Annotated in this window: 51 protein-coding genes (2 of these 51 running past the window's edge); 33 read left to right on the top strand and 18 right to left on the bottom strand. The window is 72.0% G+C overall.

Annotated features, from left to right (window positions below):
* On the top strand, window positions 1-2,435 hold the 3' portion of the coding sequence (aceE, locus tag OG956_RS25680; protein WP_330340349.1) for a pyruvate dehydrogenase (acetyl-transferring), homodimeric type. The gene continues 313 nt to the left of window position 1, outside the view; the window shows 2,435 of its 2,748 coding nt (coding positions 314-2,748); the start codon falls outside the window, past its left edge; the stop codon is at window positions 2,433-2,435.
* Window positions 2,436-2,562: 127 nt separating this feature from the next.
* Window positions 2,563-3,306, top strand: a complete 744-nt coding sequence (locus OG956_RS25675; protein WP_330340348.1) for an ion channel — start codon at window positions 2,563-2,565, stop codon at window positions 3,304-3,306.
* A gap of 89 nt (window positions 3,307-3,395) precedes the next feature.
* Here OG956_RS25675 and OG956_RS25670 read toward each other — a convergent pair whose 3' ends face one another.
* Both OG956_RS25670 and OG956_RS25665 read right to left on the bottom strand, forming a co-directional pair.
* Window positions 3,396-3,701, bottom strand: coding sequence for a small hydrophobic protein (locus OG956_RS25670; protein WP_330342946.1), 306 nt, complete (start codon window positions 3,699-3,701; stop codon window positions 3,396-3,398).
* Window positions 3,702-3,941: 240 nt separating this feature from the next.
* Window positions 3,942-5,561 (bottom strand): MFS transporter, encoded by a 1,620-nt coding sequence (locus OG956_RS25665; RefSeq protein WP_330340347.1) that lies wholly within the window; start codon window positions 5,559-5,561, stop codon window positions 3,942-3,944.
* A 66-nt stretch (window positions 5,562-5,627) separates the two neighbouring features.
* Between OG956_RS25665 and OG956_RS25660 the strand changes: the two genes are divergently transcribed.
* The 3 genes from OG956_RS25660 to OG956_RS25650 all read left to right on the top strand — a co-directional run bounded on the left by OG956_RS25660 (window position 5,628) and on the right by OG956_RS25650 (window position 8,479).
* Entirely contained in the window at window positions 5,628-6,263 is a 636-nt protein-coding gene (locus OG956_RS25660; protein ID WP_330340346.1) for a TetR family transcriptional regulator, read from the top strand.
* An 83-nt stretch (window positions 6,264-6,346) separates the two neighbouring features.
* Window positions 6,347-7,564, top strand: coding sequence for an alpha/beta hydrolase (locus OG956_RS25655; protein WP_330340345.1), 1,218 nt, complete (start codon window positions 6,347-6,349; stop codon window positions 7,562-7,564).
* Between the two features lie 66 nt (window positions 7,565-7,630).
* Window positions 7,631-8,479: a DUF4429 domain-containing protein gene (locus tag OG956_RS25650; protein ID WP_330340344.1), complete on the top strand. Its 849-nt coding sequence runs from the start codon at window positions 7,631-7,633 to the stop codon at window positions 8,477-8,479.
* A 1-nt stretch (window position 8,480) separates the two neighbouring features.
* On the opposite strand, the gene OG956_RS25645 is transcribed toward OG956_RS25650, so the two are convergent.
* On the bottom strand, window positions 8,481-9,497 hold the full coding sequence (locus tag OG956_RS25645) for an aldo/keto reductase (protein ID WP_330340343.1): 1,017 nt from the start codon (window positions 9,495-9,497) through the stop codon (window positions 8,481-8,483).
* A complete protein-coding gene (locus tag OG956_RS25640; protein WP_330340342.1) occupies window positions 9,494-9,958 on the bottom strand; it encodes a MerR family transcriptional regulator in 465 nt (154 codons plus the stop codon). Before OG956_RS25640 ends, OG956_RS25645 begins: the two co-directional genes overlap by 4 nt.
* A gap of 97 nt (window positions 9,959-10,055) precedes the next feature.
* On the opposite strand from OG956_RS25640, the gene OG956_RS25635 reads away from it, so the two are divergent.
* Window positions 10,056-10,529, top strand: coding sequence for an N-acetyltransferase (locus OG956_RS25635; RefSeq protein ID WP_330340341.1), 474 nt, complete (start codon window positions 10,056-10,058; stop codon window positions 10,527-10,529).
* Window positions 10,530-10,548: 19 nt separating this feature from the next.
* Window positions 10,549-11,370, top strand: a complete 822-nt coding sequence (locus OG956_RS25630; RefSeq protein ID WP_330340340.1) for a serine hydrolase domain-containing protein — start codon at window positions 10,549-10,551, stop codon at window positions 11,368-11,370.
* Between the two features lie 15 nt (window positions 11,371-11,385).
* Here OG956_RS25630 and OG956_RS25625 read toward each other — a convergent pair whose 3' ends face one another.
* Window positions 11,386-12,036: a pirin family protein gene (locus OG956_RS25625; RefSeq protein ID WP_330342945.1), complete on the bottom strand. Its 651-nt coding sequence runs from the start codon at window positions 12,034-12,036 to the stop codon at window positions 11,386-11,388.
* Between the two features lie 174 nt (window positions 12,037-12,210).
* On the opposite strand from OG956_RS25625, the gene fasR reads away from it, so the two are divergent.
* From fasR to fabF, 5 genes are all read left to right on the top strand, one after another.
* Window positions 12,211-13,428, top strand: coding sequence for a fatty acid biosynthesis transcriptional regulator FasR (gene fasR, locus OG956_RS25620; protein WP_443065607.1), 1,218 nt, complete (start codon window positions 12,211-12,213; stop codon window positions 13,426-13,428).
* Between the two features lie 89 nt (window positions 13,429-13,517).
* The gene (locus OG956_RS25615) at window positions 13,518-14,444 is read left to right on the top strand and encodes an ACP S-malonyltransferase (RefSeq protein WP_330340339.1); all 927 of its coding nucleotides are present in this window, start codon (window positions 13,518-13,520) and stop codon (window positions 14,442-14,444) included.
* Window positions 14,445-14,454: 10 nt separating this feature from the next.
* Window positions 14,455-15,486 (top strand): ketoacyl-ACP synthase III, encoded by a 1,032-nt coding sequence (locus OG956_RS25610; RefSeq protein ID WP_330340338.1) that lies wholly within the window; start codon window positions 14,455-14,457, stop codon window positions 15,484-15,486.
* An 81-nt stretch (window positions 15,487-15,567) separates the two neighbouring features.
* Window positions 15,568-15,816: an acyl carrier protein gene (locus tag OG956_RS25605; protein ID WP_030341284.1), complete on the top strand. Its 249-nt coding sequence runs from the start codon at window positions 15,568-15,570 to the stop codon at window positions 15,814-15,816.
* Window positions 15,817-15,902: 86 nt separating this feature from the next.
* Window positions 15,903-17,165: a beta-ketoacyl-ACP synthase II gene (gene fabF, locus OG956_RS25600; RefSeq protein WP_330340337.1), complete on the top strand. Its 1,263-nt coding sequence runs from the start codon at window positions 15,903-15,905 to the stop codon at window positions 17,163-17,165.
* A 57-nt stretch (window positions 17,166-17,222) separates the two neighbouring features.
* Here the strand turns inward: fabF and OG956_RS25595 are convergent, their stop codons facing one another.
* Window positions 17,223-17,717, bottom strand: a complete 495-nt coding sequence (locus tag OG956_RS25595; protein ID WP_330340336.1) for a DUF3145 domain-containing protein — start codon at window positions 17,715-17,717, stop codon at window positions 17,223-17,225.
* A 274-nt stretch (window positions 17,718-17,991) separates the two neighbouring features.
* Between OG956_RS25595 and OG956_RS25590 the strand changes: the two genes are divergently transcribed.
* Entirely contained in the window at window positions 17,992-18,879 is an 888-nt protein-coding gene (locus tag OG956_RS25590; protein WP_330340335.1) for an SGNH/GDSL hydrolase family protein, read from the top strand.
* Between the two features lie 26 nt (window positions 18,880-18,905).
* Window positions 18,906-19,877, top strand: a complete 972-nt coding sequence (locus OG956_RS25585) for an aldose epimerase family protein (protein ID WP_330340334.1) — start codon at window positions 18,906-18,908, stop codon at window positions 19,875-19,877.
* 308 nt (window positions 19,878-20,185) lie between these two features.
* On the opposite strand, the gene OG956_RS25580 is transcribed toward OG956_RS25585, so the two are convergent.
* Together OG956_RS25580 and OG956_RS25575 are read right to left on the bottom strand one after the other, a co-directional pair.
* Entirely contained in the window at window positions 20,186-20,989 is an 804-nt protein-coding gene (locus OG956_RS25580; RefSeq protein ID WP_330340333.1) for an EI24 domain-containing protein, read from the bottom strand.
* Window positions 20,990-21,032: 43 nt separating this feature from the next.
* Window positions 21,033-21,470, bottom strand: a complete 438-nt coding sequence (locus OG956_RS25575; protein ID WP_330340332.1) for a MarR family winged helix-turn-helix transcriptional regulator — start codon at window positions 21,468-21,470, stop codon at window positions 21,033-21,035.
* 97 nt (window positions 21,471-21,567) lie between these two features.
* Here OG956_RS25575 and OG956_RS25570 point away from each other — a divergent pair, with 97 nt between their 5' ends.
* The gene (locus tag OG956_RS25570; RefSeq protein ID WP_330340331.1) at window positions 21,568-22,566 is read left to right on the top strand and encodes an NADP-dependent oxidoreductase; all 999 of its coding nucleotides are present in this window, start codon (window positions 21,568-21,570) and stop codon (window positions 22,564-22,566) included.
* A gap of 113 nt (window positions 22,567-22,679) precedes the next feature.
* Window positions 22,680-23,099 (top strand): organic hydroperoxide resistance protein, encoded by a 420-nt coding sequence (locus OG956_RS25565; RefSeq protein WP_330340330.1) that lies wholly within the window; start codon window positions 22,680-22,682, stop codon window positions 23,097-23,099.
* 73 nt (window positions 23,100-23,172) lie between these two features.
* Here the strand turns inward: OG956_RS25565 and OG956_RS25560 are convergent, their stop codons facing one another.
* Window positions 23,173-24,324 (bottom strand): serine hydrolase domain-containing protein, encoded by a 1,152-nt coding sequence (locus OG956_RS25560; protein ID WP_330340329.1) that lies wholly within the window; start codon window positions 24,322-24,324, stop codon window positions 23,173-23,175.
* Window positions 24,325-24,539: 215 nt separating this feature from the next.
* Window positions 24,540-25,652, bottom strand: a complete 1,113-nt coding sequence (locus OG956_RS25555; protein WP_443065606.1) for an SCO2400 family protein — start codon at window positions 25,650-25,652, stop codon at window positions 24,540-24,542.
* Window positions 25,653-25,853: 201 nt separating this feature from the next.
* Between OG956_RS25555 and OG956_RS25550 the strand changes: the two genes are divergently transcribed.
* The 8 genes from OG956_RS25550 (at window position 25,854) to OG956_RS25515 (ending at window position 36,104) form a co-directional block, all read left to right on the top strand.
* Window positions 25,854-27,017, top strand: a complete 1,164-nt coding sequence (locus OG956_RS25550) for a mandelate racemase/muconate lactonizing enzyme family protein (protein ID WP_330340327.1) — start codon at window positions 25,854-25,856, stop codon at window positions 27,015-27,017.
* Window positions 27,014-28,018, top strand: a complete 1,005-nt coding sequence (locus tag OG956_RS25545) for a zinc-dependent alcohol dehydrogenase (RefSeq protein ID WP_330340326.1) — start codon at window positions 27,014-27,016, stop codon at window positions 28,016-28,018. Before OG956_RS25550 ends, OG956_RS25545 begins: the two co-directional genes overlap by 4 nt.
* A gap of 126 nt (window positions 28,019-28,144) precedes the next feature.
* Window positions 28,145-29,116, top strand: coding sequence for a hypothetical protein (locus tag OG956_RS25540; protein ID WP_330340325.1), 972 nt, complete (start codon window positions 28,145-28,147; stop codon window positions 29,114-29,116).
* A 35-nt stretch (window positions 29,117-29,151) separates the two neighbouring features.
* Complete coding sequence (gene chvE, locus OG956_RS25535) at window positions 29,152-30,261, top strand: multiple monosaccharide ABC transporter substrate-binding protein (RefSeq protein WP_330342943.1); 1,110 nt, start codon at window positions 29,152-29,154, stop codon at window positions 30,259-30,261.
* A gap of 39 nt (window positions 30,262-30,300) precedes the next feature.
* Window positions 30,301-31,851, top strand: coding sequence for a multiple monosaccharide ABC transporter ATP-binding protein (mmsA, locus tag OG956_RS25530; protein WP_330340324.1), 1,551 nt, complete (start codon window positions 30,301-30,303; stop codon window positions 31,849-31,851).
* On the top strand, window positions 31,848-33,092 hold the full coding sequence (gene mmsB / locus OG956_RS25525; RefSeq protein WP_330340323.1) for a multiple monosaccharide ABC transporter permease: 1,245 nt from the start codon (window positions 31,848-31,850) through the stop codon (window positions 33,090-33,092). The genes mmsA and mmsB overlap by 4 nt, the downstream gene beginning before the upstream one ends.
* A gap of 142 nt (window positions 33,093-33,234) precedes the next feature.
* The gene (locus tag OG956_RS25520) at window positions 33,235-34,398 is read left to right on the top strand and encodes an aldose epimerase family protein (protein WP_330340322.1); all 1,164 of its coding nucleotides are present in this window, start codon (window positions 33,235-33,237) and stop codon (window positions 34,396-34,398) included.
* A 101-nt stretch (window positions 34,399-34,499) separates the two neighbouring features.
* Complete coding sequence (locus tag OG956_RS25515; protein ID WP_330340321.1) at window positions 34,500-36,104, top strand: pyridoxal phosphate-dependent aminotransferase; 1,605 nt, start codon at window positions 34,500-34,502, stop codon at window positions 36,102-36,104.
* Between the two features lie 202 nt (window positions 36,105-36,306).
* Here the strand turns inward: OG956_RS25515 and OG956_RS25510 are convergent, their stop codons facing one another.
* From OG956_RS25510 to OG956_RS25500, 3 genes are all read right to left on the bottom strand, one after another.
* Window positions 36,307-38,331, bottom strand: a complete 2,025-nt coding sequence (locus OG956_RS25510; RefSeq protein WP_330340320.1) for a multicopper oxidase family protein — start codon at window positions 38,329-38,331, stop codon at window positions 36,307-36,309.
* Window positions 38,332-38,576: 245 nt separating this feature from the next.
* The gene (locus OG956_RS25505) at window positions 38,577-39,230 is read right to left on the bottom strand and encodes a DUF4360 domain-containing protein (RefSeq protein WP_330340319.1); all 654 of its coding nucleotides are present in this window, start codon (window positions 39,228-39,230) and stop codon (window positions 38,577-38,579) included.
* Window positions 39,231-39,392: 162 nt separating this feature from the next.
* Window positions 39,393-39,851: an RrF2 family transcriptional regulator gene (locus tag OG956_RS25500; RefSeq protein ID WP_330340318.1), complete on the bottom strand. Its 459-nt coding sequence runs from the start codon at window positions 39,849-39,851 to the stop codon at window positions 39,393-39,395.
* Window positions 39,852-39,926: 75 nt separating this feature from the next.
* Between OG956_RS25500 and OG956_RS25495 the strand changes: the two genes are divergently transcribed.
* On the top strand, window positions 39,927-42,881 hold the full coding sequence (locus OG956_RS25495; protein ID WP_330340317.1) for a glycoside hydrolase family 35 protein: 2,955 nt from the start codon (window positions 39,927-39,929) through the stop codon (window positions 42,879-42,881).
* Here OG956_RS25495 and arfA read toward each other — a convergent pair whose 3' ends face one another.
* Window positions 42,882-44,402, bottom strand: coding sequence for an arabinosylfuranosidase ArfA (gene arfA / locus OG956_RS25490; protein ID WP_330340316.1), 1,521 nt, complete (start codon window positions 44,400-44,402; stop codon window positions 42,882-42,884). It abuts the gene before it with no gap.
* A gap of 320 nt (window positions 44,403-44,722) precedes the next feature.
* On the opposite strand from arfA, the gene OG956_RS25485 reads away from it, so the two are divergent.
* From OG956_RS25485 to OG956_RS25475, 3 genes are read left to right on the top strand one after another with little or no spacing between them, the layout of a single operon-like run.
* Window positions 44,723-45,409, top strand: coding sequence for a toxin-antitoxin system, toxin component family protein (locus tag OG956_RS25485; RefSeq protein ID WP_330340315.1), 687 nt, complete (start codon window positions 44,723-44,725; stop codon window positions 45,407-45,409).
* Window positions 45,409-46,632 carry an MAB_1171c family putative transporter gene (locus tag OG956_RS25480; protein ID WP_330340314.1) on the top strand — a complete coding sequence of 408 codons (1,224 nt, stop codon included), beginning with the start codon at window positions 45,409-45,411 and terminating at the stop codon, window positions 46,630-46,632. The genes OG956_RS25485 and OG956_RS25480 overlap by 1 nt, the downstream gene beginning before the upstream one ends.
* 52 nt (window positions 46,633-46,684) lie before the next feature.
* Window positions 46,685-48,028, top strand: a complete 1,344-nt coding sequence (locus OG956_RS25475) for an FAD-dependent oxidoreductase (RefSeq protein ID WP_443065605.1) — start codon at window positions 46,685-46,687, stop codon at window positions 48,026-48,028.
* Window positions 48,029-48,045: 17 nt separating this feature from the next.
* Here OG956_RS25475 and OG956_RS25470 read toward each other — a convergent pair whose 3' ends face one another.
* Both OG956_RS25470 and OG956_RS25465 read right to left on the bottom strand, forming a co-directional pair.
* Window positions 48,046-48,894: an SMP-30/gluconolactonase/LRE family protein gene (locus tag OG956_RS25470; protein WP_330340312.1), complete on the bottom strand. Its 849-nt coding sequence runs from the start codon at window positions 48,892-48,894 to the stop codon at window positions 48,046-48,048.
* The gene (locus OG956_RS25465; RefSeq protein ID WP_330340311.1) at window positions 48,891-49,664 is read right to left on the bottom strand and encodes an IclR family transcriptional regulator; all 774 of its coding nucleotides are present in this window, start codon (window positions 49,662-49,664) and stop codon (window positions 48,891-48,893) included. Before OG956_RS25465 ends, OG956_RS25470 begins: the two co-directional genes overlap by 4 nt.
* Window positions 49,665-49,822: 158 nt before the next feature.
* On the opposite strand from OG956_RS25465, the gene OG956_RS25460 reads away from it, so the two are divergent.
* Window positions 49,823-50,380, top strand: coding sequence for a hypothetical protein (locus tag OG956_RS25460; RefSeq protein WP_330340310.1), 558 nt, complete (start codon window positions 49,823-49,825; stop codon window positions 50,378-50,380).
* Between the two features lie 54 nt (window positions 50,381-50,434).
* Here the strand turns inward: OG956_RS25460 and OG956_RS25455 are convergent, their stop codons facing one another.
* Entirely contained in the window at window positions 50,435-51,265 is an 831-nt protein-coding gene (locus OG956_RS25455; protein WP_330340309.1) for an oxidoreductase, read from the bottom strand.
* Window positions 51,266-51,359: 94 nt separating this feature from the next.
* Here OG956_RS25455 and OG956_RS25450 point away from each other — a divergent pair, with 94 nt between their 5' ends.
* Window positions 51,360-52,259, top strand: a complete 900-nt coding sequence (locus OG956_RS25450; protein WP_330340308.1) for a LysR family transcriptional regulator — start codon at window positions 51,360-51,362, stop codon at window positions 52,257-52,259.
* 27 nt (window positions 52,260-52,286) lie between these two features.
* On the opposite strand, the gene OG956_RS25445 is transcribed toward OG956_RS25450, so the two are convergent.
* On the bottom strand, window positions 52,287-53,162 hold the full coding sequence (locus tag OG956_RS25445) for an ATP-grasp domain-containing protein (protein WP_330340307.1): 876 nt from the start codon (window positions 53,160-53,162) through the stop codon (window positions 52,287-52,289).
* A gap of 135 nt (window positions 53,163-53,297) precedes the next feature.
* Between OG956_RS25445 and OG956_RS25440 the strand changes: the two genes are divergently transcribed.
* From OG956_RS25440 to OG956_RS25430, 3 genes are all read left to right on the top strand, one after another.
* Window positions 53,298-54,302, top strand: a complete 1,005-nt coding sequence (locus OG956_RS25440) for a MerR family transcriptional regulator (protein WP_330342942.1) — start codon at window positions 53,298-53,300, stop codon at window positions 54,300-54,302.
* A 287-nt stretch (window positions 54,303-54,589) separates the two neighbouring features.
* Window positions 54,590-56,035 carry an acyl-CoA synthetase gene (locus OG956_RS25435; protein WP_330340306.1) on the top strand — a complete coding sequence of 482 codons (1,446 nt, stop codon included), beginning with the start codon at window positions 54,590-54,592 and terminating at the stop codon, window positions 56,033-56,035.
* Window positions 56,028-56,852, top strand: the 5' portion of a protein-coding gene (locus OG956_RS25430; RefSeq protein ID WP_330340305.1) for a carboxyl transferase domain-containing protein. 513 nt of this gene lie beyond the right edge of the window; 825 of the gene's 1,338 nt are visible here — the first part of the coding sequence; it begins with the start codon at window positions 56,028-56,030; the stop codon falls past the right edge of the window. The genes OG956_RS25435 and OG956_RS25430 overlap by 8 nt, the downstream gene beginning before the upstream one ends.

Raw genomic sequence — 56,852 nt, 5'->3', positions numbered from 1 at the left:
TGGTCTCGCGCGCCCAGCGTCCCGGCATCGGCGTCGGCGGCCACATCGCCACCTTCGCCTCCTCCGCCTCGCTGTACGACGTCGGGTTCAACCACTTCTTCCGCGGCAAGGACGAGGGCGACGGCGGCGACCAGGTCTTCTTCCAGGGCCACGCCTCGCCGGGCATCTACGCGCGCGCGTACCTGCTCGACCGGCTCACCGAGGACCAGCTGGACGGCTTCCGCCAGGAGAAGTCCAAGTACCCCAACGGCCTGTCCAGCTACCCGCACCCGCGCTCCATGCCGGACTTCTGGGAGTTCCCGACGGTCTCCATGGGCCTCGGCCCGCTCGCCGCGATCTACCAGGCGCGGATGAACCGCTACATGCACGCGCGCGGGATCGCCGACACCTCCAAGTCCCACGTGTGGGCCTTCCTCGGCGACGGCGAGATGGACGAGCCGGAGTCGCTCGGCCAGCTGTCCATCGCCGCGCGCGAGGGCCTGGACAACCTGACCTTCGTGGTCAACTGCAACCTGCAGCGGCTCGACGGCCCGGTGCGCGGCAACGGCAAGATCATCCAGGAGCTGGAGTCCATCTTCCGCGGCGCCGGCTGGAACGTGATCAAGCTGATCTGGGACCGCACCTGGGACCCGCTGCTCGCGCAGGACCGCGACGGCGTGCTGGTCAACAAGATGAACACCACGCCGGACGGCCAGTTCCAGACCTACGCCACCGAGTCCGGCGCGTACATCCGCGAGCACTTCTTCGGCGACGACGTACGGCTGCGCGCGATGGTCGAGAACATGACCGACCACCAGATCCTGATGCTGGGCCGCGGCGGTCACGACCACCGGAAGATCTACGCCGCGTACAAGGCGGCCCTGGAGCACAAGGGCCAGCCGACGGTCATCCTGGCCAAGACGGTCAAGGGCTGGACGCTGGGCCCGAACTTCGAGGGCCGCAACGCCACGCACCAGATGAAGAAGCTGACGGTCGACGACCTCAAGCGCTTCCGGGACCGGCTGCACCTGCCGATCTCCGACAAGGAGCTGGAGTCCGGCGCGCCGCCGTACTACCACCCGGGCCGGGACACCGAGGAGATCCAGTACATGCACGACATGCGCAAGGCGTGCGGCGGGTACGTCCCCACGCGCGTCGTGCGCTCCAAGCCGCTCGCGCTGCCGGACGACAAGGTGTACGCGACGGTGAAGAAGGGCTCGGGCCAGCAGTCCATCGCCACGACGATGGCGTTCGTCCGGCTCCTGAAGGACCTCATGCGGGACAAGGAGATCGGCAAGCGGTTCGTGCTGATCGCGCCGGACGAGTACCGCACGTTCGGCATGGACTCCTTCTTCCCGAGCGCGAAGATCTACAACCCGCTCGGCCAGCAGTACGAGGCGGTCGACCGGGACCTGCTGCTCGCCTACAAGGAGTCGCCGACCGGCCAGATGCTGCACGACGGCATCTCCGAGGCGGGCTGCACGGCCTCCCTCATCGCGGCCGGCTCGGCCTACGCCACGCACGGCGAGCCGCTGATCCCGGTCTACGTCTTCTACTCGATGTTCGGTTTCCAGCGCACCGGCGACCAGTTCTGGCAGATGGCCGACCAGCTGGCACGCGGTTTCGTCCTGGGCGCGACGGCCGGCCGTACGACCCTGACCGGCGAGGGTCTGCAGCACGCGGACGGCCACTCCCAGCTGCTGGCCTCGACCAACCCGGCGTGCGTGGCGTACGACCCGGCGTACGCGTACGAGATCGCGCACATCGTCAAGGACGGCCTGCGCCGCATGTACGGCGGCGACGCCGAGCACCCGCACGGCGAGGACGTCTTCTACTACCTGACCGTCTACAACGAGCCCATCCAGCACCCGGCCGAGCCGGCGAACGTGGACGTCGAGGGCATCCTCAAGGGCGTCTACAAGCTGAGCGACGGCACCGGCGGCTCCGTCCCGGCGCAGATCATGGCGTCGGGCGTGGCGGTGCCGTGGGCGCTGGAGGCGCAGCGGATCCTGGCCGCGGAGTGGAACGTGCGCGCCGACGTCTGGTCGGCCACCTCCTGGAACGAGCTGCGCCGCGAGGCGGTGGCGTGCGAGGAGCACAACCTGCTGCACCCGGAGGAGGAGCAGCGGGTGCCGTACGTGACGCGCAAGCTCGGCGGCGCCGAGGGTCCGTTCGTGGCCGTGTCCGACTGGATGCGCTCCGTTCCGGACCAGATCGCGCGCTGGGTGCCGGGGACGTACCAGTCGCTGGGCGCGGACGGCTTCGGCTTCGCCGACACGCGCGGTGCGGCGCGCCGCTTCTTCCACATCGACGCCCAGTCGATCGTGGTCGCGGTGCTCACCGAGCTGGCCCGTGAGGGCAAGGTCGACCGCTCGGTGCTGAAGCAGGCCATCGACCGGTACCAGCTGCTGGACGTGTCGGCGGCGGATCCGGGGGCGGCGGGCGGCGACGCGTAGCCGCGGCGCTCGGCTTCGGCCGGGCGGCATCTGGGGAGAGCCTGCTTGTTCGTTGCCGGGTGCGGGTGCGCGGGGGCTGGTCGCGCAGTTCCCCGCGCCCCCTTCGGGGCGCGTTTACGATGCGGGTATGAACGAGCGGTCGGCGCAGGCGCGTTGGGAGCGGCGTACCCAACGCCCCCTGCTGGCGCTGGCGGTGGCGTTCGCCGTCGCCTATGCCGTGCCGATCGTGGACAACCCCGCGCGCCGCTCCGTGACGGTCGTGTGCACCGCCACGGAGTGGGTGGTGTGGGCCGCGTTCGCGGTGGACTACCTGATGCGGCTGGCGCTCACCCCGCGTCGGCGGGAGTTCGTCCGCACGCACTGGATGGACCTGTGCGCGGTGGTGCTGCCGCTGCTGCAGCCGCTGCGGTTGCTGCGGATGGTGTCGACGCTGCTGCTGGTGGGGCGGCGGGCGCGGATGGCCTCGCAGATCCGGCTGACGACGTACGTCGGCGGGGCCGTGATCGGGCTGCTGATGTTCGGGTCGCTCGCCGTGCTGTCCGTGGAGCGGGACGCGCCGCACGGGAACATCCGGACGCTGGGTGACGCGGTGTGGTGGTCGTTCACGACGATGACGACCGTGGGATACGGGGATCACGCGCCGACGACCGGGCTGGGGCGGATGATCGCCGTCGGGCTGATGCTGTCCGGGATCGCGCTGCTCGGTGTGGTCACCGCGAACATCGCGGCGTGGTTCATCTCGCGGTTCGAGAAGGACGACGCCGAGGAGCGGCGGCAGACGCTGGCCATCGCCGAGTTGGCCGAGGAGGTGCGGTTGCTGCGCGCCGAGGTGGCCCGGTTGACCGAGGAGCGCGAGCAGCAACGGAGTTGACCGGTGGCCCAGCCGCGGCGGCCGGCCGGCCGCAGGGTGCGCGGTCGCGCGTCGGGCGGCCCCCGCACCCCGCAACCGGGACCCCTCGCCTACAGCAGCCCGTGGCCCCAGGTCGCCGCGCCTGCCAGGGCGACGATGGCCAGGAGCGTGTCGATCGCTCCCAGGACCAGCGCCACCAGAGCCGGGACGTTCCGGTCGTTGGACCAGGTGCGGCCCATGGACTGCCAGCCGCAGAACACCGCCACCGGGCCGAGGACGATGCCCAGGGCGAAGAAACCGGCCACGGCACAGATCGTGCCGATGATGCCGAGCGTCGCACGGTCCGGCCCGGTCCGGTGCCACGTGCGGCCACGTGACCGGGGGTACCCGCGCGTTCCGTGCCCGAAGCCTGCCATCATCAACTCCCTGAGGCCGTATGGACAGTTCGGCTTCGATGTGCGGGTACCCCGGTTCTCCGCCGGCAGACCTGCGCGCGCTGCCCCCCTCCCAGCAGCGCGCGCCACGGCCCGGCGTCCTCCCATGCCCTGCGGAGGACTTGACCAACTGTGACCCGTGGCGCGCGCCGGTGCGAGCGATCTTTAGCGGAGTCACCCTGATAGGCGAACTCCGCAGCCGGATCCGGCGGGGAGGCGGCCTCAGATGTGGCCAACGCCCGCGCCGGCCTCCGCGTTCGCGCCCCGCTTGGTGAGCAGCGCGACCAGAACGGCGACCGCCGCCACGCCCGCCGCGACCAGGGAGGCGAGGCTCATGCCGGAGATGAAGGTGTGGTGGGCGACCTCGGTGATCTTCGCGGCGATCTGCTCCGGCACGCCCTTCGGCACCGGGGCGACACCGACCTGGACCGCCTCGGAGGCCTTGTCCAGCTGATCCGGCGTCAGCTTCGGCAGGCCCGCGCCCGCCCAGTTGCCCGGCAGGTCGCTGTCCACCTTGGAGGCCATCACGGCGCCCAGGACGGCCGTACCGAGGCTGCCGCCGATCTGCATGGCCGCCTGCTGGAGGCCGCCGGCGACGCCGGACAGCTCCATCGGGGCGTTGCCGACGATGACCTCCGTCGCGCCGACCATGACCGGCGCGAGGCCGAGGCCGAGGAGCGCGAACCAGACGGACATCACACCGCTGCCGGTGCCGGCCTGGAGCGTCGACATGCCGTACATGGCGATCGCGGTCGCGGCCATGCCGCCGGCCAGCGGGATGCGCGGGCCGAGCTTGGTGATCGCGGCGCCGGCGAGCGGCGAGCCGACGATCATCATGCCGGTGAGCGGCAGCAGGTGCAGGCCCGCGTCGATGGGGCTCATGCCGTGCACGTTCTGCAGGTAGAAGGTGACGAAGAACAGGCCTCCCATGAACGCGATGGCCATCAGGACCATCAGGACGACACCGGCCGAGAGCGGGACCGAGCGGAAGAGACCCAGCGGGATCAGCGGCTCCTCGACCCTGGTCTCCCAGAACGAGAACACGGCGAAGAGCACCGCGGACGCGCCGATGAACAACCACGTCCTGCCGTCGCCCCAGCCCCAGGTCGGGGCCTTGATCAGGGCCCAGACCAGGCAGAACATCGCGCCGGAGAGCAGCGCGATGCCGAGCAGGTCGAAGGAGCGCGGGGCGTTCTCCGCGCGGTGGTCGAGCAGGATCAGCACGCCCAGGAGCAGGGCGAGCGCTCCCACCGGCACGTTGATGAAGAACACCGACTGCCAGTCGACGTGCTCGACGAGGACGCCGCCGAGGATCGGGCCGCCCGCGGTGGACGCGCCGATCACCATGCCCCAGATGCCGATGGCCATGTTGAGCTTCTCGGCCGGGAAGGTGGCCCGCAGCAGGCCGAGCGCGGCCGGCATCAGCAGCGCGCCGAACAGGCCCTGGAACACGCGGAACGTGACGACCGCGGCGATGCTGTGGGACAGGCCGATGGCGCCGGAGGCGGCGGCGAAGCCGGTGACGCCGATGAGGAAGGTCTGCCGGTGGCCGAAGCGGTCGCCGAGCTTGCCCGCGGTGATCAGGGAGACCGCGAGGGCGAGGAAGTAGCCGTTGGTGATCCACTGCACCTGGGCGAAGGTGGCCCCCAGGTCCTTCTGGATCGCCGGGTTGGCGATGGCCACGATGGTGCCGTCGAGGGCCACCATCATGACGCCGACGGCGACGGTGATCAGGGTGAGCCAGGGATGGCCGCGCAGCCCCCCGGCCGGAGGCGACTCGAGCGGGGCCTTGGGCGCCGCGCCCTCCGGCCCCGTCGCATCGATGGTGGTCTGACTAGTCATACCCATGAGGCTAGTGACAGCCTCTGACATTTGACAAACGATTTCATCCGTCAGTAACTGACACCTATGGAAACGCTGCGCGAACGCAAGAAACAGCGCACCCGGGAAGCGCTGCTGCGGGCCGCCCTCGAGCTGTTCACGACCCAGGGGTACGAGCACACGACCGTCGACGAGATCGCCGAGGCCGCCGACGTCTCGCAGCGCACCTTCTTCCGCTACTTCGCCGGCAAGGAGGACGCGGCGTTCGCGGTCCAGGAGATGACGGAGGCGCGCTTCGTCGACGCCGTACGCGCGCGTCCGCCGCACGAGGCGCCACTGGACGCGCTGCGGCAGGCGGTCCTGGAGGGGTGGGACGCGATCCGGGAGACGGTGGAGACGTGCGTCCCGGTCGAGCTGTATCTGCGCATGTACCGCACGATCGAGTCGACGCCCGCGCTGCTCGCCGCGCACCTGCGCCGCTCGGCTGCGACGGAGGAGACGATCGCCCGGCTGCTGGCCGAGCGCGAGGGCGTGGACGTGGACGCCGACCCGCGGCCCAGGCTGGCCGTGGCCGTGTTCGGCGGCGTGATAAGGGTCACGGAGCGGCAGTGGTCCACGGGCGACGACTTCAGCCTGGACGCCATGCGTCAACTCACCGCGTCCTACCTCGACCAGGTGGCTTCGGCGCTCACCGGGAAGTGGCGCACGTCAGAAGATCGTTGACGACTCGTTCGATGCCCGTCGAAACGTGATACCGGTCACTCGGTTACCCCGAGACCCTCTCGTTCTCCTAGTGTGTCCTCCCAGTGACTTCCTTCGACACCTCCCCGCAACTGAACGTCTGGCGCGCGCTGCTGGCGCTGGCCGTGGTGTTCGTGATGCTCGCGACCACCGGCTGGACCGCCCTGCGCAGCCACCGGGAGTCGACCGCACTGCAGGCCTCGCTCGCCGAGTGGGAGCAGGGCAGCGTCCACGGCCTCCATCTGCCGGACCCGCATGCCGCACCGGCCGTGCTCAGCCGTTTCTTCGCCTCCCTCTCGCCGGAGGACCAGCGCCGTCTCGCCCGCCGCTACCCGCTCGCGGTCGGCAACATGAACGGCGCGCCCGTCACCCTGCGCTACCGCGCCAACCACGTGGCGCTGGAGCAGCAGCGCGAGGTCGAGCGCAAACGCATGCACGACAGCCGGCTCAGCGCGGCCGGCCAGCAGGACGCGGGCATCCGTATGCACCGCTACGAGTCGCTGCTGACCGCCGGCCGGCACATCCTGGCCTTCGACCCCGAGGGCTCGGGCCGGATCGCGGAGGTGTTCGGAAGCCTCGACAAGGCCGAGCGGATCGCCGTCGTCGTCCCCGGCGTCGACACCGATCTGCTCACCTTCCAGAAGACGGGCCGCCCGTACACCGCCCCGGTCGGCATGGCCAAGGCGCTGTACGCGGCGGAGCGCGCCCAGAGCCCCGCGGTCCGTACGGCCGTGATCGCCTGGGCCGACTACACCGCCCCCGACGGGCTCGGCATGGACGCGGCGACCGGCGGGCGCGCCGCGGAGGGCGCCGTACGGCTGGACGCCCTGCTGGACGCCCTGCCCGGGCGGGCCCCGGTGGCGATGGTCTGCCACAGCTACGGCTCGGTGGTCTGCGGGGTCGCGGCGCACGCGATGCCCCGCCGGGTCACCGACATAGCGGTGGCGGCGAGCCCCGGCATGCGGGTCTCCAGCGCCTCGCACCTGGGCACCGGGGCGCGGGTGTGGGCGATGCGCGACGCGAGCGACTGGATCCAGGACGTGCCGTATCTGGAGCTCGGCGGGCTCGGGCACGGCGCCGATCCGGTGTCGTCCGCGTTCGGCGCGCGGGTGCTGTCCGCCCGGGACGCGCGGGGTCACGCCGGCTATTTCCAGCCGGGCACGGACAGTCTGCGCAACCTGGCCGACGTGGCCGTCGGGGCGTACGACGCGGTGACGTGCGCCCACGACAACGACGCGTGCCGAGCCGGTCTTTCCGGCGCGTCTCCCGCCGGACGCGCGTAGAAACAACAGGAAGTGCGGTCTGCGCGGGTGGCGACGGAGGAGCACGTGCCGCATACGATGAGCCGCATGGGTGACGTACTGGCGGGATTTCATGCCGTCTGGGAGTTCGAGTCCGACTCCGTGCTCATCCGTTACGAACGGGGGATTCGGGCACCGAAGCTGTTCCAGGCGCTCGGGGAGCGGCGCATCCCGCTGTCCGCGGTCGAGGGCGTGACGATCGGTCCGGGCAAGCGCGGCACGGTTGTCCTGCGGCTGCTGCCGCGGGCCGGCGCGGATCCGCTGATGGAGGCGGCGGCCGGGCAGCTGAAGGAGGGCTCGGACCCGTACCGGCTGGTGCTGCCGGCCGAGCGGGAGACGCTCGCCGAGTACTACGCGGACGAGTTGAAGGGGCTGTTGACCGAGTCGGGGCCCGTGGAGCACCACCTGGTGGCCGCGCCCGAGGTGCCGCTGTCCTTCAAGGCGTACGACGGCAAGGCGAGCTTCGACGGTACGGCGGTGCAGTTCCGCTGGTCGTGGACGGGTGCGTCGTCGGCGAAGTGGAAGGCGGGCGACCAGAGTTACCCGGTCACGGAGCTGAGCGGGGTGGAGTGGCGCTCGCCGGAGGTGTTCGAGGGGCATCTCCGCCTGCTGCGCAGGTCGGCCGAGGCGGCGGCGCCCGTGCCGGCCGACCAGGATCCGGCCGCGGTGGTGTTCGGGCTGGGATACGGGCCGGTGCACGAGTCGCTGCCGTTCGCGGCGGCCGTCCTCGCCGCCGTACGCACCAGGGGGCCGGTGCCCGTGGCACCGGCCCCGTCGCGGCGCGACCCCGCCGACATCGCCGAGCGGATCCGGCACCTGGGCGAGCTGCACCAGGCCGGGCTGGTCACCGACGAGGAATTCTCCTCCAAGAAGGCGGAGTTGCTGGCGGAGCTGTGAGCTATTCGCGGCCCGCGGAGGTGAACGCCATGTCCGCGTAGCGCTCGCCCGCCACCTTGCCCGCGATCGGCTCCAGCAGGGCCAGTTCCTCGTCGGTCAGGGTGAGGGCGGTCGCCGCCACGTTCTCCTCCACCCGCTGCGGCTTGCGGGTGCCCGGGATGGGCACCACCGGGAGGGCGTCGACCGTCGCCCGCTGCTGCACCCAGGCCAGGGCGACCTGGCCGAGGGTGGCGCCGTGGGCCTCGGCGGCGGCGCGGACCGGCTCCAGCAGGGCGGCGTTGGCGGTCGCGTTGGCGCCGGTGAAGCGGGGCTGCTGACGGCGGAAGTCGTCGGCGGTCAGCTCCTGTTCGGCGCGGGTGAAGGAGCCGGTGAGGAAGCCGCGGCCGAGCGGCGAGTACGGCACGAGGGCGACGCCCAGGTCCCGCGCGGCCGGCACGACCCTCGCCTCGATGTCCCGGCTGAACAGCGACCACTCCGACTGCACGGCCGCGATCGGGTGCACGGCGTGCGCGGCGCGCAGCTCGTCGGCGGTGACCTCGCTCAGCCCGAGGTGCTTGACCTTGCCCTCGCGGACCAGCTCCGCCATCGTGCCGACGGTCTCCTCGATGGGGACGTTCACATCGCGCCGGTGCATGTAGTAGAGGTCGATCACGTCGACGCCGAGCCGCTTCAGGCTGCCCTCGACGGCCTGGCGGATGTAGGGGGCGTCGTTGCGGATGACCCGCTTGGTCGGGTCGTCCTCCGGGATCGACAGCGCGAACTTGGTGGCGATCACCACCTCGTCGCGGTGCGCCGCGAAGAAGGGCGCGAGGAAGCGCTCGTTCTCCCCCGCGCCGTAGGCGTCGGCCGTGTCGTACAGCGTCACGCCCAGCTCCAGCGCCCGCTCCAGCGCGGCGCGCGCCTGGCCGGCGTCCGTGGGGCCGTACGCGAAGCTCATGCCCATGCAGCCGAGGCCCTGGACGCCCACCTCCGGTCCGCCCGCGCCGAGCCGTACGGCCGGAATCCTGGCGTCGGTCATCGCGTGGTCCCCTCCGTCGCGTAGAAGCTGATCTTGCGGTCGAGCACGGCGAGCGTGTCGCGCAGCTCGGCGATCCGGTTCAGCACGTCCCTGCGGGTCGACTCCAGCAGTTCCCGCCGTTCGGCGTAGGTGCTCTCGCCCTCCCGGACCAGCTCCGCGTACCGGACCATGTCCGCGACCGGCATGCCGGTCAGCCGCAGCTTGGTCACGAAGTCCAGCCAGTCCAGGTCGCGGTTGCTGTAGCGCCGCTGGCCGGTGTGCGAGCGGTCGACGTGCGGCATCAGGCCGATCCGCTCGTACCAGCGCAGGGTGTGCGCGGTCAGGCCGGTGAACGCCACGACCTCGCTGATCGTGTAGCGGTCCTGGCCGTCGGGGCGCGGATGGCGTCTGGGCGGGGCGGAGCAGATGTCGGCGGGGGCTGTTCGTGCGGTGTCCGCTGGCGTGGTCTGCATCACCGTCATGGCCTCCACGCTATGGGGTTGGAGTGCACTCCAAGCAAGCGGATCCGGTAAGAAATCCCCAGGACGCGGTCCGGGACGCGTCGCTAGCGTGCGGCCCATGAGTCTTGTACGCCGGGCCGTGCCCGAGGACGCCGCGGAAGTGCTGCGGCTGCGCCAGGTCATGATCGATTCCATGTTCGAGTCCGGGGGCGGGCCGACCGACTGGCACACCGAGTCCCTGCCGGTGCTGCGGGAGAAGCTGGCCGACGCGGACGGGGACTTCGTGGCGTTCGTCGTCGATCACCCGGACCGGCCGGGGGCGCTGGCCGCGCTGGTGTGCGGGGCGCTGGAGTACCGCATCGGCCGCGCGGGGAACCCGCACGGGCGGGTCGGGCACGTCTTCAGCGTCGCCACCGACCCGGACGCCCGGCGGCGCGGGTACGCGCGGGCGTGCATGGAGGAGCTGCTGCAGTGGTTCCGGGAGCGGGGCGCCGGGCAGGTCGACCTGAACGCGTCGGCGCAGGCCGAGCCGCTGTACGCGTCCCTCGGTTTCGTGCGCAAGCCGGACCCCTCGATGCGGCTGGCCCTGTGAGCCGCATAGGCTCGCCGGCATGTCGTTGCAGAGCCTGGCGCTGATCGAGAACTGGCCCGTCCCCACCGCCGCGGCGGGCGTCGTACGAGCCGACGGGACCGTCCTCGGGACGCACGGTCCCGCCGGACACCGGTTCCCGCTGGCCTCGGTCACCAAGCCGCTGACCGCGTACGCCGCGCTGGTCGCGTACGAGGAGGGCGCGATCGAGCTGGACGAGCCGGCCGGGCCGCCCGGGGCGACCGTCCGCCACCTTCTCGCCCACACCTCCGGGCTGGCCTTCGACGAGCACCGGGTGACGGCGCCGCCCGGTGAGCGGCGGCTGTACTCCAACGCCGGGTTCGAGCAGCTCGGCGACCACATCGCCAAGGCGACGGAGATCCCGTTCGCCGACTATCTGCGGCAGGCGGTGCTGGAGCCGCTGGGCATGACGTCGACGTCGCTGGCGGGTTCCCCGGCGAAGGACGGCGTGTCCACGGTCGCGGACCTGCTGCGGTTCGCGGCGGAGGTGCAGGCACCGCGGCTGCTGGACCCGCGGACGGTCGCGGAGGCGATGAGCGTGCAGTACCCGGGGACGAAGGGGGTGCTGCCGGGATACGGGCACCAGAACCCCAACGACTGGGGGCTGGGCTTCGAGATCCGCGACTCCAAGTCCCCGCACTGGACGGGGAGTTCCTCGTCACCACGCACTTTCGGGCATTTCGGGCAGTCCGGTACGTTCCTGTGGATCGACCCGGACGCGGGGGTCGCCGGCGTCGCGCTGACGGACCGGGCGTTCGGGCCCTGGGCGATCGAGGCGTGGCCGGCGTTCACGGACGCGGTGCTGGCGGAGCTGCGGGGCTGAGCCCGACCTCCGCCGCTATGACATCTCCCACATCAGCACCTCGGCCGGCGTGACGGCCACGGCCTCCACACCGGCCGCCCCCGTCATCCGCGCCGAGTCGCCCGCGTCCAGGCGCTCCTCCCCCAGCCGGACGGCGCCGCGGACCACATGGACGTAGACGTGCGCCGCGTCGGGGACGGCCGTGCGCTCGGCCGGCGCCAGGCGGCGTACGTGGAGCATCGCGCCGGCCTCGGGGACGGCGTACGGGGTGGCGTCGGCGATGCCGGGCACGATCTCGTACGCCGGCTCGCCGCCCGGCTCCAGGGGGGCCAGCCACATCTGGACGAAGGTGAGCGGCGCCGGGCCGTCGTTGCGCTCGACGTGCCGGACGCCCGCCGCCGCGCTGAGCCGCTGGACGTCGCCGGGGCGGACCTTCGTCTCGTGGCCGGTGGAGTCGCGGTGGGTCAGCTCGCCCTCGGCGACCCAGGTGACGATCTCGGTGTGGCTGTGCGGGTGTTCGCCGAACCCGGCGCCGGGCGCGAGCCGTTCCTCGTTGCAGGCGATGAGCGCGCCGAAGCGGAGGTTGCCGGGGTCGTAGTGCGGGCCGAAGGAGAAGGCGTGCCACGACTCGATCCCGGCCTCGGGATCGCCCCCGGGGTAGCGCTCACCGGCGCGCCGTACGTCCATCACGCGCACCACGGTAGCCCCACGAAACACAGGGCACAGGCCCACCGACGCCCACTGCCCCCGGGCCACCGGCGCGAGGGAGACGCCCCCGCAGGCGACCGAGCCATCAGGCGCGAGCGGTCCAGCCCAACCCCGGCGGCACACCGTCCCGGCCCGATAAGGCAGTCTTGTCCCGTGCCCGAACCCGAATCCCGCAGCAGCGATCCGCACGCCGATCCCCACATGCACGACGTCCACCCGCACGCCGCGACCCTCAAGCGGCTGGAGAAGTCCTCAGGGTCGCTCGCCGCTCAGGCCATCGCGCGCATGGACGAGACCCTGCCGTGGTATCGGGCCATGCCCCCGGAGAACCGCTCGTGGATCGGGCTGGTCGCCCAGGCGGGCATCGCGGCCTTCACCGAGTGGTTCCGGCACCCGGACGCACCCCAGGCGATCTCCACGGACGTGTTCGGCACCGCGCCGCGCGAGCTGACCCGGGCCATCACGCTGCGGCAGACCGTGGAGATGGTGCGCACCACCATCGAGGTCATGGAGAGCGCGATCGACGAGGTCGCGGCGCCCGGGGACGAGAGCGTGCTGCGCGAGGCGCTGCTCGTGTACGCCCGCGAGATCGCCTTCGCCACCGCGCAGGTGTACGCCCAGGCCGCCGAGGCACGCGGTGCCTGGGACGCGCGGCTGGAGTCGCTCGTGGTCAACGCCGTGCTGAGCGGGGAGGCCGACGAAGGGGCCGTCAGCCGGGCCGCCGCGCTCGGGTGGAACTCGCCGGAGCACGTGTGCGTGGTGCTGGGCACGGCACCGGACGGGGACAGCGAGCTGACCGTCGAGGCCATCCGGCGGGCCGCCCGGCACGCCAAGCTGCAGGTGCTCACCGGGGTGCTGGGCGACCGGCTCGTCGTCATCGCCGGCGGCAGCAACAACCCGCTCGCCGTCGCCAAGTCGCTGATCGGGCCCTTCGCCGCGGGCCCGGTCGTCGCGGGGCCCGTGGTGCCCGATCTGCTGGCCGCGACGCGGTCCGCGCAGGCCGCCGCCGCGGGACTGAAGGCGTGTTCGGCCTGGCAGGACGCCCCGCGGCCGGTGCTGGCGGACGACCTCCTCCCGGAGCGCGCGATCGCGGGTGATCCGAGCGCCCGCGAGCAGTTGGTGGAGGAGATCTACAGACCTCTGGAAGAGGCCGGTTCGGCGCTGCTGGAAACCTTGAGTGTCTATCTGGAGCAGGCGAGCAGCCTGGAAGGCGCGGCCCGGATGCTCTTCGTTCACCCGAACACCGTCCGCTACCGGCTCAGACGTGTGACAGACGTCACCGGTTGGTCGCCATCGGATGTACGATCCGCGTTCACACTGCGGATTGCACTCATCCTGGGGCGTCTGGCCGACGGCGAACCCCCGGCATAAGGTTTTGTGGGAGGTCCACAAAAGGCCTTCGTGTTCTTCGTCCTTGTCCTCACGGGCGGCCCCGGCCGTCCCCAAGAGAGAGTGTGAGAGTGCTCGTACTCGTCGCTCCCGGCCAGGGCGCCCAGACGCCCGGCTTCCTGACTCCCTGGCTCGAACTGCCCGGTGCCGCCGACCGCGTCGCCGCCTGGTCGGACGCCCTCGGCCTGGACCTGGTGCACTACGGCACCCAGGCCGACGCCGATGCCATCCGCGACACCGCGGTGGCCCAGCCGCTGCTGGTCGCCGCCGGGATCCTGTCCGCCGCGGCACTCGGTGCCATGTCCGAGATCGCCCCTGGCGCGGTCGCCGGGCACAGCGTCGGTGAGATCACCGCGGCCGCCTTCGCGGGCGTGCTGGACGACACCGCCGCGCTGGGCCTGGTCCGCAAGCGGGGCCTGGCGATGGCCGACGCGGCCGCGGTCACCGAGACGGGCATGTCGGCGCTGCTCGGCGGCGACCCCGAGACCTCCGTGGCGCACCTGGAGAAGCTGGGCCTGACCCCGGCGAACATCAACGGGGCGGGCCAGATCGTCGCCGCGGGCACGCTGGAGCAGCTGGCCGCGCTGAACGAGGACAAGCCCGAGGGCGTCCGCAAGGTCGTCCCGCTCAAGGTCGCCGGCGCCTTCCACACGCACCACATGGCGCCCGCCGTCGAGACGCTGGCCAAGGCCGCCGCCGAGCTGACTCCGGCCGACCCCGAGGTGACCTACGTCTCCAACAAGGACGGCAAGGCGGTCGCGAGCGGCGCCGAGGTGCTCGAGCGGCTGGTCGGCCAGGTCGCCAGCCCCGTGCGCTGGGACCTGTGCATGGAGACCTTCAAGGAGCTGGGCGTCACCGCGCTCATCGAGGTGTGCCCGGGCGGCACGCTGACCGGACTGGCCAAGCGCGCGCTGCCCGGCGTGAAGACGCTGGCCCTGAAGACCCCCGACGACCTCGACGCGGCCCGCGCGCTCCTCTCCGAGCACGCCGGCGCCTAAGGAGCCGTACATGGCGAAGATCAAGCCCAGCAAGGGTGCCCCGTATGCGCGCATCCTCGGTGTCGGCGGCTACCGGCCGACCCGGGTCGTGCCCAACGAGGTGATCCTGGAGCGGATCGACTCCTCCGACGAGTGGATCCGCTCCCGCTCCGGCATCGAGACCCGGCACTGGGCCGGTCCCGAGGAGACCGTGGCCGCGATGTCGATCGAGGCCGGCGGCAAGGCGATCGCCGACGCCGGCATCGCCGCCGAGCAGATCGGCGCCGTGGTCGTCTCGACGGTCTCGCACTTCAACCAGACCCCGGCCGTCGCCACCGAGATCGCCGACAAGCTGGGCACGGACAAGGCCGCCGCCTTCGACATCTCGGCGGGCTGCGCGGGCTTCGGCTACGGCCTGACCCTCGCCAAGGGCATGGTGGTGGAAGGTTCCGCCGAGTACGTGCTCGTCATCGGCGTGGAGCGGCTCAGCGACCTGACCGACCTGGAGGACCGGGCCACCGCCTTCCTGTTCGGCGACGGCGCCGGCGCGGTCGTCGTCGGCCCCTCCCAGGAGCCGGCCATCGGCCCGACCGTGTGGGGCTCCGAGGGCGACAAGGCCGAGACGATCAAGCAGACCGTCCCCTGGGACCGCTTCAGGATCGGCGACGTCTCCCAGCTGCCCCTGGACAGCGAGGGCAACATCAAGTTCCCCGCCATCACGCAGGAGGGCCAGGCGGTGTTCCGCTGGGCCGTGTTCGAGATGGCGAAGGTCGCCCAGCAGGCGCTGGACGCGGCCGGTATCAGCTCGGAAGAGCTGGACGTCTTCATCCCGCACCAGGCCAACGTGCGGATCATCGACTCGATGGTGAAGACCCTCAAACTGCCGGAGCACGTCACGGTCGCCCGTGACATCCGCACCACCGGCAACACCTCGGCCGCCTCGATTCCGCTCGCGATGGAGCGGCTCCTGGCGACCGGGGAGGCGAAGAGCGGCGACACCGCGCTCGTCATCGGATTCGGGGCGGGTCTCGTCTACGCCGCCACGGTCGTTACCCTCCCCTAGGCACTGCGTGCCCGATCATGTGATCGGGCACGGCAGAATTCGCCACAAACCGTCTGGAACATCGAAGAAGGAGCGCCTGACATGGCCGCCACTCAGGAAGAGATCGTCGCCGGTCTCGCCGAGATCGTGAACGAGATCGCCGGGATCCCCGTTGAGGACGTCCAGCTGGACAAGTCCTTCACCGACGACCTGGACGTCGACTCGCTGTCCATGGTCGAGGTCGTCGTCGCCGCCGAGGAGCGCTTCGACGTGAAGATCCCGGACGAGGACGTCAAGAACCTCAAGACCGTCGGCGACGCGACCGACTACATCCTCAAGCACCAGGCCTAAGCACAACCTCTTAGGCCCAGGGCCCAAGGCCCCGCCACCCGGCGGTGGCGCCGTTGATTCCCGCATCCGTTGGAGAAAGAATTCCCGTGAGCCCGACCAATCGCACCGTGGTCGTCACCGGTATCGGCGCAACCACACCGCTGGGTGGCGACGCAGCTTCGTTCTGGGAGGCCCTGGTCGCCGGCAAGTCCGGCGTCAGCCTCCTGGAGCAGGAGTGGGCGGCCGACCTGCCGGTCCGTATCGCCGCGCAGATCGCCGTGGATCCCGGCGAGATCATCCCCCGGCCGCAGGCCCGGAAGCTGGACCGCTCGGCGCAGTTCGCGCTGATCGCCGCTCAGGAGGCCTGGAAGGACGCCGGGTTCGCCGCCAGGGCCGGCGAGGACGCGTCCGTGAACCCCGACCGCCTCGGCGCGGTCATCGCCTCCGGCATCGGCGGCGTGACGACGCTCCTGGACCAGTACGACATCCTCAAGGAGCGGGGCGTCCGCCGCGTCTCCCCGCACACCGTGCCGATGCTGATGCCCAACTCCCCGGCGGCCAACGTCGGCATCGAGCTGGGCGCCCGCGCCGGTGTGCACACCCCCGTCTCGGCCTGCGCCTCGGGCGCGGAGGCCATCGGGTACGCGATCGAGATGATCCGCACCGGGCGTGCGGACGTGGTCGTGGCCGGTGGCACCGAGGCCGCCATCCACCCGCTGCCGATCGCCGCGTTCGGCAACATGATGGCGATGTCCAAGAACAACGACGACCCGCAGGGCGCCTCCCGTCCCTTCGACGCCGGCCGTGACGGCTTCGTGCTCGGCGAGGGCGCCGGCGTGATCGTCCTGGAGTCCGAGGAGCACGCCAAGGCCCGCGGCGCCCGGATCTACGCCGAGGCGGTCGGCCAGGGCATCTCCGCCGACGCCCACCACATCACGCAGCCGGAGCCGTCCGGCAACGGCATCGCGCACGCGCTGCAGAACCTGCTGGACAGCACGGACCTGAAGCCGGCCGAGGTCGTGCACGTGAACGCCCACGCCACGTCGACGCCGCAGGGCGACGTCGCCGAGATCAAGGCGCTGCGCAAGGTGTTCGGCGACGACGTCGACCACATGGCGATCTCCGCGACGAAGTCGATGACCGGTCACCTGCTGGGCGGCGCCGGCGGCATCGAGACCGTCGCGTCGATCCTGGCGCTGGTCAACCGCACGGCTCCGCCGACGATCAACATCGACGACCTCGACCCCGACGTCAACGCGGACGTGGTCCGCGGCGAGGCCCGTCAGCTGCCCGAGGGCCGCATCGCCGCGCTGAACGACTCGTTCGGCTTCGGCGGGCACAACGTGGTGCTGGCGTTCCGGACGATCTGAGAACGCGCGTGAGGGCCCCTGCCGCTCGGCAGGGGCCCTCCGTCATGTCCGGGGCGCTCAGACCACCTGGTGCAGCCAGCGCACCGGCGCGCCCTCCCCGGCGTACCGGAACGGCTCCAGTTCGTCGTCCCACGGCTTGCCCAGCAGCTTGGCGATCTCGGCCTCGAGGTCGGTCTCGCCGCGCTGGGAGCGGGTCAGGGCCGCGCGGAGGCGGTCCTCGGGGATGAGGATGTCGCCGTGGATGCCGGTGACGGCGTGGAAGATGCCGAGGTCGGGGGTGCAGCTGTAGCGCTCGCCCTCGGCCGTCGGGCAGGGCTCGGCGGTGACCTCGAAGCGCAGCAGGTGCCAGCCGCGCAGCGCGGAGGCCAGCTTGGAGGCCGTACCGGCCTCGCCCTGCCAGGAGAACTCCGAGCGCCAGGTCCCGGGGGCGGCGGGCTGCCGGATCCAGTCGAGGCTGACGCGTGTGCCGAGCACCCCGGCGACGGCCCACTCGACGTGCGGGCACAGCGCGCGCGGCGCGGAGTGCACGTACAGAACTCCACGTGTCGTCACCGGAACCTCCGGGCAGAGCGGGACATCTTGCGGACTGGCTGGCGGCAGTGGCGCGACGGCCGCGTTGATGGCGAGGCTACCCTGCGGCGGTGCAAGGAGTGTGACGTACCGTCGGTCCCGGTGCCAGGAAACCTCCGCCATTCACCCAGGGGGACGCTTGTACGGGGTTGCTCCGTTCCCGGGCGCCCGTTCGGGAACCCTCGCACGTTGTCATGGGGGGAAGTACACACGTTCACCCGGAGACACCGGGTCCGGCGACGAGGGGACCAGCAGGATGCGCAAGCCGAGCAGCCGTACGCGAGCCGCTCTCGCCGTCGTGGCGGCCGCGGTGCTGGGCCTCGCCGGATGCGACACCGCGGGCGGGAGTTCGCCCGCGCCGCAGGGCACCCGGGCGCGCGCGGCCGAGCCGGTGTGGAACCGCAGCCCGGACTCGGTCGCCGCGGTCGGCGACTCCATCACCCGCGGCTTCGACGCGTGCACGGTGCTGTCGGACTGCCCCGAGGTGTCCTGGGCGACGGGCAGCGACACCGAGGTGGACAGCCTGGCGGTGCGGCTGCTCGGCCCCGCGGGCGCGGCGCGGCGCAGCTGGAACTACGCGGTGACCGGCGCCCGGATGGCGGACCTGCCCGAGCAGATGTCCCAGGCGGCGGAGCACGGCCCCGGACTGGTGACGGTGATGGTGGGCGCCAACGACGCCTGCCGGTCCTCGGCGCGGGCCATGACCCCGGTGGCCGACTTCCGCGCCGACTTCGAGGAGGCCCTGCACACCCTGCGCGCCGCGTCGCCGAAGACGCAGGTGTACGTGGCGAGCGTGCCGAACCTGAAGCGGCTGTGGTCCGAGGGCCGGACCAGTCCGCTGGGCAAGGAGGTGTGGAAGCTCGGCATCTGCCCGTCGATGCTGTCGGACGCGGACGACCTGACCAGCGCGGCCATGCTGCGCCGGGACCGGGTGCAGCAGCGGGTGGTGGAGTACAACGAGGTGCTGAAGGAGGTCTGCGCCCGGGACCGCCGCTGCCGCTTCGACAACAACGCGGTCTACGACTACCGGTTCGGCACCGGCCAGCTCAGCCGCTGGGACTGGTTCCACCCCAGCAAGGACGGCCAGGCGCGGCTCGCGGCGATCGCGTACCGGACGGTCACCGCCGCGGATCCGGTTGGCTAGGCCACGCATCGCCTACTGTTTCCCACATGAGCGAACTTTTCGGCACGGTTTCCGACGGCACCCCGGTCCACCGCTGGACCCTGGAGCGCGCCGGGACCCGGGTGGAGGTCCTGACGTACGGCGGGATCGTGCGGTCGGTCGAGGTGCCGGACCGGGAGGGCCGGACGGCGGACGTGGTGCTGGGCTTCCCCGGCCTGGACGGCTATCTCGCCCATCCGGAGCCGTTCCTCGGCGCCCTGATCGGCCGGTACGCCAACCGGATCGGGCACGCCCGCTTCCCTCTGGACGGCGCGGTCTACGCCCTGGAGCCGAACGAGGGCGCGAACTGTCTGCACGGTGGCGCGCAGGGCTTCGACAAGCGGGTGTGGGACGCGGAGCCCGTCGAGCACGGGGTGCGGCTGTCCCGGGTGAGTCCGCACGGCGAGCAGGGCTTCCCGGGCCGGCTCGAGGTGTCGGCGACGTACACCCTGGACGGGTCGGGCGCGCTGCACATCGCGTACGAGGCGGTCACGGACGCGCCGACCGTGGTCAACCTGACCAACCACAGCTACTTCAACCTGGCCGGCGCGGGCCACGCGGGCGGGCACGAACTGCGGCTCGCCGCGTCCCGCATCACCCCGGCCGGCGCGGACCTGATCCCGACGGGCGCCCTCCAGGACGTGACCGGCTCCCGGTTCGACTTCCGCACGGCCCGCAAGGTCGGCTCCGGCTACGACCACAACTTCGTGCTGGACAAGGGCGTGACGGCCGCGCCGGAGCAGGTCGCCGAGCTGCACGACCCGGCCTCCGGCCGCACCCTGACCGTGTCGACGACCGAACCGGGCCTCCAGCTCTACACCGCCGACCACCTGGGCGAGCCGTTCGCCCCGGGCGACGGCATCGCGCTGGAGACCCAGCACTTCCCGGACTCCCCGAACCAGCCCCGCTTCCCGAGCACGGTGCTCAGGCCGGGCGAGGTGTTCCGGTCGGAGACGGTGTACGGCTTCGGGGTCCGCTGACGTCCGCCCGCGGCCCGAAAGGGGTACGGGGCTGTGCGGCGGGCCGCCGTACGTCCCCGGCACGAGCCCCGGTCCAGGGGTCAGGTCCCGGACCGGGGCTGCTCGTGGGGGACTTGTCCCGGATCAGACGTTAATCGGCGCGGTGAGCCCGCGGTCCGCGATCGAGCGTCCGGCGGCGATCTCGTACGAACCCTTCACAAACGACCACGCGTTCACCCGCCTCGTCCCTGGTCTCGAAGACGCGGCGCGGCCGGCCCGCTCCCGGGCCCGGAAGTGTCACCGTCGGGCGGTACGGCGGCCACCGGCTCTCAGTCGGCCCGGTGGGTGGGCGCGGCCGGGCCGGCGTCGGTGGCGGCGTCCTCCTCGTCGTCCTCGCCGAGCAGTTCACGGGCGAGCAGGGTCGCGCCCGCGACCGCGCCCGGCATCAGGAACACCGCGACGAACGGGACCAGGAAGGCCAGGCCGAGGGGGGTGCCGAAGCCCCAGACCAGGGTCTTGCGGGAACGGAGCAGGGCGAGGCGGGCGCGCAGTTCGACGCCCCGGCGCTGGAGGGCGACGGAGGTGAGCTCCTCGGTGAGGAAGAACCCGGTGACGAAGAAGCCGATCACGGGGACGACCGTCTGGCCGACCACGGGAAGGAAGCCGAGCGCGAACAGCAGCACGCCCCACACGGCCGCCCGCACCAGGACGCGGAGGCTGTCCCGGGCGGATGTCCACAGCTCGCGCCACAGCGGCAGTTCCGAGCGCGGGGCGGTGCCGTCGGGCGAGACGTCGGCGTCGACCTGCTCCGACAGGTTCTCGTAGAAGGGCTGGCCGACCAGGAGGGTGACGGCGGTGAAGGTCAGCACGGCGAGCAGCAGGCCGAGGGCGAAGAGCACGGCCGTCAGAAAGCCGCGGAACAGGCCCTGCCACGGGCTGGACCAGTCGTCCGCGAACGGCGTCGCCCAGGCGACCGCGTCCTCACCCCACACGGCGAGCGCGACCAGCGCCGCCGCGTACAGGACGAGCGTGATCAGGCCGGGCAGCAGCCCGAAGCCGTAGGAGCGGCCGTGCCGGGCCATCCAGCGCTGGCCCTTCAGCAGATGACCGAATCCCGCCCCGAGATCACGCATGGCGCAGACTCTACCGGCGGGGTTCAGGCTTCGTCCGAGGGGTTCAGGCGTCCAGCATCCGGCGGAGCAGGTCGCGCAGGGAGCGGCGCTCCTCCTCCGACAGGCCGGCGAGGGGCTCGCGGGCGAAGCGCAGGCCCTCGCGCAGGCCGGTGGCGAGGCGGACGCCCTCGTCGGTGGCTGCGGCCAGCTTCACCCGGCGGTCGGCGGGGTCCGGGCGCCGCTCGACCAGGCCCCGGGACTCCAGCCGGTCCACGATCCCGGTGACGTTGGACGGCTCGCACTTGAGCTTCTGCGCCAGCTTCCGCATGGGCAGCGGCTCCAGCGAGAGCAGGCTGAGCAGCCGGGCCTGGGGTCCGGTCAGCGCGTGCTCGCCCGCCGCCTTCTCGTAGTCCGCGTAGAAACGGGCGACGACGTCACCGATCAGTTCGACGACCTCCATGGTGAGGGCGTCGGGGCGGCGGGTCTTCGATGGGGTGGACATGGTCTCCAGGATACCCGGTTACTTGACATCCTGAAATATTCAAGAGCATGGTTGTTTCAGGTTCTGAAGTATTTGCACCATCGAGAAAGGCCCCGTCATGATCAACCGCGAGTGGCATCTGCTCAGCCGTCCCGTGGGCTGGCCGAAGCCCGAGGACTTCGCGCTCGTCGAGACCCCGGTGCCGGCCCCGGGCGAGGGCCAGGTGCTGGTGCGGAACAAGTACCTCTCGGTAGACCCGTACATGCGGGGCCGAATGAGTGCCGCGAAGTCGTACGCCGCGCCGTACGAGCTGGGCAAGGTCATGCAGGGCGGCGCGGTCGGCGAGGTGCTCGAGTCCAACGCCGAGGACATCGCGCCCGGCGACCACGTCCTGCACTTCTTCGGCTGGCGGGAGTACGCGGTCATGGACGGCAAGCACGCCGTCAAGGTCGACCCGGAGGCCGCTCCCCTGTCGACGTACCTCGGCGTCCTCGGCATGACGGGCCTGACGGCCTATGCCGGCCTGCTGCGCACCGCCTCCTTCACGGAGGGGGACATCGTCTTCGTGTCCGGCGCCGCGGGCGCCGTGGGCAGCCAGGTCGGACAGATCGCCAAGCTCAAGGGAGCCTCGCGGGTCATCGGCTCGGCCGGGTCCGACGAGAAGGTGAAGCTGCTGCTGGACGAGTACGGCTTCGACGCCGCGTTCAACTACAAGAACGGGCCGGTGAGCGAGCAGCTGCGGCAGGCCGCGCCGGACGGCATCGACGTGTACTTCGACAACGTCGGCGGGGACCACCTGGAGGCGGCCGTCGGCTCCCTGCGCGAGCGCGGCCGGATCGCGGTCTGCGGCATGATCTCGGTCTACAACGACACCGAGCCCGCGCCGGGCCCGAGGAACCTCGCCCGCCTCATCCAGACCCGGGGCCGCATCGAGGGCTTCCTGGTCGGCGACCACTACGACCTGCAGCCGCAGTTCGTGCGGGAGGTCGGGCCGTGGGTCGCCTCGGGGCGGCTGAAGTACCGGGAGACGGTCGTCGAGGGCATCGAGAACAACCTGGAGGCGTTCCTCGGCGTCCTGCGCGGCGACAACACCGGGAAGATGATCGTCAAGCTCTGAGGGCGGGCCGGGCCGGGCTTGGCCGACCTTTCCGGCCTGCGGTGACTTCTTTCCGAAATCCGTCGTCGATCGTGGGCGCGAGTCGCGGCGGACCGAGGAGAGAAGACAACCGCATGCCCCTCACGCAGTCCGACGTCCTGTACACCGCCGTCGCCACCGCCGAGAACGGCCGGGACGGCCGGGTCGCCACGGACGACGGCCGGCTCGACGTCGTCGTCAACCCGCCGAAGGAGATGGGCGGCAGCGGCGCCGGGACCAACCCGGAGCAGCTGTTCGCCGCGGGATACTCCGCCTGCTTCCAGGGCGCGCTGGGCGTCGTCGCCCGGCAGGAGGGGGCCGACGTCTCCGGGGCGACCGTCACCGCGAAGGTCGGGATCGGCAAGAACGGCGACGGGTTCGGGATCATCGTGGAGATCTCGGCGAGCATTCCGGACGTCGACGCGGCCAAGGCCCGGGAACTGGTCCAGAAGGCACACCAGGTGTGCCCCTACTCGAAGGCGACACGCGGGAACATCAGCGTGACGCTGGTCTGACGGCCGTCGTTGCGCACTGCGGAGACCGCACCCTTGGACGTGGGGTGCGGTCTTCTTTCCGGCGGGGCGCTCCTCAGCCGGCCAGTGCCGCCTGGTGCACCGCCCGCACGAAGCGTTCGTTCTCCGGGGCCGCGCCCCCCGGAAACGCCATCCGCCTGCGCGTGTAGCCGTAGGCGAGGCCGCTGCGGGGGTCCGCGAAGGCCTGGGAGCCGCCCGCGCCGCTGTGGCCGAAGGCGCCGGCGCCCAGGACCGGGTGCCACACGTCGGCGGTGGCCTGGAAGCCGAGGCCGTACGACTTGTGGGCGCGGGCCACCAGGTCGTAGCCGGTGGAGTGGATCTGGCCCACCTCGGCGACGGTGTCGGGCTTGAGCAGCGGCGGGCGGTCGTCCAGTTCGCTGATCGCCGCCGCGTACATCGTCGCGAGCCCCCGCGCGGAGGCGACGCCGCCCGCCGACGCCGGCCCCTTGGCGCGTACGAGACGGGAGTTGGCGTACTCCTCCAGCGTGAGCGGCTGCGGCGCGTGCGCGTTGAAGGCGATCGAGGCCAGCGTGTGCGGGCCGGCCGGCTCGGCGTCCAGCAGGGCCTGCTGCTCGGGGGTGGGGGCCATCGGCCGGACCGGGCGGAAGCGGCGCTCCTGGGACTCGGGCAGCCCCAGGAAGAAGTCCATGCCGTACGGCGCGCGCACCCGCTCCTCGTACACCTCCTGCAGCGTGTGCCCCGTGGCCCGGCGGACCACCTCTCCGGTGAGGGCGCCGATCACGAGCGCGTGGTAGCCGAAGGCCGTCCCCGGGCGCCAGAACGGCTTCTGGTCGGCGAGCCGTTCGGCCATCGCCCGGTCGTCGGCCAGTTCCTCGGCGGAGAACCCGGCGTCGATCCCGACCAGGCCCGCCCGGTGCGTCACCAGCTCCCGCAGGGTCACCGCGCCCTTGCCCTCGGCGCCGAACTCGGGCCAGTAGTAGGTCACTTTGCGGTCCAGCTCCAGCGTGCCGTCCTGCACCAGGAGGGCCACCACCAGATGCGCGGCGCCCTTCGTGGACGAGAACACGCCGTACAGCGAGTCCGCCTCGCCGCCCGCCCACAGGTCGACGACCCGCCGACCGTGCACATACGCGCACAACTGGCCCTCGTAGTCGTCGCGTTCGGCGGCGACGAAGGCGGCGAACTCCTCGCGCACCGCCTCGAAGCCCTCGGCGACCGTGCCGTGGACGGTGATCTGCTGCGTCATCCGCTCTCCTCAACTGAGCCGCTGCTCGCTGCTCCCCCCGCATAACGCCCGTTCCCGCTGCGGACGTTCCCGAGACCGGTACGGCGCGATGTGCCCGTTCGACTCAACCGCCCGGAGCTCCGGGGGGTGTCATCACTGCCCCGGATGGCGGATGGCGAGGGGGGGCGCACCGGCGCGCGGCGGGACCGGGCCCCCTCCGCCGAACCGGGTGCGGCTCAGGTGCACCACCACAGGAAACGGGTGCAGGTCTTGCTCGGCGCGGGCGTCGGGGCCGGGCGGGACGCCGTGGGGGCGCTGGACGGGGTGGCGGCCGGAGCGGACGTCGCGGGGGGCGCCGGGGCCGCGGACGTGGCGCCGGAGCCCGTCCCGGCGGTCTGCCGCGGCGAGCCGGTGTCCTTGGCGCCGGGCGTCTTGGAGGCCTTGTCCTTGGGGGACTTGGAGGCGGACGCGGAGGCGGAGGCGCTCGGGGAGGCGGAGCCGGCCGCGCCCGGGGTGGTGCCGGAGGCATCCGCGGCCGGGCCGGCCGTGGCGCCGGGGGACGCGGAGGACGTGCCGCCGTCGGCTGCGGCGCCCTCGGCGCCGTCGGACTGCCCGCTGGAGAAGGGCGAGAAGGGCGCGTCCGTGCCGAGTTCGGCGAGGCCGAGGCTGCCCGCGGCCAGCACGAACCCCGCGGTGATCAGCACGGCACGGCGGCGCCGGCGCCGGTGTGCGGCGGCCTTGCGGTCGCGGCGGCTGGAGTCGGCGTCGGCCGGGCTCACCGTGGCGGCGCCGCGCGCCCGGCGCCGGGCGGCCCGGCCACCGGGCTCGGAGTCCGGGCCGGCGGCGGGATCGGACTCCGGTTCCGGGTCGCTGTCCGGCTCCGGTTCCCGCTCGGCATACGGGCCGGGGCCGGACTCGGGGTTCGGCTCGGCATAGGCGTCCGGGCCGGGTTCGGCAGCGTGTCCGAGGCGGCTCGCGGGTCCGGAGCCGCTCGCGGGCCCGGGGCCGGCGTGGCCCTCGGGGCCGGCGTAAGCCCCGGCTGAGACGTGCCCGCCGGCGGAGGCATGGGCCCCGGAAGGGGCGGAGGGCGCGGCAGGGGCGGGGGCGGCGTACCACTCCTGAGGCGAGCCCTGGCGCTGCGCCGGGACGTGCGCGTCGTACGGGCCGTACCCCTGCGGAGGGGCGCCGTGCGCGGCCTCGGGCGGACGGCCGTCGTAGCCCGGTGTGCCACCCGTGCCCGCGCGCGCGTGCGCGGCCGCCGCTTCCGCGGCGGCGCGCACGGGAGTTCCGCACCCGGGGCAGGCCAGGGCGCCGTTCAGGTGCCGTTGGCACGGGTGGCAGTAGTCCATGACGCCGGAAGACTAGATTCCCGATCGGTCCGGTTCCTAGGCGCCATTGTGAAGGTTTGGTGGAGTAGCGAAACAATTCTCGAAAGGCTTGCCGAAACCGTTACCTGTTCGACCCATTGACACCCCTACCGCACCGTCCTTACTGTCACGCCAGCATTTCGAACGTGTGACGAAATCTCGAACGACCGAGGGGCAACTGCCGTGCGCATCACCGGAATCAGCACGCACGTGGTCGGCACGCCATGGCGCAACCTGACCTACGTCCAGGTGCACACCGACGAGGGGATCACGGGAGTCGGCGAGACCCGGATGCTCGGTCACACCGACGCGCTGATCGGCTATCTGCGCGAGGCCGAGGCCAATCACATTCTCGGTTCCGATCCGTTCGCGGTCGAGGACCTGGTCCGCCGGATGAAGTACGGCGACTACGGCCGCGCGGGCGAGATCGTGATGTCCGGCATCGCCGTCGTCGAGATGGCCTGCTGGGACATCAAGGGCAAGGCGCTGGGCGTGCCGGTGTGGCAGCTGCTCGGCGGCAAGGTGACCGACAAGGTCAAGGCGTACGCCAACGGGTGGTACACGACCGAGCGAACGCCGGAGGCGTACCACAAGGCCGCCCAGGGGGTGATGGAGCGCGGGTACCGGGCGCTGAAGATCGACCCGTTCGGCACCGGGCACTTCGAGCTGGACCACCAGGAGACCCTGTACGCCGTCTCGCTCATCGAGGCCGTGCGGGACGCGATCGGCCCGGACGCCGAGCTGATGCTGGAGATGCACGGCCGCTTCTCCCCCGCCACGGCCGTCCGGCTGGCCAGGGAGATGGCCCCCTTCAAGCCGGCCTGGCTCGAGGAGCCGGTGCCGCCGGAGAACCTCAAGGCGCTGCAGAAGGTGGCCGACAAGGTGGACATCCCGGTCGCCACCGGTGAGCGGATCCACGACCGGATCGAGTTCCGCGAGCTGTTCGACAGCCAGGCGGCGGACATCATCCAGCCGGACGTCGGCCACCTCGGCGGCATCTGGGAGACCCGCAAGCTCGCCGCCACCGCCGAGACCCACTACATGCTCGTCGCGCCGCACAACGTGGGCGGTTCGGTGCTCACCGCCGCATCCCTCCAGGTCGGCTTCACCACGCCGAACTTCAAGATCCTGGAGCACTTCAACGACTTCGCGGACGCGGAGATCAAGAAGGTGGTCAGGGGCGCGCCCCAGGTGAACCCGGAGGACGGCTGCTTCCACCTGTCCGACGCGCCCGGCCTCGGGGTCGAGCTGGACGTCGACGCGGCGGCCGAGTTCCCGCAGCAGCGGGCCCACTTCGACCTGTGGGCCGAGGGCTGGGAGAAGCGCAGTCCGAAGGACGGCCGATGAGTTCCCAGGTCGTCGTCCGGGCGCCCGGCGAGCACCGGGTCGAGCCGCACACGCCCCGCGAGCCCGGGCCGGGCGAGGCCCTGGTGGCCGTGCACGCCGTCGGCATCTGCGGCAGCGACCGCGAGGTGTACCAGGGCAACCGGCCCGAGGGGTACGTCCGTTACCCGCTGACGCCCGGTCACGAGTGGTCGGGGACGGTGTCGCGGGTGGGCGCCGGGGTGCCGGAGGGACTCGTCGGCCGCAAGGTGGTCGGCGAGGGCTTCCGCAACTGCCAGGTGTGCGACCGCTGCCACGCGGGCGAGACCACGCTGTGCACGGCCGGGTACGAGGAGACCGGGTTCACCCAGCCCGGCGCCATGGCCGCCACGCTCACCCTGCCGGCCCGGCTGCTGCACGTCCTGCCGGACGACGCCGACCTCACCGCCGCCGCCCTGCTGGAGCCGGCCGCCTGCGTCGCCGCGGCGGCCCTGAAGGCGAACGCCCTGCCGGGCGAACGGGTCGCGGTGGTCGGCACCGGGACGCTCGGGATGCTCGCCGTGCAGTTCCTGCGGGCGGTCTCGCCGGCGGAGCTGCTGGTGGTGGGCACCGGAGACGCCCGGGAGGCGCTGTCCCGGCGGTTCGGGGCGAGCGGCTTCCGGCTCAAGGACGACGAACTCCCCGACGACTTCGACGTCGTGATCGAGACCGCCGGGTCCGCGTCGGCCGCGCGCACCGCCGCCTCGCTGCTGCGGCGCGGCGGGCGCCTGGTCCTGACCGGGATCCCGGCGCCGGGCGCGGACGGGCTCGACCCGACGGACCTCGTCGTACGGCAGCTGGAGGTGCACACCGTCTTCGGGGCGCCGCCGGGCGCCTGGGCGCACACCGTGCGGGTCTTCGGCGCCGGGCTGCTCGACCCGCTGCCGCTGGTCACGCACGAGCTGCCGCTGACCGAGTTCCCGCAGGCCATCGAGTTGGCCGGGGCCGGCGATCCGAAGGTGGGCAAGGTGCTGCTCCGCCCCTGAAGGCGTACGCCGGCCAGGGCGTGACCTGACGGCGCCCTGACCGGCGTACCACCAAGGCGGCAGCGCCTTTTTCACACCCAGAGCCGCGAACCTCGTCCGAAATACCGAACACCCGAAGGACAGCTTGTGACGACCGACGCTTCCGCCCCGGCGGCCCGCCGACCCGGTGAGCAGGTGCTCGCCTCTCTCGGCCTGGGCGCGCCCGCCCTCGACCCCGCCGACGCCTCCGCGCACAGCTTTCCCGGCGGCGGCCGCTGGCGCACCGAGATCCCCTCGTGCGAGGGTCCCGAGGCGCTGGCGGTCGTCCTGAAGGAGTCCTCGCGCCTCGACGTGCCGATCCACCGGATCAGCCAGGGCAGCGGCGTGTGGATGCTCACCGACGCCGAGATCACCGAGATGGTCGAGGCCACCGCCGCACGCGACATCGAACTGTGCCTGTTCACCGGCCCGCGCGGCACCTGGGACATCGGCGGCTCGGTGCGCTCCGACTCGCGGGGGGCCGGACTGCGCGCACGGGGCCACGACGCCGTCGCCGGCTGCGTCGAGGACGCCGTGCGGGCCACCGAACTGGGCGTCAAGTGCCTGCTGGTGGCCGACGAGGGCGTGCTGTGGACGCTGCACCGGGCGCGCGAGAACGGCATCATCCCGGCCGACACCACGCTGAAGGTCTCGGCGCTCATCGGCCCCGTCAACCCGGCCTCGTACGCCGTCTTCGAGCGGCTCGGCGCCGACTCCGTCAACGTGCCCAGCGATCTGACGCTGGACCACCTCACCGAGATCCGGCGGGTGTCGCGCGCCCCGATGGACATGTACATCGAGGCGCCCGACGACCTCGGCGGCTATGTGCGGATGTACGAGGTCGCCGAGCTGATCCGGCGCGGCGCACCGCTCTACCTGAAGTTCGGCCTGTCCAAGGCGCCCGGGATCTACCCGTGGGGCACCCACCTGCGCGACGTGACCCTGGACACCGCCCGGGAGCGGGTGCGGCGCGGCCGGCTCGCCCTGGACCTGCTCGCCCGGCACGGCGCGGACGGCGACATGGCACCGCTCGGCTCCCGCCTCCCCGGCCCGCTCAACCGCTTCCCCAGCAACGCGTGACCCTCAACGACGAGACGACCAAGGACGGACACACCATGCGCAACCGCAGAGCCGCACTCACCGCCATCGCCGGAGCCGCCTCGCTCGCCCTGACCCTGACCGCCTGCGGGCAGAGCGGCTCGGGCGGCAGCAAGGAGAAGACGGGTGACGTCAAGGGGGCCACCATCGGCATCGCGATGCCGACCAAGTCCTCCGAGCGCTGGATCGCCGACGGCAACAACGTCGTCAAGAACCTCAAGGCCAAGGGCTACAAGACCAAGCTGGTCTACGGCGAGGACGACCCGAGCACCCAGGTCTCGCAGATCGAGAACCTCATCACGCAGGGCGTGAAGGGCCTGATCGTCGCGGCGATCGACAACAAGTCGCTGAACAACGTGCTCCAGGAGGCGCACCAGGCGCACATCCCCGTGATCGCCTACGACCGGCTGATCCTCGGCACCCCGAACGTCGACTACTACGCCTCCTTCGACAACGAGAAGGTCGGCGTCCTGCAGGGCACCTACATCGTCCACAAGCTCGGCCTGGACGCCGGCAAGAAGGGCCCGTTCAACATCGAGCTGTTCGCGGGATCCAACGACGACAACAACACCAAGTACTTCTTCAACGGCGCGATGAGCGTGCTCCAGCCGTACATCGACAAGAAGCAGCTGGTGGTCAAGTCCGGGCAGACCAGGCTCAACCAGGTCACCACCCTGCGCTGGGACGGCACCACCGCGCAGAAGCGCATGGAGGACCTGCTCACCTCCTCCTACAAGAGCGGCCGGGTCGACGCGGTGCTCTCGCCGTACGACGGCATCTCCATCGGCATCCTGTCCGCGCTGAAGTCCGACGGCTACGGCTCGGGCAGCAAGCCGCTGCCGGTCATCACCGGCCAGGACGCCGAACTGGCCTCGGTGAAGTCGATCATCGCCGGGCAGCAGACGCAGACCGTCTACAAGGACACCCGGCAGCTCGCCAAGGTCGCCTCGACCATGGTCGACGACGCCCTGAAGGGCAAGAAGCCGCAGGTCAACGACACCAAGACGTACGACAACGGCAGCAAGGTCGTGCCCGCCTACCTGCTGCAGCCGGTCAGCGTCGACAAGTCCAACTACCAGCAGGTGCTGGTCGACGGCGGCTACTACACCGCGTCCGAGCTCAAGTAAGCCCCGCCCCCTGATTCCCACTGACTGGAAGGCACGACCATGGCGGGACCCGTCCTGGAAATGCGCTCGATCGTCAAGACCTTTCCCGGTGTCAAGGCGCTGTCGGACGTCACCCTGACCGTCCGGCAGGGCGAGGTCCACGCCATCTGCGGGGAGAACGGCGCCGGCAAGTCGACCCTGATGAAGGTGCTCTCCGGCGTCCATCCGCACGGCACCTACGAGGGCGAGATCCTCTTCGAGGGAGAGGTCTGCCGCTTCAAGGACATCCGGGCGAGCGAGCAGCGCGGCATCGTCATCATCCACCAGGAGCTGGCGCTGGTGCCGTACCTCTCCATCGCGGAGAACATCTTCCTCGGCAACGAGCACGCCACGCGCGGGCTCATCAACTGGCGCGAGACCCTGCGCCACGCCACCGAACTGCTGCGCCGGGTCGGTCTCGACGAGCACCCGGAGACCCGCGTCGCCGACATCGGCGTGGGCAAGCAGCAGCTCGTGGAGATCGCCAAGGCGCTGTCGAAGGAGGTGAGGCTGCTCATCCTCGACGAGCCGACGGCGGCCCTGAACGACGAGGACAGCGGCAAACTCCTCGACCTGATCCTGGAGCTGAAGAACCAGGGCATCACCTCGATCATCATCTCCCACAAGCTGAACGAGATCCGCAGGGTCGCCGACTCGGTGACGATCATCCGCGACGGGCGGTCCATCGAGACGCTCGACGTGAAGGCGCCGGAGACCACCGAGGACCGGATCATCAGCGGCATGGTGGGCCGCGACCTGGACCACCGCTTCCCCGAGCGCACCCCGCACCGGACGGAGGAGGGCGCGGCGCCCGCGCTGGAGATCCGCAACTGGACCGTGCTGCACCCGATCGACCAGCAGCGCAGGGTCGTGGACGACGTCTCCCTCCACGTCCGGCGCGGCGAGATCGTCGGCATCGCGGGGCTGATGGGCGCCGGCCGCACCGAACTCGCGATGAGCGTCTTCGGCCGCACCTACGGCCGCTACGCGGGCGGCACGGTCCTCAAGGACGGCCGGGAGATCCGTACGAAGACCGTCGCGGAGGCGGTGGAGCACGGCATCGCGTACGTCACCGAGGACCGCAAGCACTACGGCCTGAACCTGATCGACACCATCAACCGGAACATCTCGCTGACCGCCCTGAAGAAGGTGGCCCGGCGGGGTGTGGTGGACGAGCAGGCGGAGCGGCAGGTCTCCGAAAGCTTCCGGAAGTCGATGAACATCAAGGCGCCGACGGTGTTCGAGCCGGTGGGCAAGCTGTCCGGCGGCAACCAGCAGAAGGTCGTCCTCAGCAAGTGGATCTTCGCCGGTCCCGACGTGCTGATCCTGGACGAGCCGACCCGCGGCATCGACGTGGGCGCCAAGTACGAGATCTACACGGTCATCGACCAGCTCGCCGCCCAGGGCAAGGCGGTCGTCTTCATCTCCTCCGAACTGCCCGAACTGCTCGGCATGTGCGACCGCATCTACACGATGGCCGCCGGGCGGCTGACCGGTGAGGTGCCGCGGGCCGAGGCCACGCAGGAAGTGCTGATGCGCCAGATGACGAAGGACAAAGAGGTAACGCGATGAGCACGGACGTCACCGACAAGAGCCCGGCCGCCGCGCCGCCGGGCAGGTCCGGCCCGGGCGCCGGCGAGGGGCTGCTGCAGCTGATACTCGGCGGCCTGCGCCGCAACATGCGCCAGTACGGCATGCTGATCGCGCTCGGCCTGATCGTCGTCCTCTTCCAGGTCTGGACCGGCGGCGACCTGCTGCTGCCGCGCAACGTCTCCAACCTGGTGCTGCAGAACAGCTACATCCTGATCCTCGCGATCGGCATGATGCTGGTGATCATCGCCGGGCACATCGACCTGTCGGTCGGCTCGATCACGGCGTTCGTGGGCGCGTTCGCGGCCGTGCTGACGGTGCAGCACCATGTGGCCTGGCCCGTCGCCCTGGTGCTGTGCCTGCTGGTGGGCGCGGCGGCGGGGGCCGTACAGGGCTTCCTGATCGCCTACTTCGGCATACCGTCGTTCATCGTCACCCTCGCCGGGATGCTGCTCTTCCGCGGCCTGACCGAGATCTTCCTCAAGGGCCAGACCCTCGGCCCGTTCCCGAACGGCCTGCAGAAGCTCGGCAACGGCTTCCTGCCGGAGATCGGCCCGAACACCAACTACCACAACCTCACCCTGCTCCTCGGCATCGTCCTGATCGCCGCCGTGGTGTGGCAGGAGGTGCGCGACCGGCGCCGCCAGCAGGAGTTCTCCCTCGACGTGGTGCCGAGGAACCTCTTCCTGCTCAAGCTGGTCGCGCTGGTCGCCGCGATCCTCGTCCTGACCCTGCTGCTGGCCAGCTACGACGGCGCGCCGATCGTGCTGATCATCCTCGGCGTGCTGGTGGGCGGCTACGGCTACGTGATGCGCAACTCGGTCTTCGGCCGGCACATCTACGCCATCGGCGGCAACCTGCCGGCGGCCAAGCTGTCCGGCGTCAAGGACAAGCGCATCACCTTCCAGGTGTTCCTGAACATGGGCGTGCTCGCGGCCCTGGCGGGTCTGGTGGTCGCCGCCCGCCTGAACGCGGCCTCGCCGAAGGCGGGCGACGGCTTCGAACTGGAGGCGATCGCCTCCTCGTTCATCGGCGGCGCCTCCATGAGCGGCGGTGTCGGCACCGTCCTCGGCGCCATCATCGGCGGTCTCGTCCTCGGCGTGCTGAACAACGGCATGAACCTCCTCAGCGTCGGCACCGACTGGCAGCAGGTCATCAAGGGCCTGGCCCTGCTGGCGGCGGTCGGGTTCGACGTGTGGAACAAGCGCAAGTCCGGTTCGTAAGCAAGCGAGTGAGCCGAAGGGGCGCGCCGGTGTCGAGAGACCGTACGCGCGGAGGCGCGAAGCGCTGAGCACGATCGGGCTCTCGACACCGGCATCCAGCGCCCCGGAGGCGAGCGAGCGCCCAAAAAAAGGGGAGCCGTACATGGAACTGAACAGACGCACGGTCATCGCAGGCGCCGCGGCCGCCGGTATCGCCGCCACCACCCTCGGCTCGGGCAGTGCCCAGGCCGCCGCCGGTTCGCCGGCAGGCCGCAAGCCGGTGAAGGAGCTGTTCGGCACGCTCGCCGACGGCACCAAGGTCCACCGCTGGTCGCTGGAGAACGGCGGCACCCGGCTGAAGGTCCTCTCCTACGGCGGCATCGTCCAGTCCCTGGAGATCCCCGACCGGCACGGCCGGTACGCCAACGTCTCCCTCGGCTACGACGACCTCGACTCGTACGTGAAGGGCACGACGTACTTCGGCGCCACCATCGGCCGCTACGGCAACCGCATCGCCAAGGGCCAGTTCACCCTGGACGGCAGGAAGTACCAACTGTCCGTCAACGACGGGGTCAACAGCCTGCACGGCGGCGCCAAGGGCTTCAACACCAAGGTCTGGGACATCGATCCCTTCGTCTCCGGCTCCGACGTCGGCCTGCACCTGTACTACACGAGCGTCGACGGCGAGATGGGCTACCCCGGCACGCTGAAGACCAAGGTCACCTTCACGCTGGACCGGCACGGCGACTGGCGGATCGACTACGAGGCGACCACCGACAAGCCGACGATCGTCAACCTCACCAACCACACCTACTACAACCTCGCGGGCGAGGGCAGCGGCGGCATCTACGACCACGAGCTCTGGCTGGCCGCGAGCCGGTACACCCCCACCGACCCGGGCCTGATCCCCACCGGAGAGCTGGCCGGGGTCAAGGGGACCCCCTTCGACTTCACGCACGCCAAGCCGATCGGCCGGGACATCCGCGTGGGCCACCCGCAGCTGGTCACCGCCAAGGGCTACGACCACAACTTCGTGCTGGACAAGGGCGTCACCGCGCGGCCCGAGCACGTGGTGACCCTGCGCGACCCCGGCTCCGGCCGCACCCTGAAGATCTACACCGACCAGCCCGGCGTGCAGTTCTACTCGGGCAACTTCCTCGACGGCACCCTCGTCGGCCAGTCCGGCCACACCTACCGGCAGGGCGACGGCCTGGCCCTGGAGACCCAGCACTTCCCGGACTCGCCGAACGAGCCGTCGTTCCCGTCGACGGTCCTCAGGCCCGGCCAGACCTACCGCACGACCACCATCCACCGGTTCGGCGTCTGAAACGTCGTCCGCGTCACCCGAGTTGAACGGTGACACATCCGTCTCCGTACTGAAGGGCGGCCCGTGCTCCCCCGCACGGGCCCCCTGGAACGGAGGTCCCTTTGGCCGGCAACGTCACCTCGTTGTTCCGCGGCACCGCCGCGCACAGCCCCTCGATGGCGTCGCTGACGCGCGAGGGCGGCGACGGGACCGGCCCGGTGGACTTCTGCATCCCGTGCAACCCGTACTTCCCCACCCCGGCCATGTACGAGGAGCTGGCGGCCCGGCTCCGCGAGATCATCACGTACTACCCGAGCAGCGCCGAGACCATCACCGGCGAACTGTGCAGCCTGCTCCGGCTGCCGCCGAGCTGCGTGGCGATGGGCAACGGCTCGACGGAGCTCATCACCTGGATCGACCATCTCCTGGTCCGCGAGTCGCTGGCGGTGCCGGTCCCCACCTTCGGCCGCTGGACCGACCAGCCGATGGAGACCGGCAAGCGGGTCGACATGTTCCCGCTGCAGGAGGCGAGCGGCTTCGCCCTGGACCTGGCGCAGTACGCCGCGTTCATCCACAAGCGCGGGACCCGGGTGGCGGTGATCTGCAACCCCAACAACCCCGACGGCGGCTATGTGCGCAAGCAGCAGGTGGTCCAGTTCCTGGACGCCATGGCCGACCTGGACCTGGTGGTGGTGGACGAGTCCTTCCTGGAGTTCGCCGACGCGGAGGCCGAGCCGAGCGTCGTCCAGGAGGCCGTGCTCCGCCCGAACGTCATCGTCCTGCGCAGCCTCGGCAAGAACTTCGGCCTGCACGGCATCCGCTTCGGCTACCTGGTCGCGAACCCGGCGCTGGCGGGCAGGATCCGCTCGATGCTCCCGAAGTGGAACCTCAACTCCTTCGCCGAGCACGTGGTGTTCATGCTGAAGGAGCACGGCGCCGAGTACGCCCAGAGCCTGCAGCAGGTCCGCCGCGACCGCCTGGAGATGGCCAGCCACCTGTCGGCGCTGCCCGGCCTGACGGTGTACCCCTCGCAGGGGAACTTCCTGTTCGTCCGCCTGCCCGTCGGCGCCGAGGGCACGGTGGTCCGGGACCGGATGCTCACCGAGCACCGGATCCTGGTCCGCGAGTGCGGCAACAAGATCGGTTCCTCCAGCCGCTTCCTGAGACTCGTGGTGCGCCCCCAGGTCGACGTGCGTCGCCTGGTGTCCGGCCTGGAGCAGGTGCTCTACGGGTCCAGGAGGGGAGCCGCCGTACCCGAGCTGGGCACCGGGACCAGCTACAGCTCGGGTACGGCGGCGGTGGACCGCCTGGTCAGCGAGACCAACGGCTCCGGAGTACGGGGCCTGGCCGCACAGGCCCAGTCCATGCCGGCCCAGGCCGCGCCGTCCCAGGCCGTGCCGAACGCCCCCGCCCCCGCCCCCGCTCCGGCCGTCGGCACCGGCATGCCGCTCCCGGCCGCGGTACCGCCGCCTGCGGCGCCCCAGCCGGTGCCTGCGGCGCCTCAGCAGCCGCCTGTGCCCGCGCCTGCGCCTGTGCCCGCGCCCACGCCCGCACCGGTGCCCGCACCCGCCGCCGTGGTGGCGCCCACCCCGCCCGGCGTCCCGGCCCGGGGCGGTCTCACGGCGGCCCAGGTGCGGGGGATGACGGCGCCCGCGACGGACCTGACACCTGCTCCGGCCACGGGCTGGCCCAACGCGCAGAGCTGGCCGGACGCGGCGGGGGCCTGAGCGAGGGGGTGGCTGCGGACCCGTCGTGGCTCAGTAGGCGACTGGCCGGCCGGTGCGCCGGCTCAGCACGTCGATGCCCAGCTTGGGTGTGCCGTCGTTGCCGGTGGCTCCGAACACCGCCCGAACGGGCCGGAACCGGCACTGACGCCGTGCCCCGGCCCTCCCCGGATCCTTCCAGGCACATGCGGGTCCATCGATCCCGTCAGTGGCCGTGGCCGTGGCCGTGGCCGACGTGGCCGACGTGGCCGACGTGGCCGACGATCGTCCACGGGCGCATCAGGTCGTCGTCCTCGTGTTCGAGAATGTGGCAGTGGTGGATGTACGTCGCCGGCAACTCGGCGCCGCTGCCGGGAATCGACGCGATCCTGCCGGTCGGCGGGGTGAATTCCTGAATGATGATTCTGGTCACCATCTGCGCATGGGCCTTGACCGTGTCCTTGTAGGACAGCGCTTCGTCCGGGTCCGGCGGCACCGGTGGGCCGGTGAAGTATTTCGCCAGTACCGGCCGGTCCTCGGGTCTGCGGTCACCGTAAACCCACTTGTCGTAATCCGCCTGGTAGCGGGCCGCGTCGATCGGCTGCCTGTTCAGCACCTGGAAGTTGACGAGGTGGACATGCATCGGATGGGCGTCGTGGTTGGGATTGATGTACTCCCAGATCTCGGTCGAGCCCGCCTTGATGAAGTCCTGGGAGGGCTCCATGAATGGCACCGCGTTGAACGTCATGGTACTGAAGAGCTTGTGCTGGTACACGACCCATTCCCGCCGACGGGTGTGCGGTTTCGGCTCGATGGGTGCGACCTTCGGCAGCTTGAGTTTCCTGGGCGGCTTCGTCCTGTCCCCACCTCCGGACAGCGGCTTGGTGACCTGGAATTGCATGATTTCCGCGATCTCCGGGCCGCAGCCGGGGATGCCGGGGAAGTGGGCCTGCGTTCCTGGATAGTTCGTCAATGTGACGTTAGTGCCCATGGGCAGCCGGCTGAAGTCGACGATCAGGTCGTACCGCTCGGCTGGACTGATCAGGACATCGAGCATCTGCAACGGAGTCCGAAAGCCGCCGTCCGTGCCGATCAGCCAGAACGGCAGCTGGGGCTCACGAAGTACCTTTCTGGGAACGTCGAACCTCAGCCGCCAGAAACGCTCGTTCGAAGCGTTGAGAATGCGCAGCCGGTAGCGTCGCCGCTCGACGGCCAGGAAAGGATATGCCTTCCCGTTGACGACCGGGGTGTCCTCGCCTTCCCTCTGGGTCATGGTGTAGGCGAGTGAGCCGTCCTGGTTGAAGGTCCGGTCCTGCAGGATGAGGGGGACCTCGAACTCCCCTCGCGGCAGGCCGAGCCGGTCGTCGGCGGGGTCACGAATGAGGTAGAGACCGGCAAGGCCCGCGTAGACGTTGACGCTGGTCATCCCCATACCGTGATCGTGATACCAGAGCATGCACGAACGGTCATGGTTGGTGTAGCCGTAGATCGCTTCGTTGGGTTCGGCCCGGCTCGGGTCCAGGGTGGAGTAGGACTCGGCGTGGACTCCGTCCGGGCTGAACGACTGCAGCGGCATGCCGTCGGACTGTGGTGCTGTGAAACCGCCGTGCTGGTGTACGACGTTCCACACGTTGACATTCGAGGGGAAGGGCGGCTTGCTCTTGTAGGGAGGCGGAGCGATCGGGGCGAGCTGGGAGTCTCCGTTGCGAATGCCGTCGATCACGAACTGGAACAGGTGCGTGGTCGGCAGCTCGTTGCGCCATTTGACGACCGTCGGGTGGTCATGGGTCGCCTTGATGGTCGGCCCGAGATAGCCCATGCCGATCGCCTTGTCAGGATCGTGCGGGTTCGTGGCCCAGTAACCCCACACGGTTGCCGGCCCGAGGTCCCGGTGGAAGCGCCACGAACCCTGCCGCATCGTGATCTCGTAGTAGTCGGCGCCCGGATAGACGGAAGGATCCGGGATGGCTGTCATCGGCCTGGGCAGCGGGTCGACGTACTTCTCCAGTGGAGGGGTGTTCGGCGCCGAGGTCTCCGGACAGCCCGTCGGCGGGTGAGTCGTCGCCGCATACGCTCGCGCTCCCAGCACACCCCGTGGCAGCATGGACGCAGCCCCCATGGCACCGGCCATGAGGAAATTCCTTCGTTCCATCACCGTCTCCAGCCCTCCGTCGCCTCGCGTGAAGTCCAGGAGATACAGGGCTGGTTCGGTACGTTGCTGCAGCGCGCCGGTCCGTTCCGGGAAAGCCACTCATTGAGCCGATCTCAGCAGCAGTTGGCAGAAATCGGAGCTGAAGTCGAATTATCACTGCCAGTCTGAATACATGTAAAATCGCTTCCGCCGCGGACAACCGATCCGACCGCACCCTCCGCGTGAGCGCGGCGATCGGTGCAGGATGCGAACGCAGCCGGCCCAAGGGATCAGCGGGCCCGAACCGGAAGCGGGCGGCCCCACGGCGACTGAACCGCCCCGGTCGCCGCCCGATCCCCCTGTGTCTATCTGTTCGGGCACTCCTTCCATGCCAGGTGGTACACCGTGCTGATGTCCCCGTCCGTGGAGTCCATGGTCATGAAGCTGACCTTGTTCGCGGACGTGGTGCCCGCGCTGACCCTCAGCTCGGTGTTGATGTTGAAGTTGCGCTCCACCCCGCAGGGCGCCCAGACCAGTTGGGCCCAGTCCGTGGTGTCGGTGGCCTGCCAGTCGTCGTTGTAGGCGCCGGAGAAGGGGTGGGTCCTGGGGACGGTCTGCGAGGAGCCCTGGAAGTAGTACGAGGCCTTCTGCGTGGCGCTCGCGCCGGGCTGGAGCGAGAGGAAGCCGCGGTAGTCGGCCTCGGCGATCGCGTAGGTGAAGCCCTGGGGGACGTGGACGATCAGGTTGAGCTGGCAGTTCTTGCGGAAGGCCGTCGGGTCGGAGCCGCCGCCGGCCTGGGCGAGGTAGTCGCTGTAGGTCACCGTGAACGCGGTGTTGTCCGGCGAGACGGCGACCGCCGCGGTGCCCGCGGGGCAGCCGGAGCCGTTCACCGTGGCCACGTCGATGACGATCTTGTCCGGGGGCGGGTTGTCGAACACGCCCGAGGCGGGTGTGTGAGCGGGTAGCGCGGTGGTGAGCAGCGCCGCGACGGCGCCGCCCAGCAGTAGTCCACCAGCCATGGTCTCTCCCGAGGTCGGATGTGGGGGGCCTGTGTGGAACCTGTGAAGCGGTGAAGCGCTCCGCATCGTAGGAACCCCCGCTCACGTCCGGGAGGGCCGACTCCGGCCATTCACAACCGGCCGTTCACACCGCCCGTCCGCCCCGGCACCCGCGCCCGTCGCCTACGGGTTCTCCCAGGCCGCCGGTTCCGCCGCGAGCGCCCGGACGGGCTCCGGCAGCGCGTCCGCCGCGAGGTCGGCGATGGTGACGCCCTCCAGGATCCGGCGGACGTTGGCGCGCAGCGCGATCCACAGCGGGAGCAGCGGGCGGGCCGTGCCCGTGTAGGCGAGGCCGGTCGGGCGTTCGCCGCGCACCGAGACGATCGGGCCGTCGACCGCGCGGATCACGTCGGCGACGGTGATCTCGCCCGCGTCCCGCGCCAGCCGGTAGCCGCCGCCCCCACCGCGCCGGCTGTCGACGATCCCGGCCCGCCTGAGGTCGCCGAGGATCCCCTCGAGGAACTTGTGCGGGATGCCCTGGGCGGCGGCGATTTCCTCCGCCTTCACCGGGCCGTTACCCTGCCGTACGGCCAGCTCCAGTACCGCCCGTACCGCGTAATCCGCCCGAGCCGAGATCCTCATGGGTCCATTGTGGGGCGTCCCCGCGTGGAGAATGGCCGCACCCGCGCCCCGTAAGATCGCCCGGGAGGATCCACCTTGGCGCTCAGCAGACGTACTTTCAGTGCCCTGGCCGGCTCGGCCGCGCTCGGGCTCGCCCTGGGCGGCAGCGGCGGCCCCGGGGCGCCGTCGGCGTACGCGGCGCGCAGCGTGCCCACCGGCCCGGCGCCCGCCCCGCCGAGCGCCGACGGCCGGCCGCACACCATCGGCTACGACCGCTACTCGCTGCTGGTGGACGGCAGACGGCTGGTCGTGTGGTCCGGCGAGATGCACCCCTTCCGGCTGCCGAGCCCGTCCCTGTGGCGGGACGTGCTGCAGAAGATGCGGGCGCACGGATTCAACGCGGTCAGCATCTACGTCGCGTGGAACTACCACTCCCCCGCGCCGGGGACGTACGACTTCACCGGTGTCCGCGACCTGGACCTGTTCCTGCGGACGGCGGCCGAGACCGGCCTGTACGTCATCCTGCGGCCCGGCCCGTACATCAACGCCGAGGTGGACGGCGGCGGCTTCCCCGGCTGGCTGACGGCGGCGAAGGGCACCGCCCGCACCGACGACCCCGCCTATCTGGCGCACGTCGACGAGTGGCTGACCCAGGTGAACCTGATCGCCCGCCGGCACCAGTTCACCCAGGGCACCGGCACGGTCCTGCTGTACCAGATCGAGAACGAGTACGACGCGCACCCCGGCGACGCCACCGGCCGGGCGTACATGGCGCACCTGTACAAGAAGGTGCGGGCGGACGGCATCGACGTCCCGCTGTTCCACAACGACAAGGGCCGAAACGGGTACTGGACGCCCGGCTCCTTCGACACCGGCGGCGAGAAGGGCGGCTGGCTGTACGGCTTCGACGGGTATCCGTCGCCGTCGCAGACCCCGCCGGACTGGGGGACGTTCGGGCCCGGCGGGGCGAAGGGCGGGGCCAGTGCCTCGCCGTCCACGCCCGGGTTCGTGCCCGAGTTCGGCGGCGGGTGGTTCGACCCGTGGGGCGGGGCCTGGTTCGACGGCAAGGGGTACGCCGAGGCGCGCCGCACCCGGGACGCGGCCTACGAGCGGCGCTTCTATCTCACCAACCTCGCCAACGGCCTCACCCTGCACAACGTGTACATGACCTTCGGCGGGACCTCCTGGGGCTGGCTGCCCGCGCCGGTCGTCTACACGTCGTACGACTACGGCGCCGCCATCGACGAGGCCCGCAACGTCACCGACAAGATCGCGCCGCTGCACCAGCTCGGCCATCTGCTGCAGCGGGTGCCCGACTTCGCCAAGCTGGACCGGGCGGCGGACGTGCACGCCGAGGGCCTGAAGGTCTACCACCTGGCCAACCCGGACACCGGCGCGCACGTCTACGTCGCCCGCAACGACGGCGCGGACGCGGTCACCGCCGATCTGCCCACCGACGCCGGCCGGGTGCGGATCACCGTGCCCGGCAGGGACGCCCGGCTGCTGACCACCGGGCTGAAGCTGGGCGCGCGGACGCTGAAGTACGCCACCGCCGAGCCCGTCATGTGCGTGACGGCGGCGCGGCAGGACATCGCCGTGTTCTCGGGGCGGCACGGCGACATGGCCGAGCTGGTGCTGAAGTGCCCCGTCGGGCCGAACGTCATGCGGCTGGACCCGGAGGCCGCGTGGGTCCTCGACGACGACTCGCTGCACGTGAACGTGCCGCTCGGGCAGGGCGGGCTGACCCGTGTCCTGGTGCAGAAGGGCGAGACCGACACCCCGCTGCTGCTGCTCTTCGCCGACGACGCCACCGCCGTACGCCTCTTCCCGTACGACACCCCGTCCGGGACCCTGCTGGTGTACGGCCCCGCGCTGCTGCGCCACGCCGAAGTGCGCGGCAACGAGGTCCACTTGACGGGTGACGTCACGGAGACGACGAGCATCGAGGTGTGGGGGCCGCGCGGGACCGACACCCTGGTGTGGAACGGCCGCACGCTGCCCACCCGGGTCACCCTCTCCGGCAGCCTGATGACCACCGGCCTGCTCCCGGCCGTGCCCGAGGTGAGACTGCCCGAGCTGGGCGGCTGGCGGATGCGCACGGAGAACCCGGAGGCCGGGCCCAGCTTCGACGACTCGCACTGGACGGTCGCGTACAGGACCACGTCGTTCAGCACCACGCCGGTCCCGGACGGTCAGCCGGTCCTCTTCGCCGACGACTACGGCTTCCACTACGGAGACGTCTGGTACCGCGGCTCCTTCACGGACGCGACCGGTCTGGAGGAGGTCTCGCTCGCCTACAGCACCGGCACGCAGGGCCTGCTGATGGCCTGGCTGGACGGCGAGCCGCTGGGCACCCACCGGATGCCGGTGCCGGACAGGACCACGACGATCCGCAAGGGGACGTGGGCGGACACGGCGGTCTTCCCGATCCGTGCCGCGCTGCGCTCGCCGGGCCGGCATGTGCTGTCGGTGCTCGTGCGGCGCATGCAGCACGACGAGGACGGCAGGGCGCTGGACACGCACAAGGCGGCGAGGGGCCTGACGGCCGCCTCCTTCAAGGGCGGCTCGCCGAAGGTGAGCTGGCGGATCCAGGGCGCGGCGGCCCCGGATCCGGTGCGGGGCCCGATGAACAACGGCGGCCTGTACGGCGAGCGGGAGGGCTGGCACCTGCCGGACTTCCCGGACCACGACTGGGAGAAGGCGAGCTTCCCGCGCGCGGCCCGGTACCAGGGCGTGACCTGGTACCGGACCACCTTCCGCCTGTCGGTCCCGGCGGACATCGACGCCTCGGTCGGCCTGACCCTTCAGGACGACCCGTACCGCGCCTACCGGGCGCAGATCTTCCTCAACGGCTGGAACCTGGGCCAGTACATCAACAACGTGGGCCCGCAGCACACCTTCGTGCTGCCGAACGGCATCCTGCGCACCCGGGGCGCCAACACCCTCGCGCTGGCGGTCCTGTCGGAGTTCACCACGCTGTCGGGCCCCGGGTCGGTGCGGCTGACGCTGCTCGGCAGGGCGACGGGCGGGCTGCCGGTCACCCCGGTGTGATCACGCCAGCCTGATCACGTTCCAGGACAGCGGTTCCAGTACGGCGGTGAGGGTGCCGTCCGCCACGGCGGTGCCCTCGACCCGGTGCGGGACGACCCGCTCGGGGTCGTCCAGGGTGTTGCGGGCGTCGGGGTCGGCGTCCGCGAGCGCGCTGTGCTCGGTGACGGTCGTCAGCTGGAGCCCGTTCAGGGCGACCTCGAGCGGCAGGGCGTCGGTGCGGCTGCGGTTGACCGCGAACACGGTGACCGTGCCGTCGGCCGCGCGGACGGCCGTGGCGTGCAGCAGATCGGTCTCGCCGTACTTCTCCGTCTCGTACGCCGGCGAGTCCACGCGCACGTCGAGGACCTCGCCCCGGCCGTACTTCGAGGCCTGCGCGAACGGGAAGAACGTGGTCTGCCGCCAGGCGGGGCCGCCCGGTTCGGTCATGATCGGGGCGATCACGTTGACCAGCTGGGCGAGGCAGGCGACGGTGACGCGGTCGGCGTGCCGGAGGAGCGCGATCAGCAGCGAGCCGAGGACGACGGCGTCGGTGACGCTGTAGCTGTCCTCCAGCAGCCGGGGCGCCTCGGGCCAGTCCGTCTGCCCGAAGGTCCTGGCGTGCTCCTCCCACTGGGAGAGGTACCAGACGTTCCACTCGTCGAAGGAGAGGTTGATCTTCTTCTTCGACTTCAGCCGGGCGCCGACGTGGTCGGCCGTGGCGACCACGTTCTCGATGAAGGACTCCATGTCGACGGCCGAGGCGAGGAAGGAGTCCACGTCGCCGTCGGCGGGCTCGTAGTAGGCGTGCAGGGAGATGTAGTCGACCAGGTCGTACGTCTCCTGCAGGACGGTGGCCTCCCACGCGCCGAAGGTGGGCATGGCCTGGCCGGAGGAGCCGCAGGCGACCAGTTCGACGGCAGGGTCGGCCTGGCGCATGGCACGGGCGGTCTCGGCGGCGAGCCGGCCGTACTCGGCGGCCGTCTTGTGCCCGGTCTGCCAGGGGCCGTCCATCTCGTTGCCGAGGCACCACAGCCGGATCCCGAAGGGCTCCTTGTCGCCGTGGGCCGCGCGCAGCTCGGACAGGGCGGTGCCGGAGGGATGGTTGGCGTACTCCTGGAGTTCGAGGGCTTCGGCGACGCCGCGGGTGCCGAGGTTCACGGCCATCATGGGTTCGGCCTCGGGGCCGAGCTTCCTCAGGAACGCGATGTACTCGGAGAGGCCGAAGCGGTTGGTCTCGGTGGAGTGCCAGGCGAGGTCGAGGCGGCGGGGGCGGTCCTCGACGGGGCCGACCGAGTCCTCCCACCTGTATCCGGAGACGAAGTTGCCGCCGGGGTAGCGGATGGCGGTGACGCCGAGTTCCCGGACCAGCTCCAGGACGTCGGTCCGCAGTCCGGCGTCGTCGGCCGAGGGGTGGCCCGGCTCGTAGATGCCCGTGTAGACGCAGCGGCCGAGGTGTTCGACGAAGGAGCCGAAGAGGCGGGGGTCGACCTCACCGATGGTGAACGCGGGGTCGAGGGTGAAGCGGGCGGTGCTCTTGCTCATGGGATCCTCTCGGGTCACTTCACAACAGGCCAGCCGGAACGAAGGGCAGCGGGCCGGGGTGGGCGACGTCCGCCGACGCGGTGGCGGGCGGCAGGGCGAGGGCGGCCGCCGCGAGGAGCGCGACGCTTGTTCGATATGACGAATGTCGCCCGTAACTTCGAACGGGACCGTAGATTCGAAGCACTTCCCGCGTCAATGGGTGCGACACAAGCTCATGGGCGGCTTGCTCACCGGCCACCGGCCGCCCGGCGCACCTCGCCGCGAGGCCATGACGGGGACACGCCCAGCCGCGTACCCTCGGACCGGCGGAAGGGGGACCGATGAGCATCGCGGGCGCGCGGGAGCGCACGGCACGCCTGGCCGCACGGCTGCGGCGTTCCCGGCCCGGCTCGGCGATGCGCGCGCTGGCCGCCGGCCTCGCCGCCGCCGTCGAAGCCCGGCCGGAACCACCCGGCGGCGTACGGGAGTTGTGCCGTGCGCTGTGCGAGGAGATGAGCGCCCTGCGCGGCGGCCGGCCGGTGCGCCTGCGCTTCGAGCGCTTCCCGGACGAGATCGAGGTCACCGGGCTGTGGCTGGAGTTCGCCGACTTCGACCTGGTCATCGTGGAGGAGCGGGCCGAGGCCGTGCAGCAACTGGTGATCCTGGGCCATGAGCTGTGGCATCTGCACACCGGGCACCGGCATCCCGGCGTCGCCGGCGACGCGGCCGCCCGCGCGCTCGCCGACACGCCCGGCTGGCGGGACACGCCCCTGACGGTGGCCGCGCGCCACGGCTCCCGGGAGGCCGACGAGGCCGAGGCGGACGACTTCGGACACCGCCTGGCGGCCCGGTTCCGGCGCCACCTCGCCGGCGCCGGCTCCGACGGCGCTCCCGGCCCGGCGCCGCGGTCCCTCGGCCCGGTGCAGCGGACCCTCGGCTACCGGGGACGCACCGAAGAGACGAGTGAGCCGAAGGGGCGCGCCCCCGCGGCGAACCGGGCGTCGAAAAGGAGGGGTACCGCGCGGTGATGCTCGCGTTCGAACCGTCGAGGCTGCTCGGCGACTTCTCCGTCTCCTTCTGGATCCCGACGGCCGTCCTGGCCGTCGCCCTGGTCATCAAGCTGCCCAGCATCGTGAGGATGTGGCGGGACCCCCTGCTGCGCGCCGTCGGCGGGCTGCTGCTGTTCGCGTGCGCGGTGTTCGTCTTCGCCGCTCCCCGGACCGTCGCCTGGACCAACCGGGTCACCGGGGTGCCGAACATCTCGGCGCCCTGGGTGTACTCGCTGCTGACCGCGCTCTGCGCGTCCTGGCTGCTGCTGATCACCGCCTGGCGCAACGGCCGCTCCGACGCGGCCCGCACCCGCCGGACGACCCGCTGGGTGGTGTCGGTCTACGCGGGCGTGGTCGTCGCCCTGTGGGTGCTGTTCGCCCTCGCCGACGTGCCCGTGGAGCGGCTGCGGGACCTGGACACCTACTACGCCACCACGCCGTTCATGCGCGAGGAGATCCTGCTCTACCTCGTCGCCCACACCGTGGCCTGCTCGATCACGGCCCGGCTGATCTGGAACTGGATCCGCACCGACGGGCTGGACGCCTGGCTGCGCTGGGGACTCCGGCTGCTGGGCGTCGGCTACGCCACGAACCTGTGCTTCGACGCGGCCAAGCTCACCGCCGTCGGGGCCCGGTGGACCGGACACGACCTGGACTGGCTGAGCACCAACGTGGCACCGGCGGGCGCCTGCGTCTCCGCCAGCCTGGTCGCGGCGGGCTTCATCGTCCCGCACGTCGGCCAGTACCTGCACGAGCGCTGGCACGTCCGGCTGCGCCACCGCGCGCTTCGCCCCCTGTACCAGCTGATGCGCACCGTGACCGGCGAGCGCGAGCCGTTCGCCCCGCACGCCCCCGCCGAACTGCGCCTGATCCGCCGCGAGACCTTCATCCGCGACGCCCTGCTGCAACTCTCCCGGCACCTGGACGAGGACCTGCGCACGCGCGCGTACGACGCCGCCCTCGCCCTCGGCTGCGAACCCGGCCGGGCCAGGGCCCTGGCCGCCGCGGTGACGCTGCTGGACGCGGCGGGCGGCGAGCGGCCGGCCCGCGCCCAGGGCACCGGTTCCCCCTCCGGCCCGGACACCGCCTACCTCCTGCAGGAGATCCAGGCCGTGTCCCAAGCCCTCCGCCACACCGACGAGATCACGGCGGTACGCGCCCGCGCGGCCGCCCCGGCAGAGAGCGTGCCCGCGCATGAGTGAAGCCTCGTCCCCCGCCAGAACCGCCGTCGTGCTGGGGGGATCCCACACCGGCATGCTTGCGGCACGCGCGCTCGCCGGATCCGCCGACCGGGTCGTCGTCGTCGAGCGTGACACCCTGCCCCGGGGTCCCGAGCCCCGCAAAGGGCTGCCGCAGGCCCGGCACGCCCACATGCTGTGGTCGGGCGGCGTACGGGCCGTGGAGGAACTGCTGCCCGGGATCACCGAAGCGCTTCAGGCGGCGGGCGGCCGCCGGCACCCCGTCACCACCGGAGTGGTCGCCCTCTCCGCGCAGGGCTGGTTCCGCCGCTGGCCCGAGTCCCACCATGTGATCCTGGCCGGCCGGGACCTGCTGGACGCCACCATCCGCGGGCGGGTTCTCGCCGACCGGCGGATCGAACTCCTCGACGGCACCGAGGCGCTGGCCCTCACCGGCACCGGCGCCGCGGTGACGGGAGTGCGGATCCGGTCCCGGGACGGCGCCGAGCGCAGCCTGCGGGCCGGCCTGGTGGTCGACGCCACCGGGCGCGGCTCGCGGGCCCCGCGCTGGCTGGCGGACCTGGGGCTGCCCGCACCGCGGATCCGCGAGGCCGACCCGGGCCTGGTCTACGCGAGCCGGCTCTTCCTCGCGCCCGAGGCGGCCCGGGACGGCTTCCCGGTGGTCAACCTGCAACTCGATCCACGGGCCGACGGGCCGGGCCGCTCCGGCTTCCTGCTGCCCATCGAGAACGGCCGCTGGATCGTCACCCTCGCCGGCACGCGCGGCGGCGAACCCTCCGCCGCGAACGAGGAGTTCCTCCCTTTCGCCCGCGACCGGCTGCGCCACCCCCTGCTCGGCGAACTGCTGGAGCACGCCGAGCCGCTGTCGGACGTGGCGGTCACCCGCGCCACGCTCAACCGCCGGCACTTCTACGAGCGCATGCCGGCCTGGCCGGAGAACTTCGCCGTCCTCGGCGACGCGCTCGCCGTGTTCAACCCCGTCTACGGCCACGGCCTGTCCGCCGCCGCGCAGAGCGCCGTGCTGCTCCGCGAGGTGCTGCGGCGGCACGGCTGGGGCAGACCCGGACTGGCGCGCCGGGTGCAGCGGGCGGTCGCCCGCCCGGTCCGCGCCGCGTGGGACCTGGCGCTGGGCCAGGACGTGTTCTACCCGGGCGCGACGGCCTCCGGCCCGACCCTGCGGGACAGGCTCGTCTCGGCCTACGTCGGGCGGCTGATGCACACCGCGACGGGCAACGGACGCATCGCCCGCCGGGTCACCGACGTGACGTCGCTGGAGCGGGGCGCCGTGGTGCTGCTGACCCCGGGCGTGCTCGTCGCCGCCGCGGTGGGGCCGCTGAAACCGGCGTTGGCCGAGCCGCCGCTGACGACGGAGGAGCGGAAGGCGGCGGGGGTGCTTTAGTCCGCCGCCCTCCGGGGTCAGCCCTGGAACGCCGGCTGGGGCAGGCCCCGTCCCGCACCCGGGACCACCAGCAAGGCCCCCGCCAGCGGATGCGGGGACGGCAGGCCCACGCGCGCGGTGGTGACGTACAGGTCGGTCAGGCCGGCGCCGCCGAACGCGCAGGCCGTCGTACGCGGCGTGGGCAGGGTGATCACCCGGTCCAGGACACCGTCCGGCGTGTAGCGCCGCACCGCTCCCCCGTCCCACAGCGCCACCCACACGCACCCGTCCGCGTCGACCGTCAGTCCGTCGGGGAAGCCCGCGCCGTGCTCGATCTCCACCAGCGTGCGGCGGCCGTGGACGCGCTCGCCGTCGTAGTCGAAGACGTCCACCCGGCGGGTCGGGGTGTCGGTGTAGTACATGAGGCGCCCGTCGGGGCTCCATCCCGTGCCGTTGCTGACCGTGACGTCGGACAGCACCGTCTCCGTCGTGCCGTCGCCGGTGAGCCGGGTCAGCGTGCCGCCGCCCGGCGCCTCGTCGTACCGCATGGTGCCCGCCCACAGCGAGCCGTCGGGGGCGACCGCCGCGTCGTTCGCGCGGCGGCCCGCGACCGGCTCGTGGTGCAGCCAGCGGAAGCCGTCGTCGGGGTCCAGCAGGCCCACGCCGTCCCGCAGGTTGAGGACCAGTCCGCCGCCCGCGCGCGGCTTGGCCGCGCCCACGTGCTGCTCGGTGGTGCGCACCGTGCGCCGGCCCGTCGCCGGGTCGTAGGTCCACACGCGCATGTTCAGGATGTCGAGCCAGATCAGCCGGCCCGTCGCCGGGTCCCAGGTGGGTCCCTCGCCCAGCTCCGCCTCGGCGCGTACGGCGACCTCGTACCCGGCGCTCACACCGCGCTCCGGTGGCCGAGCCGCTCGGACAGCTCCCCCGCGCCCTTCGCCGCGAGCTGCTCCAGCTCGGCCCGGCGCTCGTCGCTCCAGCGGATCATGGGGACCGAGATGGACAGCGCCGCGACGACCTGGCCGGTGCGGTCGCGCACGGGCGCGGCCACGCAGCTGACGTCCGGGTTGGACTCGCGGCTCTCCACGGCGATGCCCCGCTGCCGGATCTCCGCCAGGGCCTCGCGCAGCGCGCCGGGATCCGTGATGCTGTTCGGGGTCATCGCGGTCAGCTCGGCGTCGTCCGGGATGCGGGCCGCGAGTTCCTGCTCCGGCAGCGAGGCGAGCAGCATCTTGCCGACCGAGGTGCAGTGGGCGGGGAGCCGGCGGCCGGCGGCCGAGACCATGCGCACCGCGTGCGTGGAGTCGACCTTGGCGATGTAGATGACGTCGGTGCCCTCGAGGATCGCCACATGGACGGTCTCGTCGCAGGTCTCGGCGACGGAGCGGGCCACCTGCTGGCCCTCGGCGGCGAGGTCGAGCTGCTCGGCGTAGCGGCTGCCGAGCTGGTACGGGCGCACCCCGAGCCGGTAGCGTCCGGGCTGTCCGGGCACGGGCACGATGTACGACCGCGCGGCGAGCGTGGTGACCAGCTCGTGCACGGTGGTGCGCGGCAGCTGGAGCTTGCGCACGATGTCGGGTGCGGAGAGCGTCCCGTCCCCGTCGAGGAACAGCTCCAGAATGTCGAGAGCCCGGGTCACGGCAGGCACGAGGCGTCCCACGTCCGGCCCCCTCCCTTGGGTCTAGGCGCCCGTCCGGCATCCCGTGTGTTCGAGATATCAACAGGCGATCGGCATGACGAACACAGGCTAGTCATGCGGCGTGGCGCGGGCAATGGGTCGGAGCGGACACCCGGGCGGCGCCGGGCACCATGGGTGCCATGGATCTCGACTTCCAGCTGGTGCTGCTGCGCCGCATGGCCGACCACAACCCGGAGCTGGTCGAGGACGCCCGGCGGCGGCTCGGGGTGTCGATCGCCGAGATGCGGGAGACCAACAAGCGCTGGCAGGCGATGGTCCGCTCGCCCAGGGCCCGGTCCGCCGCGTCCCGCTACCGCTCGGTCCTCGGCGCGCCCGAGTCCGTCCACCCGCGCCGGCTCGGCGACGCCGACTGCGAGGCCCGGCGCTGGGCCCTGCCCCTCTGGCCCGACCTGCGCTTCGAGGTGCTGGTCGGGCCGGACGGGGCGGTGTGGAACGAGTGGCTGGTGCGCGCCCCCGGCGCCCCGCCGCCCAGGCTCCGGACCCTGGACGATCTGACCCCCTGGTCCTGCACGGTGGACGAGGCCGCCCGCGCCTTCGCCCCGGCCCGCCCCCTGGAGGGCACCGCGCCGACCCGGTGGGGGCTCGCCTTCACCGCGCCCGACCGGGACGGCGTACCGCACGAGGTGGTCGCGGAGTTCACCTGGGGGCTGCTGCAGCGCACGGCCGTTCTCACCTAGGGGTTTCGTTCGGACCAGCTCGGACCCGGGCCGATCCCAACGAAACCCCCCGGCTCAGTCGTCGAAGCTCGTCGCCCGGGTCCGCTTCTCCCAGGCGACGACGTCCTCGCGGACCTGGTCGAGGTGGCCGAGGACGGCGCTCACCCCGTCGTCGCCGAGCGGCAGCCGCAGCGGGGTGTCCTCGGCGTCCAGCGCGGCCAGGATCACGGCAGCCGCCTTGGCCGGGTCACCGGGCTGGCTGCCGTGCCCGCCGGCGACGAAGCCGCGGGTCTCGCCGACCTTGGCGTACGTGCCGGTGTCGGAGCTGACTCCGGCCCGGCCGGCCTCGAACAGCGAGGTCCGGAACGCGCCCGGCTCCACGATCAGCACCTTGATGCCGTACTCCCGCACCTCGTCGGCGAGCGCCTCGGACAGGCCCTCCAGAGCGAACTTCGTCGCGCTGTACGCCCCGAAGCCCGCGAAGGACATCTGGCCGCCCATGCTGCTCATCTGCACGATCGCACCCGAGCGCCGCTCCCGCAGGTGCGGCAGCACCGCCCGCACCAGCGCCGTCGGCCCGAAGAAGTGCAGGTCGAACAGGTCCCGCAGCTCCTGGTCGGTGGTCTCCTCGACGGCGCCGACATGGGTACGGCCCGCGTTGTTGACCAGGACGTCGATCCGCCCGTGCCGGTCCACGACGTCCCGGACCGCCGCCCCCGCCGCGGCCACGTCGGTGACGTCCAGCCGCAGCGCCTCCACCTGGTCGGGATGCGCCGCCACCAGGTCGTCCAGGGTCTCGGGCCGCCGGACCGCGCCGACCACCACATCACCGGCGGCGACGGCCGCCTCGGCGATCGCGCGCCCGAAACCGCTGCCCGCCCCGGTCACCAGCCACACCTTGTTCATCGCAACTCCCCGTACCTCTCGGTGCGTTCGACACGCCCAAGGCTGCCGCCGGATGCGGTTGCCCGTCCAAGACCCGCGGTGATAACCATCGGTTATGCCCAGGGACGTCCATGCCCGCGACCTGCGCTACTTCGTCGCGGTCGCCGAGGAACTGCACTTCACGCGCGCCGCCGAGAAGCTGTACGTCTCCCAGCCCGCCCTGAGCAAGCAGATCCGGGCGCTGGAGCGGCAGTTGGGGGCGGAGCTGTTCCGGCGCGACCAGCACGGGGTGGCCCTGACGCCGGCGGGTGAGGCGCTGCTCCTGCACGCGCGCACCGTGCTGGCCGCGTGGGAGGCGGGCGCGGCGGCGGTGGAGGCGGCCAAAACGGCCCAGCGCAGCACGCTGGTCGTGGGCATGAGCACCAGCCCGGGCCGGGGCGGCCTGCTGCCGGCCATCCGCTCCCGCTTCACCGCCGCCCACCCCGAGGCCACGGTCCGGCTGCGCCAGATGAGCTGGGACGATCCGACGGCGGGCCTGGCGGACGGCACCGCGGACGTCGCCTTCGTCTGGCTCCCGCTGCCCGACGAGGAGCGCTACGCCTGGACGGTGATCACCGAGGAACCCCGGCTGCTCGCCCTGCCCGACTCCCACCCGCTCGCCGACCGCCCCGAGATCGACTTCGCGGACCTGCTGGACGAGCCGTTCCTGGCCCTCCCCGCGAGCGCGGGCCGCCTGCGCGACCACTGGCTCGCCCTGGACGCCCGCGCCGGCCGGCCGCCCCGCATCGGCGCGGAGATCTCCGGCACGGAGGAGACGTATGAGGCCCTGGTCGCCGGCCTCGGCGTCTGCCTGGTGGCGGAGGGCAACGCCCCCCTGATCACCCTGGGCGGGGTCACCACCCGCCCGGTCCGCGGGATCGGCCCCAGCCGCTACGCACTGGCATGGCGGAGGGAGGACGGCGACCGGCCGCTGGTGCGGGCGTATGCGCGGGCGTGTCGCGAGACGGTCCGATAGGCGACGGCACCCGTGGCACCAGGGGCGTCAGTCCGTCCCGGCCGCGTGCACGATCGCTTCCACCACCCGCTCCAGCGACCCCGGGTGCAGCCACAGAAACAGGTTCGGCTCCACCAGTTCCAGCTCCATCAGCCGGGGTTCCCCGTCCTCCCCGTCCACCAGGTCCACCCGCGCGTACAGCAACCCGGAACCACCCGGCACCGCGCCCAACGCCTTCTCGGCGACCGCCAGTTCGGCATCCGTCGGCTCCCAGCGCTCCAGATCCGGGTGCGCCACCTTGTCCGCGTCGTACGGCGTCCCCGGCGCCAGCACCGCGCCCTTGCGGCTGGCGTGCAGCAGCCGGCCGCCGAAGAACTGCAGGGCCCGCTCCCCGCTGACGTCGATGCCGCGCAGGTACGGCTGGACCATCGCCGTGAAGCCCTCGGCGTGCATGCGGGCGAGGTGCCGTACCGCCGTCTCGTGCCGGTCGGGGGTGTAGCGGGCGGCGAAGCGGGCGCCCGCGCCCGAGGCCGGTTTGATGACGTACTCGTGGTCGGCGGGCAGGTCGGCCGGCTCGCCCGGGGCTATGTAGCGCGTGGGCACGGTGGGCACGCCGGCCGCCGCCAGCTCGCCGAGGTAGCGCTTGTCGGTGTTCCAGCGCACCACCGGCGCCGGGTTGGCGAGCCGGGTCAGCGCGCCGGCCCGGTCCACCCAGGCGGCGAACTCGGCGGCGCGCCAGCTGTAGTCCCAGGTGGAGCGGATGACCACGAGGTCGTAGGCGCCCCAGTCGGCGTCCGGGTCGTCCCAGTACCGGGCCTCCGCCTCGGCCCCGGCGGCCCTGAGCGCCCGCACCAGCTCCGGCAGATCGGTGTCCTTGCCGGGCTCGGCACCGGGGTCGTAGGTGGCGAGGGCGATGCGGGGCACGGCGGACTCCCTGTCGTACGTCGGTTCGAACGGCACCGAGGCTAACAAGCGGAGGGAACCGGAACAGCGCGGTTGACCTTCACCTTCGGTGAAGCCCCAGCATCGGTGGCGGACGACGAGGAGCGCGAGGTGCTCATGGAGCTGCTGACGATCGGCGCCTTCGCCAGGGCGAGCCGGCTCTCGCCGAAGGCGCTGCGGCTGTACGACGAGCTGGAGTTGCTGCGGCCCGCACGGGTCGACCCGGACACCGGCTACCGGTACTACGCCGCCGAGCAGCTCGGGCAGGCCCGGCTCGTGGCCTGGCTGCGGCGCCTCGGCATGCCGCTGGCCCGGATCCGCGCGGTGTGCGCCCTGGACGCGGCCGGCGCCGCGCGGGAGATACGGGCGTACTGGGCGCGCGTCGAGGCGGAGACGGCCGCCCGGCGGGATCTCGCCGCGTTCCTCGTCGACCAGCTGACCGACCAGTCGAGAAGGGACCACGCCATCATGCTGGAACTGCGTCATTCCGCCCGGTCCGACCGGGGGCTCGTCCGCCCCGCCAACCAGGACACCGTGTACGCGGGCCGCAGGCTGCTCGCCGTGGCCGACGGCTTCGGCCCGGCGGGGGCGCCCGCGAGCAGCGCCGCGGTGCGGGCGCTGCGGTACCTGGACGAGGCGGAGGAGCTGCCCGCCGACGGTGTGCTGACCGTGCTGGAGGACGCGGTGCGCTCCGCGGGCGCGGCGGTGTGCGAGGCGGCCGGGGGCACGAACGAGGCCGGGACCACGCTGACCGCGCTGCTGTGGACGGGCGCGAAGCTGGCGCTCGCGCACATCGGGGACTGCCGGGCGTATCTGCTGCGGGACGGGGAGCTGCGCCGGATCACCCGGGACCACCGGGTGGAACCGGAGTCGCTGATGCTGCTCAAGGCGCTGGCCGGCGGGGCGGATCCGGTGCCGGACGTGCGGTTGCAGGAGGTCCGCGAGGGCGACCGGTACCTGCTGTGCTCCGACGGGCTGACCGAGGCGGTGGCCGAGGAACGGATCAAGGAGCTGCTCGCTGCCGAGGACGCGGTTCAGGCGCTCATCGACGAGGCCAACGCGGCGGGCGGACCCGACAACGTCAGCTGCGTCGTGGCGGACATCGTGGCGGCGGCCGCCTGAGACGGGGCAGGATGCGGTGCCATGGCACCGACCGGTACCGACGCCCGCACCGGCGTCGACGGGCTCCCGCCGGTGTGCGGCCGACGGCACTGCAGTTCCCCAGGGGCGCGGGGCTGTGTCGATATGCGGCTCCGCCGCGCGGGCGCGACCAGGCCACCACGCGCCCGCAGCCGCCAACGCTCGGGACTGGCAGACGGGTGGGCGCCCCTCAGTGATGCGGTCGTCGGGACCAGGCTCCTGGTGTAGGAAGGGTGGCAACGGTCGACCGACAGTTAGGAGTGCGCCGCGTGTCCTCCCTCTTTCCCGCTCTGACGGACGGTCCTGGTGACCGGACCGCCCTGCGGTTCGGCGAGCGGTCCTTGACGTACGGCGCGCTGGCCGGGGCCGCCGGTGCGCTCGCCGCCCGGCTGCGCGGCGCCGGCCGCGTGGCCGTGTGGGCCGCCAACGAGCTGGAGACCGCCGTCGCCGTGACCGGCGTGCTGCTGGCCGGCGCCGCCGCGGTGCCGCTGAACCCGAAGTCGGGCGGGAAGGAACTCGCGCACATCGTCGCCGACAGCGCGCCCGCGCTGGTGCTGGCCGCGCCGGGCGCCGAACTCCCCGGTGCCGTGGGGGAGCTGGAGCGGCTGGACGTCGACGTGTCCGCGTCCGGCGCCGTACCCGAGGACACCTCCGCCGACGAGGACCCGGCGCTGGTCGTCTACACCTCCGGCACCACCGGCCCGCCCAAGGGCGCGGTGCTGCCCCGGCGGGCCGTCGCCGCCACCCTGGACGCGCTCGCCGACGCCTGGCGGTGGACGGCCGACGACGTGCTGGTGCACGGGCTGCCGCTGTTCCATGTGCACGGGCTCGTGCTGGGCACCCTCGGCCCGCTGCGGCGCGGGGGCAGCGTCCGGCACCTGGGCCGGTTCTCCGCCGAGGGCGTGGCGCGGGAGCTGAACGCGGGCGCGACCATGCTGTTCGGGGTGCCGACGATGTACCACCGCATCGCCGAGGCCCTGCCGCGGGACCCGGAGCTGGCCAAGGCGCTCGCGGGGGCCCGGCTGCTGGTCTCCGGCTCGGCCGCGCTGCCCGTCCACGACCACGAGCGGATCGCGGCGGCGACCGGCCGCCGGGTGATCGAGCGGTACGGCATGACGGAGACCCTGATGAACACCAGCGTGCGGGCCGACGGTGAGCCCCGCGCGGGCACCGTGGGCGTGCCGCTGCCCGGTGTGGAGCTGCGGCTCGTGGAGGAGGACGGCACGCCGATCACGGCGTGGGACGGGGAGAGCGTCGGCGAGATCCAGGTGCGCGGCCCCAACCTGTTCACCGGGTATCTGAACCGGCCCGAGGCCACGGCCGCCGCCTTCACCGCCGACGGGTTCTTCCGCACGGGCGACATGGCCGTGCGCGAACCCGACGGATACGTCCGGATCGTCGGGCGCAAGGCCACGGACCTGATCAAGAGCGGCGGCTACAAGATCGGGGCCGGCGAGATCGAGAACGCGCTGCTGGAGCATCCGGGGGTGCGGGAGGCGGCGGTCACCGGGGAGCCGGACCCGGACCTGGGCGAGCGGATCGTGGCCTGGATCGTCCCGGCCGACCCGCAGGCGCCGCCCGCCGCCGAGGAGTTGGCGGACCATGTGGCCGGCCGGCTCGCCCCGCACAAGCGCCCCCGCGTCGTCCGCTACCTGGACGCCCTTCCCCGCAACGACATGGGGAAGATCATGAAGCGGGCGCTCGCCGATGCCTGAGCGGCACTCCGCCCGGGAGATCCTGGCCCTCGTCGCGGACGAGTCGACCTTCACCGAACTGCCCGTCCCCCCAAGAGAACCGAAGGCGGACGGCCCTCTCGGCTGGCCGGGCTACGACGCGGCGCGGGCCCGCGCCGCCGGGCGCACCGGCGAGGAGGAGTCCGTCGTCTGCGGCACCGCGCGCGTCGACGGCACCCGCGCCGTGCTGATCGCGTTCGAGTTCGGCTTCCTCGGCGGCTCCCTGGGCGAGCGCACCGGCGACCGGCTCCAGGCGGCGTACCACCACGCCCGCGCCCACCGGCTCCCGGTCGTGCCGCTGGTCGCCACCGGCGGCAGCCGGATGCAGGAGGGCATGCTCGCCCTCAGCCAGCTGCAGCGGGTGGCCCGCGAGTCGGCGCTCACCCGGGAGGCGGGCCTGCCGCAGATCGCGGTGCTGCGCGACCCCACGACCGGGGGCGGCTGGGCCACCCTCGGCGCCGGAGCCGATGTGATCCTCGCGCTGCCGGGCGCCCAGGTGGGCTTCGCGGGCTCCCGGGTCCGGCCGGCCGGCGCGGATCCGGCCGCGTACACGGCGGAGGCGCAGGTGGCGGCGGGCTCGGCCGACGCGCTGGTACCGCCCGGGGAACTGCGCGAGACCCTCGGCCGGTGGCTGCGGCTGCTCACCACCCCCGCCCAGGAGGCCCCCGCACCGGCCGCCCTCGGCGCCCCGGACCTGCCCGCCACCGGCTGGGAGGCGGTGCGCCGCGCCCGCTCCCCCGAACGCCCCCGCGCCCAGGCCTACCTGGACGCCTACTTCAGCCGGACGGTCTCGCTCACC

Origin of the sequence: Streptomyces sp. NBC_00557, from assembly GCF_036345995.1 — a bacterium.
Taxonomy (GTDB): domain Bacteria; phylum Actinomycetota; class Actinomycetes; order Streptomycetales; family Streptomycetaceae; genus Streptomyces.
This window is presented reverse-complemented; position numbering and strand designations above follow the sequence as displayed.

What these genes read in the sequence shown, in the direction of transcription:
- OG956_RS25675 (WP_330340348.1), top strand. Translation starts at nt 2,563, where the DNA reads ATGAACGAGCGGTCGGCGCAGGCGCGTTGGGAGCGGCGTACCCAACGC.
- OG956_RS25670 (WP_330342946.1), bottom strand. Translation starts at nt 3,701, where the DNA reads ATGGCAGGCTTCGGGCACGGAACGCGCGGGTACCCCCGGTCACGTGGC.
- OG956_RS25665 (WP_330340347.1), bottom strand. Translation starts at nt 5,561, where the DNA reads ATGACTAGTCAGACCACCATCGATGCGACGGGGCCGGAGGGCGCGGCG.
- OG956_RS25660 (WP_330340346.1), top strand. Translation starts at nt 5,628, where the DNA reads ATGGAAACGCTGCGCGAACGCAAGAAACAGCGCACCCGGGAAGCGCTG.
- OG956_RS25650 (WP_330340344.1), top strand. Translation starts at nt 7,631, where the DNA reads ATGGGTGACGTACTGGCGGGATTTCATGCCGTCTGGGAGTTCGAGTCC.
- OG956_RS25645 (WP_330340343.1), bottom strand. Translation starts at nt 9,497, where the DNA reads ATGACCGACGCCAGGATTCCGGCCGTACGGCTCGGCGCGGGCGGACCG.
- OG956_RS25640 (WP_330340342.1), bottom strand. Translation starts at nt 9,958, where the DNA reads ATGACGGTGATGCAGACCACGCCAGCGGACACCGCACGAACAGCCCCC.
- OG956_RS25635 (WP_330340341.1), top strand. Translation starts at nt 10,056, where the DNA reads ATGAGTCTTGTACGCCGGGCCGTGCCCGAGGACGCCGCGGAAGTGCTG.
- OG956_RS25630 (WP_330340340.1), top strand. Translation starts at nt 10,549, where the DNA reads ATGTCGTTGCAGAGCCTGGCGCTGATCGAGAACTGGCCCGTCCCCACC.
- OG956_RS25625 (WP_330342945.1), bottom strand. Translation starts at nt 12,036, where the DNA reads ATGGACGTACGGCGCGCCGGTGAGCGCTACCCCGGGGGCGATCCCGAG.
- OG956_RS25610 (WP_330340338.1), top strand. Translation starts at nt 14,455, where the DNA reads ATGGCGAAGATCAAGCCCAGCAAGGGTGCCCCGTATGCGCGCATCCTC.
- OG956_RS25605 (WP_030341284.1), top strand. Translation starts at nt 15,568, where the DNA reads ATGGCCGCCACTCAGGAAGAGATCGTCGCCGGTCTCGCCGAGATCGTG.
- OG956_RS25590 (WP_330340335.1), top strand. Translation starts at nt 17,992, where the DNA reads ATGCGCAAGCCGAGCAGCCGTACGCGAGCCGCTCTCGCCGTCGTGGCG.
- OG956_RS25585 (WP_330340334.1), top strand. Translation starts at nt 18,906, where the DNA reads ATGAGCGAACTTTTCGGCACGGTTTCCGACGGCACCCCGGTCCACCGC.
- OG956_RS25580 (WP_330340333.1), bottom strand. Translation starts at nt 20,989, where the DNA reads ATGCGTGATCTCGGGGCGGGATTCGGTCATCTGCTGAAGGGCCAGCGC.
- OG956_RS25575 (WP_330340332.1), bottom strand. Translation starts at nt 21,470, where the DNA reads ATGTCCACCCCATCGAAGACCCGCCGCCCCGACGCCCTCACCATGGAG.
- OG956_RS25570 (WP_330340331.1), top strand. Translation starts at nt 21,568, where the DNA reads ATGATCAACCGCGAGTGGCATCTGCTCAGCCGTCCCGTGGGCTGGCCG.
- OG956_RS25565 (WP_330340330.1), top strand. Translation starts at nt 22,680, where the DNA reads ATGCCCCTCACGCAGTCCGACGTCCTGTACACCGCCGTCGCCACCGCC.
- OG956_RS25560 (WP_330340329.1), bottom strand. Translation starts at nt 24,324, where the DNA reads ATGACGCAGCAGATCACCGTCCACGGCACGGTCGCCGAGGGCTTCGAG.
- OG956_RS25555 (WP_443065606.1), bottom strand. Translation starts at nt 25,652, where the DNA reads ATGGACTACTGCCACCCGTGCCAACGGCACCTGAACGGCGCCCTGGCC.
- OG956_RS25545 (WP_330340326.1), top strand. Translation starts at nt 27,014, where the DNA reads ATGAGTTCCCAGGTCGTCGTCCGGGCGCCCGGCGAGCACCGGGTCGAG.
- chvE (WP_330342943.1), top strand. Translation starts at nt 29,152, where the DNA reads ATGCGCAACCGCAGAGCCGCACTCACCGCCATCGCCGGAGCCGCCTCG.
- mmsA (WP_330340324.1), top strand. Translation starts at nt 30,301, where the DNA reads ATGGCGGGACCCGTCCTGGAAATGCGCTCGATCGTCAAGACCTTTCCC.
- mmsB (WP_330340323.1), top strand. Translation starts at nt 31,848, where the DNA reads ATGAGCACGGACGTCACCGACAAGAGCCCGGCCGCCGCGCCGCCGGGC.
- OG956_RS25520 (WP_330340322.1), top strand. Translation starts at nt 33,235, where the DNA reads ATGGAACTGAACAGACGCACGGTCATCGCAGGCGCCGCGGCCGCCGGT.
- OG956_RS25505 (WP_330340319.1), bottom strand. Translation starts at nt 39,230, where the DNA reads ATGGCTGGTGGACTACTGCTGGGCGGCGCCGTCGCGGCGCTGCTCACC.
- OG956_RS25500 (WP_330340318.1), bottom strand. Translation starts at nt 39,851, where the DNA reads ATGAGGATCTCGGCTCGGGCGGATTACGCGGTACGGGCGGTACTGGAG.
- arfA (WP_330340316.1), bottom strand. Translation starts at nt 44,402, where the DNA reads ATGAGCAAGAGCACCGCCCGCTTCACCCTCGACCCCGCGTTCACCATC.
- OG956_RS25485 (WP_330340315.1), top strand. Translation starts at nt 44,723, where the DNA reads ATGAGCATCGCGGGCGCGCGGGAGCGCACGGCACGCCTGGCCGCACGG.
- OG956_RS25480 (WP_330340314.1), top strand. Translation starts at nt 45,409, where the DNA reads ATGCTCGCGTTCGAACCGTCGAGGCTGCTCGGCGACTTCTCCGTCTCC.
- OG956_RS25475 (WP_443065605.1), top strand. Translation starts at nt 46,685, where the DNA reads ATGCTTGCGGCACGCGCGCTCGCCGGATCCGCCGACCGGGTCGTCGTC.
- OG956_RS25460 (WP_330340310.1), top strand. Translation starts at nt 49,823, where the DNA reads ATGGATCTCGACTTCCAGCTGGTGCTGCTGCGCCGCATGGCCGACCAC.
- OG956_RS25455 (WP_330340309.1), bottom strand. Translation starts at nt 51,265, where the DNA reads ATGAACAAGGTGTGGCTGGTGACCGGGGCGGGCAGCGGTTTCGGGCGC.
- OG956_RS25450 (WP_330340308.1), top strand. Translation starts at nt 51,360, where the DNA reads ATGCCCAGGGACGTCCATGCCCGCGACCTGCGCTACTTCGTCGCGGTC.
- OG956_RS25440 (WP_330342942.1), top strand. Translation starts at nt 53,298, where the DNA reads ATGGAGCTGCTGACGATCGGCGCCTTCGCCAGGGCGAGCCGGCTCTCG.